The sequence below is a fragment of the Rossellomorea sp. GAMAL-10_SWC genome, from assembly GCF_049568075.1.
Lineage (GTDB): Bacteria > Bacillota > Bacilli > Bacillales > Bacillaceae_G > Gottfriedia.
The window spans coordinates 980,415-1,038,085 of record NZ_CP144911.1; the positions used below are offsets into that span (position 1 = coordinate 980,415).

Sequence of the window (57,671 nt, forward strand, 5' to 3'; positions counted from 1 at the left end):
CATATATTGCATTAAATAATGATAAAACTGCCCAAGAAATTATTAGTCGTTTTATGAAGACGAAGGATTTATATGAGGATGTTCAGCGATTTGGAAAATATCATCCTGATTATAAAGAAATTCGTAAAAAAATGAGTGAAGTTAAAAGAGAACTTCAATTAAACGATACAATCGCTGCTTTTAAGCAAGCTGAAGATCAGGTCCAATTACTTTTAGATGAGACTAGCTATTTAATTGCTCAAGCTGTTTCGCCTTCTGTAAAAGTTCCAGCGGGTAATCCATTCTTCGTAAATACAGGTGGAGGATGTAGTACTGGTGGATGTGGCACAGGTGGAAAGTGTGGATGTAAAACGAGGTAATAAATCATATTGAAAGGCTCATTATTTGATAATGAGTCTTTTTTTAGTAAAAGTCATTTTCTGAACCTAGTACAGTTAGCGCAATTATTTCCACAACAAAACATTTTTTTATTCGGAACGAAAAATCGATGTTTAAATACGAAATTATTATGTTCTTTACGAATAAATTCAACTCGGTAAATTAGTTTAAACTGTTCAGTAATGGTTCTTGCGCAATCAATCAGTAGTTTTTTGATCGCTTCTTCGGTTTGTTGTCGGTCGGTCTGAATATATAGAAAATTGGCACCGCAAATTTGTTTGTTTGAAAAGTGATTAATTTGTTTATAATTTGAAATACAGTTAAAAAATTGCTCCCAAACATCATCTAACATAATTTTCAATCCTTTCTAAAAACTATTTATGAAAGTTTCGTTGCAAAAGAAATTTGGGATATGATATTCTATTTCTAACGGATTTTTAAAGGAGAAAGCTATGTTCGTGCAAAGACAAGGTATTATTATTTATTTACAATCATTAAAACAAGCAAAAATGTTACGTAAATTTGGAAATATTCACTTTGTCTCTAAACGTTTGAAATACGTAGTCCTATATTGCAATATGGATGATATAGATCGAACAATAGAGAGATTGAAAAAATTTCATTTTGTGAAACGAATTGAATTGTCATATAAACCTTTTATTAAGACTGAGTACGAAAATTCAAAACCAGACGAAGCAAAGGAATATGATTATCAAGTAGATTAAAAACGATTGAATGGATAATTAATTTAGAAGGGGTAACCTATCTGAATTAAAAACCGTTCAATCGTTTTTCTTGTGGTATGGTTGAGAAACTATCCCTGATATTCTTTATACTTTATGAGAAAGATTAGAAAATAGTAAATCCTATTATCTAGTCTAGTTATTTCATTGGTGGAATTAAGTGATTTAAGCGTAAAATTCCGATAATATATTGATGGAATAAATCGTTTTCATGAAATGAGCTTGAGTGTCTAATTTGTAATGTGATGATTTCTTTGTTTAAGGTTGTAGCTAATTCTTCAAACAACACTTCACGTTTTGTAACTGAATCTTCTTTTAATGTAATTCCTTCTCTACAATAATATATTGGTTGGAATTCACCAATAGAAGTAGGGCTTAAGATAACAGCAAAAGAACAGCAGTTTGAGCCTTTATTTTCAGCTGTTAATTTAAGTAAAAATTTAACTCTATCTTTTTGCGATTTAGCAATTTCAAATAGTTCATATAAATCTGAGTATCCTTCTCCAATTTCAATCATGCGTTGGATCATGTGTGTTCCCCCTTAAAACGTAAATACTTTACGAGTAATTCAAACAAAGTATGGAAATAAATGCAACATTTATTCTACAGGATAAAGGCATAAAAAAAAACCCCGCATTTGCAGGGCCCCTCTTATTAAAGTGTAATCACTTAAAAGAAGGCAAAGGGAGAGGAGAAACCGGAGGAAGAACTTATGGGGAAACGTAAGTCTTCTCCGCGGTTGGCAACAACATCAACTGAGATGTTGTTAAAATTAATTATTTCCAAAGTGGATGATTTTATACATAAGTAGAAGAATATGGAAAGAAATGTTTTTGTTTTAGTGAAATTATGATAGGATATGTTCGTAAATTGAAATATATAGTAGGAGTAAATTAAATGAGAGTAGTGTCAGGAAAAAATAAAGGATTAAGTTTAAAGGCAGTACCTGGAATGAGTACTAGACCGACAACCGATAAAGTAAAAGAAGCAATGTTTAATATAATTGGACCTTACTTTGAAGGTGGTATTGTATTAGATTTATTCGGTGGTAGTGGTGGACTATCAATTGAGGCATTAAGTAGAGGGATTGAAAAAGCGATTATTGTAGACCGTGAAATGAAGGCGATTAAGACGATTAAAGAAAACTTAGCAACTTGTAATCTAACTGATTGTGCTGAAGTATATCGAAATGACGCTGAGAGAGCTGTTAAAGCGATTATTAAAAGAGAGATCCAATTTGATTTAATTATTTTAGATCCTCCTTATAAAAAGCAACAAATCGTATCATTAATTGAAACTTTTGATGAAAAAAATCTTCTTGCATCAGAAGGAACAATTTTAGTAGAACATGCTACAGATGTCGAATTACCTGAAAAAATAGGGAAATTTGTACGAACAAAATCAGAAAAATATGGAATTTGTGGCGTATCAGTGTATCATATTCGTATGGAGTAATTTTTAGGGGGTACAAGATGAAACGTATTGCTGTTTGTCCTGGGAGTTTTGATCCAATTACTTTAGGACATTTAGATATTATTAAACGTGGAGCAAGAGTGTTTGATGAAGTAATAGTTGTCGTATTAAATAACTCGGCCAAAAATTCTTTATTTACTTTAGAAGAAAGAAAAGAATTAATTACGGAAGCTACAAGTGCAATTCAAAATGTACGCGTTGATTCATTTAGTGGTCTATTAATGGATTATGCGAAAAAAATTAACGCCTCTGCAATATTAAGAGGCCTAAGAGCAGTATCAGACTTTGAATATGAAATGCAAATTACAGCAATGAACAAAAAATTAGTAGATGAAATTGACACATTTTTTGTAATGACAAATAATCAATATTCATTCCTAAGTTCTTCAATCGTAAAAGAAGTCGCGAAATATGGTGGAAATGTAAAAGACTTAGTACCAGAATGTGTAAATAGCGCATTAACAGAAAAATTTTTGAAACCTCAAGTTTAATGTAAGCTTAAGTATATATATAATTTATTAATGAGAAGACAACATAAAAGAAACCTCAAGTTTGTTTAAAACTGAGGTTTCTTTTTTTTATGAAAACGTTTAAGAAGATAACTTTTTTATATACAGTTTATAAATCAAGATAATTACATAAATGTAAAGAGAAATTAATGTTATAACTGAACCTGTTGAAATCAATGATTCCAGGTTTAACTGTTTCTCTGTAAAAATCTTTATAACAGGTAAAGTATTATTAGTAACATTAGAAGTTAACTGATTAAGATATAATGGCTTCCAAAAGATAATTGCCAAAATAGGTGCAATTCCAGATTGCAATAAACGACCGATTAAATAAGGTTTAATACTTAACTTCACTTCAGAAATAATACTTGCTACTTGGGCTTGTATTGAAAAACCACCAAATCCTAAAATAAAGCTAGTTAAAGCCACTTGCTGCAATAATGTACTATTGCCTAATTCACTGACTAATTTAGATCCTAGAGTAATTTCAAATAATCCAGATAAAAAAGGCGTAGATAAATTGTGATTAACCTTTAAATTTGAAAAGCAATATGCAATTATTTTTCCAACATTAGAGATAAATCCAATTTCAATTAAAAGCATATTAAGAACAGAAAAAACGATAATAAATCCACCGATCATTAATAATGTTTGTACGGAGGAAGCTATTGCGTCCCCTAATATTTTTCCAATCGGTCTTCTTTCACTTAATCTTTTTTCATGCATAACTTTAAAAGCGTATTTAAAGCGGTTAGAATGAATTCTTTCTTTACGAGAGTAGTTAGGTTGGTTTCTTCCGTAAAACCTCATAATGAGGCCTACAATAGCGTTAGATAAATAATGACTGAGTGCAAGTACGAGCCCAACTTTTGGGTTATGAAAAAAACCAACAGATATGGCAACAAAAATAAACAATGGGTTAGATGAATTTGTAAATGAATTAAGTCGTTCGGCTTCTAATTTTGTTAATTCCCCATCTTTATATAATTTTGCAGAAAGTTTCGCACCTGAAGGAAATCCTGAGGCCATTCCCATAGCCCAAACAAACGCCCCAACCCCCGGAACTCTAAATAAAGGTCTCATAACTGGCTCTAAAAATACACCAATAAATTGAACAATTCCAAAGCATATTAGAAGTTCACTTAAAATGAAAAAAGGAAGGAGCGAAGGAAATACGATTCCCCACCACATATTTAACCCTCTTATTGAACCTTTAAATGCTACCTCTGGATGCAAAATAATAGTTGATGTCAGAAATATGAGTAATAAAAAAATTAGTAAGGTAATGAAGTAATTTTTTTTCACATATAAACCTCCAAAGATAAACTTAAAAACCATATAGATTTTTGTCTAATTGTAGTAAGACCAATGAGTAGGAAATAAGATAGTAATATATGTATAAAAAAAACTTGTACAATTAAATATACGTTGCTGGAATTCAATTTTAGACCAAAGAGTTTAATTGGAGGGGAAACAACTTGGAACCGAAAATTGGTTTAGCATTAGGTTCAGGAGGTGCACGAGGATTTGCACATGTTGGTGTAATTTCCGTTTTAAAAAAGCATAATATTCCTATAGATCTGATTGCAGGCAGTAGTATAGGTGCTTTAGTTGCTGTTTTATACGGTGCTGGTGCGGATGTAGATCGTCTATATAAAATCGCAAAAGTATTTCAATCTAAATACTATATTGACTATGTTGTTCCAAAAATGGGTTTGATTTCCGGGAACAGAGTTAAAGAGTTGATTAAAGTACTATCATTTGGTAGAAAGCTTGAAGAATTAGATTTGCCAGTGTCTGTAATCGCTACAGATTTATTAACAGGAGAAAAAATTGTATTTCAAAAGGGAGATATTGCTACTGCAGTCCGTGGGAGTATTTCAATACCGGGAATTTTTGTACCAGAAACATGGAATGGAAGACTTTTAGTTGATGGTGGAGTCATCGATCGTATCCCCGTTTCAGTTGTCAAAGAGATGGGGGCTGATTTTATTATTGGAGTAGATGCTTCTCCTATTCAAGTAAGTGGTGAAGTTTCGACAATCTATGATGTGATTATGCAAAGTATTGAAATAATGCAGCATGAACTCGTGAGAAATAGAGAAATTGCTTCGAATGTTATGATAAGACCTAAATTAGACCATGTTAATTCTAGAAACTTTACTAACCTTGAAAATGTTATCAAAATAGGTGAAGAAGCTACAGAAAAATTAATTCCAGAAATTCTTGAAAAGATTGAGCAATGGAAGGAGAAAAATAGTGATAAAAAGGATCAGAATTCTTAATGTCCTATTAGTACTTGGTATTACGCTAATTCTTTTATATTTCATTCCATTACCATACTATGTAACAAAACCAGGCTTAGCCGAGCCTTTAAGGCCATATGTAAAAGTTGAAGGTGCAAAAAAAGATAAAGGTGAATTTATGCTAACGACCGTCGCAATGGGTAAGGCAAATGTCTATTCATATATTGGTACGAAAATTAATGACAATTACCATTTATACAAGATAGAAGAAATAAAAGTAAAAGGTGAAAGTGATGAAGATTATCAATTCCGCCAATTAAGATACATGGAAGAATCAAAGCAAGCTGCGATTTTAAACGCATATAAGCAGGCTAAAAAATCTTATAAAGTGACGGAAAACGGAATAGTAGTCGTATCTGTTTTAAAGGATATGCCAGCCCATAACGTATTAATGCTAGGTGACATTATCACTAAAATCGATGGGAAAGAAATTCGTACGATCAATGATTTTACCAATACTGTAAAAAGTAGAAATCCTGGTACAAATTTTAATTTAGAAGTAAGTAGAAAAGGGGAAATTAAATACTTTAATATTAAAACAGAAGCTTTTAAAGACGAACCGAATCGTGCTGGAATTGGTGTTTCTATTGCAGAAAATTTAAATCTAACTACAAATCCAAAAGTTAAAATAAATTCAGAAAAGATTGGTGGACCTTCAGCGGGACTGATGTTTGCACTAGAAATTTATGATCAATTAAAAGACGAAAGTTTAGCAAAAGGTCATGAAATAGCTGGAACTGGAACAATTGATAAAAATGGAGTCGTTGGACCGATAGGTGGTATATCTCAAAAAATAATTGCAGCATCTGATTCTGGAGCAGAGATTTTCTTTGCACCAAATGAGAATGGTAAAAAGAATTCTAACTATAATGAAGCTGTAAAAAGTGCAAAAAAGCATGACTTGAAAATGAAAATAATACCGATTGATACATATAACGAAGCAATTAATTATCTTGAAAAGTTAAAGACAAAAAAATAATTTCATTAGAATAGGTGTATGATAAAAAATGGCAGGATATAAGGGGGATATCCCTAAACCTGCCATTTTTTTAGTTTATACTATGTAGTTGAAACTACTTACGATCTACTAAATTGATTACTATTTTCATCATAAATAATTGGATACAGTGAATATTCGGTTTTTATTAATTTTTGTTGATTATGTAATGAAAGCATCGAAGCATAAGTATATGTTGCTTTCAAATCAGTACTTAGTTCTTTTTGATTTTGCTGATTAATAGTCGTGTAAATTGGTAATTCAATTAATTTTTTTTTGCTATTTAAATAAGTTTTTCCCATTGAACTCATACCAAGTAAACGGATATAAGGAACACAATCTTTCTCTAATATTGCTGACATTTCTTTTTTGGATGTATTTGTTAAGATATGTGTTAACAATCTTTGAATTCGAGTCCAAGTGTATCTCTTTGTTTTTATTGATGTCATTAACTCTTCAAAATTAAGACAGTTTAATACAGAATGTAATACCCTTCTTTCTAAACCTTCGACAGCTTCGTAAATTTCCTCAAGCTCTTCTTTAGTTGATGTCATTAATTTATATTTCAAAAATGGTAAATATTCATTCCAAGAATGAAGAACACCATACTCGTTTATGTAATCTTCAATTGAATCTTTAGTAAAGCTTGGAACAAAGTCAGAAATCGATTGATTTTCACCTTTTAGAATTTTTCTAATTGCTGTAGCGCTAGCGATACTATGATGATTGGTTTCTTCATCATGATAATTTGCAGCTATACGCTGAATCGTTCTACCTTCCATTCGACTATCAAAGTGTTCAATAGCTTCTAAATAATGTATTCCTAGAATATTATTTGGAAGTGAAACATCAAGCTTCGATGATTCAAGATTTTTTTGTAAAGCAGTACTATATGCAGCAGGATAACTTAGTCCTTCATCAAGAAAAGTACGTATACTTGTATTGATTGAAGAAGTAAGCTGCTTCTTTTGTTTGATTAACTCGTAAAATGTCTCAATTTTACCCTCTTCACTTCCAAAACAAACATAATCACATTTTAAAGAATCAAGAATTGAAATAGCGCCTTTGGCAAAGATGCTAGCGTGCTGAGTCGAATAGCTATAAGGTAATTCAATAACAAGATCTGCACCTGCTTGTAAAGCTAACTTTGTTCGTACATGCTTTGGAACGACTGCTGGCTCGCCTCTTTGTAAAAATTGACCACTCATTACCGCAATAACAACATCAGCATTTGTACTTTTTTTAGAACTAGTTAAATGAAAAGCATGTCCATTATGTAATGGGTTATACTCTACTACTACACCAACCGAACGCATAGAAATGCACCTCCAATATTTACTAATTTCACGAATTTATACATTAAGAATACCAGTTTTCAGAAATAATTCGCAACCTAGTGTGAATTGTATTGAATTTTATTGTGGAAAATAATATATTAGATAGGTTACATATAAGAAGCAAGGTCAAGGATTTAATGGGAAAGCTAGTAACCAAGTCTAAAACTTTTAGTGAATTTTTCGTCGTATGCTTGTCGGGATCTCAGTCAAAGAAGTATATTATGATGTCTAGCTCCCCAAGCTAGCTCTTCGGTAATATTCCATTAATCTTCGAAGTGGAAAGTGCGCCACTTCTTTTAGCTGAATGGAGATATTCCTAAAAAAGAAGCAGAAAGATGTCTAGCTCCGGCTCCTAACTCCTCGAGGTCATAAGCCAATTTTCGTCTAAGATTAAAGTGCAAATCTTAGCCAAAAATCCTCTTATGCTTGTCGGGAATTCAGTCAATGAAGTATGTGTGATGTCTAGTTCCACAAGCTAGCTCTTCGGTAATATTCCATTAATCTTCGAAGTGGAAAGTGCCCCACTTCTTCAGCTGAATGGAGATATTCCTAAAAAAGAAGCAGAAAGATGTCTAGCTCCGGCTCCTAACTCCTCGAGGTCATAAGCCAATTTTCGTCTAAGATTAAAGTGCAAATCTTAGCCAAAAATCGTCTTATGCTTGTCGGGAATTCAGTCAATGAAGTATGTATGATGTCTAGTTCCACAAGCTAGCTCTTCGGTAATATTCCATTAATCTTCGAAGTGGAAAGTGCGCCACTTCTTCAGCTGAATGGAGATATTCCCATCAGAGCTGGGCAAGCTTGTTCCACATTTCAATAGTGTAAAGAAAAAATATTGACAAGTGATTATAAAGAATATATAATTTTCATTGTTGCCTTGAGGTGGTTTATTTATGAAATGGTCAGTGCACCAGTTGCAGAAATTAAGACATAAAGGTTTAAATTTAGATGAGACAATTGATGTAAGTCAAATAAAGGAACGTAATACTGATATTCGAGAGGTTTCTCCAATTCGAGTTACTGGACGAGTTGATTTTGGAACGAACCGATATACGTTTCATTTAACAATAACTGGATATTTAATTTTACCTTGTGTAAGAACATTAGTTGATGTAAAATATCCTTTGTCGATTACCACAACAGAAACATTTTTTACAACATCTGAATGGAAAAGTGAAGATGAGAATTTTCACATCCTAGAGGGTGACGTGTTAGACTTAACCCCAGTGATTGAGGAATGTATCTTAGCCGAGATTCCAATGCAGGTTTTTGCAGAGGATGTTGAGGGGAAAGAAACAGCTCCAACGTCAGGAACAGATTGGGAAGTTAGGGAACATGTCGAAGTAGAGCAAAAAATTGACCCTCGACTTGCTGGTTTAGCAAAATTTTTTGACAAACAAGATAATTGAGAAGTACCGGATAACCGGCTTCATAACAAACACTCACTTTAAGGAGGTGGGATCAATGGCAGTACCTGCAAGAAGAACGTCCAAAACTGTAAAAAGAAAGCGTCGTACGCATTTTAAATTAGCGGTACCTGGAATGGTTGAATGCCCAAACTGTAGTGAATTAACATTAGCACACCGCGTATGTAAATCATGCGGACACTACAAAGGAAAACAAGTACTTAGCAAATAAGCTAGTCTTTGAATGAGCACATAGGAAACTATGTGCTTTTCCTTTTGCCTTTAAACGACTATGATTAATCCTCTAAAACCATGCTTCCTCTTACCTCTGCCCATTTCAATTTCTGTATAGTATAATAAAAACTAATAGGAAACTAGGTATAGAGAGAGGGATTCCAATGTCTGAAGTAATTAATTATCAAAGAGATGAAATAGATTATATATTTTTAAATAGGCCTAATTACGGGAATTGCATTGATGAAAATACGGTAGAAAAACTTTCTGAAATTATCCGAGAAATCCGAATGAAATCCCAAAGTAAACTAGTTGTATTAACTGGGGAAGGTATGAAATATTTTTGTACCGGTGGAGATTTAAACACAATTTTAAAGTTTAAAAATAATTTAAATGGATTGGAATCTTTTAATCTAAAAATGTGTGATGTGATTTATCAAATTGCTATGTTACCTCAAATTACAATCTGTTTTATTAACGGTTATGCTTTAGGTGGCGGCTGCGAACTGGCAAGTGCATTCGATTTTAGATACGCGAGTCACAATGCAAAAATAGGATTTATTCAAGGAAGAATGGGAATTCCAACCTCTTGGGGTGGAGGTACCGTGCTTCAAGAAAAAATGAGTCATCAAGATTGGATTACATTACTATCATCCTCAAATATTTACACCGCATTTCAAGCTAAAAAGATCGGCTTTATACATGAACTATCAAAAGATTTAACAAGTTTACATAATGAAAGCTTTATTAGTTTAGCTAGAGGTATTCCAGCACAAATTCATCATCAAAATAAAAAAATACTTATTCGTAAATGGACTGAGCAAAATCTTAAGAGAAGAATGGAAGAAGAAGTTATTTCTGCTATGCCACTTTGGTTTTCAGATGAACATATAAAAAATATCGAACAATTTACAAAAAAATTGGAAAAGTAATCTTCTACCTTCATTTTTTTGTGCATATGAATTAGTAAAATCTGCTTATTGCATAAGAAATTGGAGGGGATTGCAAATGGTTGCAAATCGCCAGGATGCATGGACAAAAGATGAAGATAACTACTTAGCTGAAGTAGTTTTAAAAACGATAAATGAAGGGTCAACTCAATTAATGGCATTTAAAGTAGTAGCAAAGAACTTATCAAGGACTGCTGCTGCTTGCGGTTACCGATGGAATTCTTATGTTAGAAAGTTCTACAAAGAAGAAATTGAAAAAGCAAAAAATAGTAGTAAAAAACTAGCTGTTCCCACAAATGAGGTAGAACCAAAGCACGATTCGGAAATAATTACGAATGAGATTCACGAAGAAGCTACAATAGAAAAAGTCCATTCCGAAATAACCTTTGAGTCAGTATATAAATTCCTTGAATATTTGAGATTAAAAGTTGATGCTAGTGGACGAATTAAAGATATACAATCTTTAGAAAAAAAGCTATTAAAATATAAACAAGAAAATGAACAATTGAAAATTGAAAAACAACAACTAGTTGAAAAACTAAATGAGCTCCAAAGTGAATATGAACATTTATTTGATTTTTTAGATCAAAAACGAAAAATAGTAAATGTTAGTTCTAAAAATGACACGAAGGTAAAATAAAATGAAAAACTCAACATCTCCTATAGGAGTGTTGAGTTTTTTGTCTTTATTTATTTTCAGGTTTCCAAATGACAAATTCAGAATCTGCCTCAATGAAACCTTGTTTTTTCCAAAATTCATTTGAATTTGCTCTTGGTATCGTTTTAATTGTTTTCTTAAAGGATTTAGCGAAATTTACTAATTCTTTTCCGTACCCATTCTTTTGATAATAAGGTAGAACTTCCATTTTATTAATTTCAATTATTTCTTCATTATTTTCACTATGTGTATATAAACTCATTCGGGCAATAAGTGCCTTACCTAAGTATATACCATAGAAAGGAGATTGAAACTCGTTATCAATTAAATTTGATTCAAGATCTTCAAGCATTGATAGCTCTTGTAAACCGTAACCGGAAAATTGCTGAAATTGTTCAAGTGTTTTAAAATTTATTTGTAAACGTTCTATCTTGATGTTCAAAAAAGCTCCCCCTTAAAAAGAATGTAAATTTTTAATATTTTAAATATAATTATATCGTACAATTAAATTTAAAAAAAGATAGATTCGGTGTAAATTTATTATCACAAAGATAATAGTGGAAAAATAATTTTTCGATTGGAGAAATCAATGAAAATAGGCATAATTGGTGGTGGTGCCGTCGGTCTTCTTACAGCATCGTATTTGTATCAAAATAAACATAATGTTACATTGTTTACGAGAACAGAAGAACAGGCAAATCTTATAAATAACTTAGGTGTTATACTTTCAGTAGATGAAAAAACGAAACAAATGTGTATAACAGCAAAAAAATTATTACCTAAAATAAACACGTTCGATCTATTAATTGTTTGTGTTAAGCAATATCATTTAAATCAAATTGTTAACACGTTAAATCAATATGAGGGTGAGAATATATTATTTCTTCAAAATGGAATGTCTCATATTGATATCGTTAAAAATTTACCCATTCCAAATTGCTTTATAGGTATCGTTGAACACGGTGCATTAAAAACTTCTCCGAATGAAATCACACATACTGGTAAAGGTATAATTCGAATTGGACAAATAAAAGGGAAAATAGATCCATTAAATCGCTTATCAAGTTTACATACAGCTGAGTTTCCAATCAAAAGCCAAGATGATTGGGAGTATATACTTAAACAAAAGTGTTTAATAAATTGTGTTATTAATCCTTTAACGTCTATATTGAACGTTCGCAATGGTGAATTAATCACTAATGAGTATTTTAAACCAATTTGTAAATTATTATTTAAAGAGGTTGCAACGATCCTAGATTTAAATAACCAAAAAGAGTGGGATAAATTAGTAGAAATATGTGAGAAAACGAAAGAAAACTACTCATCAATGAATCGAGATTTATTTCACGGTAGACAAACAGAAATTGAAAGTATGCTAGGATTTGTTAAAAAATTGGCAATTAATAAAAAAATAAATGTACCGACAATTGAACTTGTGTACAATAGTATAAAAGGACTTGAGAAGAAAAAGGGGTAATTCTTTTTGGAAAAATTTTTCATTTTCTTTATTTCACTATTAATTGAATTTCCGATTTTTTCAACAATATTTATCTATATGTTTTTGAAATTATTTTTTAAAAATAACAAGCGTAAACTTTTGCTTTTTACGCTAGATTTATCTACAATTCTATATATTAGTTCATTTTATTTTGTTTTAAATATGATTTTTCCAACTGCAACAGGTTGGATATTAATTAATTTATTATTGGTTATCTTATTTATTAGTATTATTCTTCAATGGAAAGCAAAAAGAGATATTCGGTTTACTAAGCTACTAAAAGGTTTTTGGAGAATGTCATGTATTCTGTTTATTATTCTTCACTGTATTACCGTGTTGGCTGGTTTAGTTTTAAAAATAACTGAGTATAATGCTTAACTGAAGAGCGAGAGAGGAAGTTCGTAATGCAAATTAGTAAAGTCCATTTAGACGGGCAAAATAAATTGCTGAATGATTTTGTAAATGGAAATGAAGTAATTTCTTCTTTCTTTGGTGATAATCCATTAGTAAAGGAAGAAATGGAATATAGAATTAAAAATGTAATGGAGCGTTCTTATAATCGCACAGGATTAGTTAATGCACTAGAGAAGTTTCATCATAAACATCATGCAAGTAATGAATCATTAGAAAATGTGAAAAAATTACTTAATAAAGATTCATTTGTTGTAATTGGTGGACAACAAGCTGGCTTATTAACTGGCCCATTGTATTCTATACATAAAATTATTTCAATTATTCAATTGGCTAAGAAATATGAAAAGGATCATGGTCTAACAGTCGTACCAGTATTTTGGATTGCCGGTGAAGACCATGATATAGATGAAATTAACCATATTCATACAATTGAGAACAAAACAGTAAAAAAACAAACCTTTTATCAAAAAACGACTTATTCCCATGCTGCTTCTAAAACAGAATTAGATCAACAGGAAATGAAAAAGTGGATTGATAAAATTGTTAAAACTTTTGATGAAACGAATTATTCGAAAGATTTACTTGAAGAACTATATTCGATGATTGAACAATCTACTACTTACGTAGATTTTTTTGCGAAAATTATTTTTAAATTGTTCAAAAAAGAGGGACTTGTCTTAATTGATGCTGACGATCCGAATGTCCGTGAGTTGGAATCATCTTTATTTAATGAAATGATTCAAAAGCAAGAGAACGTAAGAGGGGTTTTAAAGGATACGAAAAGCAGATTAATAAAATCTGGGTACCACGAAACACTTCAAATTTCTGAACAGAGCATTCATCTTTTTTACCATAGTAATGAAGGTAGACAGTTACTTGAAGTGTCTGAAAATGAAGATGTTTTTCAAACAAAAAATAAGAATTATCAATTCTCTAAACTTGAGTTGATCAAAATCGCAAATGAACATCCAGCCTTATTAAGTAATAATGTGGTTACTAGACCGGTCATGCAGGAGTATTTATTTCCTACATTAGCATTTGTCGGTGGCCCTGGTGAGATTGCTTATTGGGCTGAGTTAAAGGATATTTTTAATCTATTTAACCTTCAAATGCCACCTGTGTTTTTAAGACATATGTTTACTATTTTTGAAAGAAATATCGTATCTGCTTTAGAAGATTTTTCATTAGATATTAATGATGTGCTGAAAACATCATTAGAAGAGAAGAAAGTCGAATGGATTAAAGATCAAGTGAAGCTAGACTATAAAGAAGTGTTTAGTCATGCTAAAAAGTCTTTAGAAGAATTGCATAAGCCTCTTCAAGATGTAACGAATAAAGTAACACCTAACTTAAAGGATTTTTCTATAAAGAATTATGTAAAAATAGAAGAACAAATTTTACTTTTAGAACGAAAAATAGAAGAAACAATTTTAAAGCAAAATGAAGAACAAATTGAAAAGTGGAATCGAATCATCTGTTCAATTTCTCCTAATGGGAAACCACAGGAGCGAACACTAAACATTCTCTACTATATTAATAAATATGGTTTTGATTTTGTTCATGAGCTTTGTGATTTAGAATTATCTTGGGATTACGCTCATCAAATTGTAAAAATTTAAGCATCAAAAATATTGCCTTTATTAATATGAATTAAGTTGAAACAATTCTTTGAAATAAGCTGAATTTTATAATAAAAATGAAATCCTGCTGCACTGTTAGCAGGATTTTTTGATTTTTTAAAGAATTTTTTAGAAAAGGTGGTAAGAAGTGGGGGAATGTGGTAAGTTTGTGTTAGAAAGTGGGGGAATAGGATGTTTATCGGTGAATATCAACATAATATCGATGTAAAAGGACGTCTTATTATACCTTCAAAATTTCGAGACAAGCTTGGTGAAAACTTCATTGTTACAAGAGGTTTGGATCAATGCTTATTTGGCTATTCATTGGCCGAATGGAGTGTAATTGAAGATAAACTGCGCACACTACCATTAACAAAAAAAGATGCGAGAGCATTTACTCGTTTTTTCTTCTCAGGAGCTATGGAATGTGAGATGGATAAGATGGGGAGAATTAATATAACACCTAACTTACGCAGTTATGCAAAATTAGAAAAAGAGTGTGTAGTAGTTGGTGTTACAAATCGTATTGAGATTTGGGATTTATCAACTTGGAATACATATATGAATGAATCAGAAGAGTCATTTGGTGAGTTGGCAGAAAACTTAATCGGATTTGACTTGTAAAAATTAACAAATTGAAAGTAGTGAAAGCATCATGTTTGAACATATTACGGTTTTATTAAAAGAAACTGTGGATTCTTTAGATATTAATGAAGATGGCATTTATGTAGATTGTACACTTGGCGGTGGAGGTCATAGTGAATACTTACTATCTCAACTTTCATCAAAGGGTAGATTAATCGCTTTTGACCAAGATGAAATAGCAATTAGACATGCAAAAGAGCGATTGAATAAATATGAAAACCAATTAACAATTGTAAAAAGTAATTTTAAACATATAAAAGAAGAACTTCATAATTTAGGCATTTATGAAGTTGATGGAATCTTATTTGACTTAGGTGTTTCTTCGCCACAATTAGACGTTGCTGAACGTGGATTTAGTTTTCATCAAGACGCACCACTTGATATGCGTATGAATCAAGAGCAAACATTATCAGCATATGAAGTTGTAAATGACTGGCCATATGAGCAGCTTGTGAAAATATTTTTCCGATATGGAGAAGAGAAATTCTCTAAACAAGTTGCAAGAAGAATTGAAGAATTAAGAGCTAAGAAACCGATTGAAACAACTTTTGAGTTAGTCGAAATCATTAAAGATGCAATTCCTGCACCTGCAAGAAGAACTGGTGGACATCCTGCTAAAAGAATTTTTCAAGCAATTCGTATAGCTGTAAATGATGAACTAGGAGTATTTGAAGAAGCGCTAAAGGATGCAATTACCCTAATAAAACCTAAAGGTAGAATAAGTGTAATAACGTTCCATTCATTAGAGGATCGCATTTGTAAAACGATTTTTAAAGAAGCTAGTTCACTTCCGCCGTTACCACCAGGTTTACCAATTATTCCAGATGAGTTTAAGCCGAAGTTGAAATTAGTGACAAGAAAGCCACTTTTACCAACAGATGAAGAAGTCGAATTTAATAAGAGAGCAAGATCTGCAAAGTTAAGGGTTGCAGAAAAATTATAAGGAGGGAAAATAATGAGTAATTTGGCTAGAAAGCTACAACAAAAACAAGTTACTGATTTACAACAAAGACCTTCTAACAAGAAAAAACAAAAGAAAGTATCAAAAATTACACCTTTTGAGAAAATACTTTATTTAGTATTTATTTTTGCATGCTTCTTTATGGGGACAAAAATCATTAAAACTCAAGCGGAAATATATGATACAAATTTAAAAATTCAAAATGTGAAAAATGAAATAGCGGATGGAAAACAGCGTAACTCTGAGCTTAAAATGAAGATTGACGAATTAAGCACATATGAGCGCATATGGCAAAAAGCAAAAGAGTTAGGTTTAAATATTGATAGTAACAATGTAAAGTTTACCGACACTAGCAAGTAGGAGATTGTGATATGAGTAAGAAAAAGAATAAATACACAAATTATGGTATTCGTTGGTTTTTTCTAGGTACTTTACTCCTTTTTATATCACTTGTAGCTAGACTTGGCTATATACAATTATCAGACACAGTTGAAGGTAAAAATTTAAAAGTTTATGCGGATGAAAATTACAATACATCTCAAAAAATTCCAGCAAAAAGAGGAACAATCTATGATTCACACGGAGTTCCACTTGCGGAAGAGGTTACAGCATATACCGTGTCGGCAGTTCTAGATCCAAGAGCCTCCAAAAACTCAAAAGTGAAAAGGCATGTAGTAGACAAAGAAAAAACAGCTAGAGAATTATCATCAATTTTAGATATCGATGAATCGGAACTTTTAGCGAAATTAGGTAAACCAAAATATCAAGTAGAATTAGGACCAGGTGGAAGAAATATTTCTCAAAGCACAAAAGAACAAATTGAGAAATTAAAGCTACCTGGTATTGTTTTTACTCCATCACAGCAGCGATATTATCCAAATGGTGTATTTGCTTCTCATACGTTAGGGTATACGAATGTAGATGATAATGGTGAACTAATAGGAGAAATGGGATTAGAAAAAGCATTGAATAATGATTTAACCGAAAAGGATGGAAAAAGAAGCTTTTTACGTGATCGAAAAGGAAATATACTTCCATATGAAAATGAGAAGGTTACTCCTCCACATAATGGTGATGATGTGTATTTAACAATAGATACAAAGATTCAAAGTTTACTAGAAGACGCAATGACCAGCGTTGAAAAAAAATATGAGCCAGAAAAGATTATGGCAATCGTTTCTGATCCAAAAACCGGTAAAATTGTTGCAATGAGTAATCGTCCTAGCTTCAATCCGAATATTCATGACATTACAAACTACACGAATGACCCGATTTCATATGCAATTGAAGCAGGTTCTACGATGAAAATATTCACTTTAGGGGCTGCAATGAATGAAGGCGTTTATAATGGGAATGAATATTTCCAATCAGGTCGATATAAAGTACCAGGTGGAGGCACTGTCCATGACGTAAATCGTAACGGGTGGGGTTCAATTACTTTTGACGAAGGGATTCAAAGGTCTTCAAACGTTGGTATTTCGATTCTTCTTAATGAAAAATTAGGGGCAGATCGCTTTTTACAATACTATAAAAACTTTGGGTTTACTCAAAAAACTAATATTAATCTTCCAGGTGAATCAAGTGGTAAATTAGTATTTAATTATCCACTTGAAAAAACAACAACTGCTTTTGGACAAGGATCCACAGTAACTGGAATTCAAATTATCCAAGCTGCAAGTGCTATTGCTAACAATGGGGAAATGATGAAACCATATATTGTAGATAAAATTGTCGATCATGATACGAATAAAGTCATTAAAGACTATAAATCTCAGGTTGTTGGTAATCCAATTTCAGAAGAAACAGCAAAAAGAGAGAGAGCGTTATTAGAAACGGTTATTACTGCGCCACATGGTACTGGGCATAACTATGCGATTGAAGGTTATACTGTCGCAGGTAAAACTGGTACTGCCCAAGTTGTTGACGATCACGGAAAATATCTTAAAGGACGTGGTCAAAACTTATTTTCATTTATCGGTATGGCACCAGCTGATAATCCAAAATTAGTCGTTTATGTAGCGATGCTTCGTCCAAAGCTTGAAGCGACTGAGATCGGTTCAGATGGTGTTTCTGAAATATTTAGAACTGTGACTAAAGGCGCATTAGAGTATATGAAGGTTGAGCCTGTTGAAAATGCTAAAGTAGAAAAATTAATCGATAAAGAAAGTATAGAAATTCCGAATTTGAAGGGACTAACTTTAGATGAAGCAAAATCTTTAGCTATATCTGAGGGATTAAAACCTGTATTATTAGGAAATGGGTTAGAAGTTACTGGTCAATCAATTAAGTCAAAAACTCAAGTTGTCAGAGGAACAAAAATTTATCTTAAGACAAATGGAACAAATACAATGCCATCGATTATTGGTTGGTCAAAATCGGATGTTAACCGTTTAGGTAAATTATTTAAGCTGAAAATCTCATCAAAAGGATCTGGATTTGTTACAAGCCAGAGTATTAAAGAAGATTCAGAGCTACGGGATCATGACTATTTAACGATTGAATTAAATAAACCTAATGGAACGACCAATGAAGAAAAAGATGTAAAAGTAGATGTACAAGAGTAAAATGGCTGAAATAAGTTTAATTAAATAAAAATGACAATAGACCATTCTAGGACAATAACAAGCTAGAAGGTCTATTGTATTTGGTACAAGCATATATTGAAACGAACATAATGTAGAGGAGTGTTCGTTTCGATGCGAGTATCTAATGTAACAGTTCGAAAACGATTATTTTTTGTATTCATTGGTGGTTTATTAATTTTTTCTATTATTGCAACGAGGCTTGGTTATGTACAATTTGCTATGGGTGATCTTTTAACTGAGCGAGCGAAAAATTCGTGGAGTCGAGACATTCCATTTGAACCAAAGCGTGGTGAAATTTTAGATCGTAATGGTGTTGCTCTTGCTACTAATAAAAGTGCTCCATCTGTATTAGTCGTTCCTAGGCAAATTAAAGATCCTAAGGTAGCGACTGAAAAACTTGCCCCAATTTTAAAAATCTCCGAAGTAAAACTTTATAAAATTTTAACGAAAAGATCTAGTATGGAACACATTCGAACAGAAGGTATAAAAATTACAAATGAGAAAGCTAAACAAATCCGAGATCTTAACATAGCTGGTGTATACATAGCAGAGGATTCTAAAAGGTATTATCCATTTGGTAACTATCTTTCTCATGTTTTAGGTTTTGCTGGAATCGATAATCAGGGCTTAAACGGATTAGAACTTTATTATGATAAGCAATTAAGCGGTGAAAAAGGTAGTGTACAATTTTATTCTGACGCTAAAGGTCAAAGAATGCCCAATATTGCAGACGACTATATTCCGCCAATTAATGGTTTAAACTTAAAATTAACTGTCGATTCGCGAATACAAACAATTCTTGAACGAGAAATGAATAATGCTACTGCTCAATATAATCCGGATTCAATGATTGGCATAGCGATGAATCCAAATACGGGAGAAATACTTGCAATGAGCAGTCGTCCAAGCTTCGATCCTACTAATTTTAAAAATGTTTCGCCTGAAGTATATAATCGAAATTTACCTGTTTGGTCAAATTATGAGCCAGGTTCAACATTTAAGATTATTACACTAGCAGCCGCATTAAATGAGGGGTTAGTAGATTTGAATAAAGAGCATTTTTATGATGATGGGGCTGCTGAAGTAGCTGGAGCTCGTTTGCGTTGTCATAAAAGAGGTGGACATGGCTCTCAGACTTTCTTAGAGGTAGTTCAAAATTCTTGTAACCCAGGATTTGTAGAATTAGGTAATCGACTAGGAGAAAATCGTTTATTTAACTATATTCGTAACTTTGGTTTCGGCAAAAAAACAGGAATTGATCTACAAGGTGAAGGATCAGGGATTTTATTCAGCATGGATAGAGTCGGTCCAGTTGAAGCAGCAACAACTGCTTTTGGTCAAGGTGTATCAGTTACACCAATTCAGCAAGTTGCAGCAGTATCAGCTGCTATTAATGGAGGAATTCTTTACCAACCTTATATAGCGAAAGAGTTTGTAGATCCGGTTACAAACGAAGTAGTAAGTCGAAAAACACCAATTGCAAAAAGACGAGTTATTTCTCCAGATACATCTAAAAAGGTACGATTAGCTCTAGAAAGTGTTGTTGCACAAGGTACTGGTAAAGGTGCATTTGTGGAAGGATATCGTGTTGGTGGTAAAACTGGTACAGCGCAAAAAGTAAAAGATGGACGATACGATGATAGTAGCTTTATCGTTTCGTTTGTAGGCTTTGCACCGGCTGACAATCCTCAAATAGTGGTTTATATTGCAGTAGATAATCCAAAAGGCACTGTTCAATTTGGGGGAGTTGTAGCTGCTCCAATAGTAGGGAATATTATTCGTGATAGTATGCAAGTTTTAGGCGTACCACCCAGAAAAAATCAAATCCCCAAAAAATTCGTATACGGTGATACACCAACATATGAAGTGCCAAATTTAATTGGTTTGGAGAAAAAAGATTTGCAACCTTTGCTAGATACTTTTACTATTGAATATAGTGGCAGTGGAAATATTGTCGTTGACCAAGCACCAAAAGCAGGTGTTAAACTAAAAGAAGGTTCTAAAATAAGAATTTATTTAGGTACGAAAGAAGAAACTAAATCTAAAACTAAAGATAAAAAATGATTTAGTGAATACGAAAGGAATTACTATGAAACTTCATACTTTACTATCAAGATTAAAGCCTTTAGTGAATCTTCCATCTGAAAATCCGGAAATCACTGGGGTTGAAATGGATTCAAGAAATGTAAAACCAGGTTATTTATTCATCTGTATTGAAGGATATACAGTTGATGGCCACAAGTACGTAAATCAAGCAATTGAAAACGGGGCAGTTGCGATCCTTGCACAAAAACCAATTGAATCGAATGTACTAGTAGCTTATGTGAAAGACACAAATCGTTCGATGGCTGTTGTTGGTAATGCCTTTTATGAAAACCCAACACAAAAACTAAATCTAGTTGGGATTACTGGTACGAATGGTAAGACCACTACTTCATATATTGTTGAAGAGATTGTTAAACACAATAAGAAAAAAACAGGTGTCATTGGCACAATTGGTATGAAAATAGGAGAAGAGATTTTTGAAACAAAAAATACAACTCCTGATAGTTTAACTTTACAATCAATGTTTGCAAAAATGGTTGACGCAAATGTGGATACGGCAGTTATGGAAGTATCTTCACATGCATTACATTTAGGGCGTGTTCATGGCTGTGAATATGATATTGCTGTTTTTACAAATCTATCACAAGATCACTTAGATTATCATGGAACGATGGAAGAATATAAAAAAGCTAAAGGTTTATTATTCTCTCAATTAGGTAATAGCTTCTCAACGCAAAAACCTAAATTTGCGATCCTAAATAATGATGATTCTGCTTCTGAAGAATATATGAAGTTTACACAAGCAAATCTAATAACATATGGTTTAAGTAAAGAAGCTGACTTGTTTGCTGATGAAATTGAATTAACGAATGCTGGTACTAGATTCACATTACATTTTTTAAATAAACAATATGTTGTAGAAATGAATCTTATTGGAACATTTAATGTATATAATGTATTAGCGGCAATTGGTGCAGGAATTGCATTAAATATAGAAATGGAGACAATCTTAGACGCGGTCGCGACGATTGAAGGAGTGCCAGGACGATTCCAAGCCGTTAATGCTGGGCAAGATTTTACAGTTATTGTAGACTATGCGCATACACCAGATAGTTTAGAAAATGTATTAAATACTGTTAAGCAATTTGCAAAAAATGATATTTTTACTGTTGTTGGTTGTGGTGGAGATCGTGACCGTACAAAACGACCACTAATGGGTAAGATTGCAGCGGATCTTTCAACAAAAGCGATTTTTACATCTGATAACCCAAGAACAGAAGACCCATCTTTAATTTTAGAAGACATGAAACGCGGATTAGAGCATAATAATATTACGGTAATAGAAGATCGTAAAAAAGCTATAACATTTGCGATTCAAAATGCAAAAAAACATGATATTATTGTTATTGCAGGTAAAGGTCATGAGACATATCAGATTGTAGGAACGAATGTTTCACATTTTGATGATGTTGAAGAAGCTAAAGAAGCTATTTTGCAAAGAAGAGGATAGTATCCTCTTCTTTGTAATGTGAAAAATTGATTTCATAATTCTTTATAAAAGAATTAAACTATTAACAACAAAGAAGAGAACTTAGAAAGGAGGGCGTATAATGCTAGAACCGTCAATTTTAGTTGCTATGATTACAGCATTTATCATTGCAGTCATTTTATCGCCTATTTTTATACCGTACTTAAGAAAACTTAAATTTGGACAGAGTATTCGAGACGAAGGTCCACAATCTCATAAAAAGAAATCAGGAACCCCAACTATGGGTGGGATTATCATATTAATTGCTTTAAGTTTATCTGCACTTTTAATTTCTATGTATTTTGATGTTTTATCAACACGTACATATGTATTATTATTTGTCACAATTTGTTTTGGAGTAATTGGATTTTTAGATGACTATATTAAGGTTGTTAAAAAAAGAAACCTAGGACTAACATCTAAACAAAAATTCATTTGCCAAGTTATTGTGTCAATCATTGTCTTTTTTGCAATCCGTGCTATGGGAATCTCTACATCTATTTCGATACCAGGGACACATTATTCATTTGATTTAGGCTTTATCTATGTATTATTAATTATCTTTATGCTAGTTGGTACTTCAAACGCTGTAAATTTAACAGATGGATTAGATGGACTTGTGTCAGGTACAGCAGCAATCGCATTTGGTGCATATGCAGTACTTGCTTATAACCAACACCAGCTTGATGTGGCAATATTTTCAATAGCAGTTGTAGGAGCTGTATTAGGTTTCTTAGTATTTAATGCACACCCTGCAAAGGTCTTTATGGGAGATACGGGCTCATTAGCATTAGGTGGGGCGCTTGCTGCAATTGCAATCGTTACACACTTAGAAATTTTACTTGTTATTATTGGTGGTATTTTTGTTATTGAAACGCTATCAGTAATGATTCAAGTTGCCTCTTTTAAAGCAACTGGTAAAAGGGTATTTAAAATGAGCCCTCTGCACCATCATTATGAATTATCTGGATGGTCAGAATGGCGTGTAGTAGTAACATTTTGGTTTGTAGGATTACTTTTTGCATTATTAGGAATTTATATTGAGGTGTGGATGTAATTGAATAACATATCGAATTTTCAAAATAAAAATGTATTAGTATTAGGAATGGCAAAGAGCGGTTATGCAGCTAGTAGATTATTAAAAAAATTAGGTGCGACTGTAACTGTTAATGATCGAACTCCTTTTGAACAAAATGAAATCGCACAAAAGCTAAAAAGTGAAGGTTTTAACGTAGTTTGTGGTGAGCATCCACTTTCATTAGTAGATGATCAACCATTTTGTATCGTCAAAAATCCAGGAATTCCATATACGAATCCATTATTAATAGAAGCTGTAAAGCGTAATATTCCGATTTATACGGAAATAGAGCTTGCATATTTAATAAGTGAAGCACCATTTATCGGTATTACAGGCTCTAATGGGAAAACGACAACGACAACTTTAGCATTAAATATGTTACAAGAAGGCAATAAAAAACCACTTGTTGCAGGAAACATTGGTACTGTTGCATGTGAAGTTGCTGAAAATGCAAATGAAGATAATATTATTGTAACTGAACTTTCTTCATTTCAATTGATGGGAATCGAAAGTTTCCGACCAAAAATTTCATTAATCACAAATATTTTCGAAGCTCATCTAGACTATCATGGTACAAAAGATGAGTATATTAAGGCAAAAGCCAATATATTTAAAAATCAAACAGAAAATGATTTTGCTGTCGTTAATTTTGATGATGAGAATGTAATGGCAATGGCTTCTCAAATTAGAGCGAAAATTATTCCATTCTCTTCAACTAAAATTATGCAAGATGGTGCATATGTTCAAAATGGCTTTATTTATTTTAAAGAGAAAAAAGTGATTGAAGTTGAAAAAATTGTCTTACCAGGTAAACATAATTTAGAAAATATATTAGCAGCAGTAGCAATTTCTAAACTTTTAGATGTTGAAAATGATGCAATTGAAAAGGTATTAACAACTTTCACTGGTGTTGAGCACCGACTTCAGTTTGTTACAGAAATAAATAAGAGAAAGTTTTATAATGATTCAAAGGCTACTAATATTTTAGCAACACAAAAAGCAATCTCTTCTTTTCAAAAACCAGTCATTTTAATAGCTGGTGGATTAGATCGAGGAAATGGGTTTGACGATTTAATTCCTTATTTTAAAAATGTAAAAAAAATGGTCACTTATGGTCAAACAGCAGAAAAATTAATTGAATCAGCAGAAAAAGCAGGAATGAAAGCAGTAAAATCGGTAGATAATGTTGAAGATGCTGTAAATGAAGCATTCGCTCATTCAGAAGTTGGAGATATTATTTTATTGTCACCTGCTTGTGCAAGCTGGGATCAATTTAAGACTTTTGAAGAACGTGGTAATAAATTTATACAAGCAGTGCATAAGTTAATGTAAGGCTTGTTTAATTCAAAAGTTGAGGTGTATTTAAGTGCCAACAAAGAAAAATAGTCCTGACATGATTCTGGTTCTCGTTACGCTATCATTATTAACAGTAGGTATGATTATGGTTTACAGTGCTAGTGCAATATGGGCATCATATAAGTTTCATGATTCGTTCTTTTTTGCTAAACGGCAATTATTATTTGCTGGGGTTGGAGTAGTTGGAATGTTTGTTGTTTCAAATATTGACTACTGGCTTTTCAAAACACATGCAAAAAAAATATTAATCGCTTGTTTTATCTTGTTGGTACTTGTACTTGTACCAGGAGTTGGTCTAGTACGAGGTGGTGCACGAAGTTGGATTGGAATCGGTGCATTCTCGATCCAGCCCTCTGAGTTTATGAAACTTGGAATGATGGTATTTCTATCAAAATACTTAGCAGATAACCAGAAAAATATTACGTCTTTTAAAAAGGGTCTTGTACCAACATTAGGTCTTGTGTTTTTAGCATTTGGATTAATTATGCTTCAACCAGATTTAGGAACAGGTACAGTAATGGTAGGTACTTGTGTAATTATCATATTCGTCGCAGGAGCAAGAATTTCTCATTTTATGGGATTGGGTATTGTTGGGGTTGCAGGATTTGTTGGCCTAATAGCTTCTGCTCCATATCGAATAAAAAGGATTACATCATTTCTAGATCCATGGTCTGATCCATTAGGAACTGGATTCCAAATTATTCAATCACTATATGCAATTGGGCCTGGTGGATTATTTGGTTTAGGATTGGGACAAAGTAGACAAAAGTTTATGTATTTGCCTGAACCACAAACTGATTTCATCTTTGCGATTCTATCAGAAGAATTAGGATTTATTGGCGGAACTTTTGTCATCTTATTATTCTCTTTATTACTTTGGAGAGGGATCCGAATTGCTTTAAGTGCGCCTGATTTATTCGGTACTTTTTTAGCAGTAGGAATTGTCTCAATGATTGCAATACAAGTAATGATTAATATTGGCGTTGTAATAGGCTTAATGCCTGTTACAGGGATTACATTACCATTTTTAAGCTATGGTGGTTCATCTCTAACATTAATGCTATTAGCCGTAGGTGTATTATTAAATATTAGTAGACATGCGCGTACATAAAAGGACCGACTCAAATTGAAACAAGTACAAGTGGTACTTGAATATTTCAAAAATGAGTCGGTCCTTTTTATGTAGTAAAGTAATATGTTCTTGCCTATTTACTTTCCTATTGGTAGGTTTTCTTTATTTTTATAGAAAAAACAATTAGAATGATAGTGATAAAATTGGTATAATAATTACTTAAACTGCTTAAAGTTATTTATGTATTGTAATTTAGGAGGATCTTTATGAAAATTTTAGTTAGTGGTGGGGGTACTGGTGGTCATATTTATCCAGCACTTGCGCTAATTAAAGAGTTAAAAAAACAAGATTCCAATGTAGAATGTTTATATGTTGGTACAGAAAATGGATTAGAAAAAGGGATTGTATCTAAAGCAAACATACCTTTTAAATCTATTGTTATTACAGGGTTCAAGAGAAGCGTATCATTAGAGAATTTTAAAACAGTCTATCGATTCTTAAAGGGTGTATCAGATAGTAAGAAAATAATTCGTGAATTTAAGCCGGATGTAGTCGTTGGAACCGGTGGATATGTTTGTGGTCCTGTTGTTTACGCAGCAGCAAAACTAGGGATTCCGACAGTTATACATGAACAAAATAGTATACCTGGACTAACAAATAAGTTCTTAAATCGTTATGTCACAAAAGTTGCAATTTGTTTTGAAGAGGTTGCTGACTATTTTAATAAGGAGAAAGTAGTGTTTACTGGAAACCCGAGGGCTTCTGAAGTACTTGGAGAATCAAATCCAGCAGTATTAGAATCATTAGGATTAAAATCAGGTAAACGCACAGTACTAATTGTTGGTGGTTCGAGGGGAGCAAGACCGATTCATCAAGCCTTTTTAAAAAGTGTCAATCAATTAGGTGATAAAGATTACCAAATGATTTATGTAACAGGCGAAGTACATTACGATTCTGTCATTGAGGAAATAAATAAAGTAGGTAACCCAGAAAATGTAGTGGTTAAGCCATTTTTACATAATATGCCTGAAATATTAAGAGAAGTGGATTTAGTCGTATCAAGAGCAGGGGCAACTACATTAGCAGAATTAACTGCATTAGGAAAACCTAGTATTCTAATACCAAGCCCATATGTAACGAATAATCATCAAGAAGTTAATGCTAGATCACTTGAGAAAAATGGTGCGGCAATTGTTATATTGGAAAAAAACTTTAATAGTGAATATTTAGTAACTGAAATTGAAAAAGTATTACTAAATCCTATTAAACTTGAAGAGATGAAAAATGCATCATTAAAAATGGGTGTACCAGATGCTGCAAAAAAACTAGTAAATGTATTAGAGAAAATAAGTAAATGAACTTGCACGAACAAGTTTGAAATAAAATAAAAATGTAATAGAGGATACTATAAGCTAAAGGGGGAAAATAACGAATGTTTGAATCAAAATTAAAGGAAATATTAAATGACTCGAGTCTTCTAATAAATGAGCCTTTAGCAAATCATACGACAATGAAAATTGGAGGACCAGCTGAGTATTTGGTCATTCCTAAAACTGTGAATGAAATTAAAGAGATTATTAACCTTGCAAATGAACACAGCGTAAATGTGACTGTAATTGGTAGAGGATCAAATTTACTTGTATCGGATCAAGGTATTGAAGGTGTCGTAATTAAAATAAGTGATTGCTTAGACCATATTGAAGTAGAGGGTACAAAAGTAGTTGTAGGTGCAGGATATTCAGTTATTCGTTTAGCTACTCAACTAAGTAGAAAAGGATTATCTGGTCTAGAGTTTGCAAGTGGAATTCCTGGTAGTGTTGGTGGCGGTGTATATATGAATGCAGGTGCTCATCAATCAGATTTTTCAAATATTACTTCTAGAGCACATATTCTATTTCCTGATGGAACAATGGAATGGTTATCAAATGAAGAATTAGACTTTTCATATCGAACTTCAGTATTACAACATAAACGTAAAGGATTTGTATTAGAAGCAGAACTTCAGCTTCAAGAAGGATCAAAAGAAGCTTCAACTGCTTTAATGCAAAAAAACAAAGATTATCGAAGAGAAACACAACCTTGGAATTATCCATGTGCTGGAAGTATTTTCCGTAATCCATTACCACAGTATGCTGGTAATTTAATTGAACGTGCTGATTTAAAAGGATATCAAATTGGTGGTGCGAAGGTTTCTGAAATGCATGGCAACTTTATTGTAAATGCCGGAAATGCCACTTCAAAAGATGTACTAGACTTAATAGCATTTATTAAGAAAACTATATTAGAAAAATTTAATGTGCAACTTGAAACAGAGGTAGAAATTGTTGGGAAAAAAATGTAAGTTTCTTCAAAACTAACCATATTATATGCTATAATTTACATAGCATATGATGACCAAGATAGAATGGCATTCATTTGCTATTCTATTTTTTATTATTCTATTATTAAGTAAAGAACACTCGTGATTTAAATTCTGAGATGAATCGACTTCGGATGCAATATAGTATTAAAAAAAACGTCATATTATTTTACTATACTAGTAACCGACATGAAGTATAAGATAAAATCATATCGGACACTTGAACTAGAACGAATTCAAGTATGGTGCTTGTTGACTTGTTTGGTGGCTGTCGTTCGTCAATACCTCTCGAAAGTCGCAAAGAGAATAACCGTAATACCCCTCAGTATAAAATCAAGCAAAGTGCGTTTCACCTAGCGTTAGGAAAAATTAACCGTAGGAACTACGGGGATAGCTTGGTAAATAAAAGAAACCTCTGCTAGTTAAGAAATATGCTAACAAGTATGCTTTGTTCCCAAGAATCTCGTAACTTTAGTCATGAGTAGTTCAATATTCTTAAATTACTTCTTAAGCAAAAGTAAATTAAAAAGGTATTTTTTGTTGAACATTGATAATGGAGGCATATTTATGCAGGAAAATAAGATTATTAGTTTAGAAGACCGTGTACCTGTTTTACGTAATAAAAAACGTAAAAAAGCAAATTTGCGATTACTGGTCACAATTCTTGTGTTTTTTTCTTTGCTTTTATGTGTACTGTATTTCCAAACATCAATTGGTTCAAAAATTCACTTAGTCATTAATGGAAACCAACTGTACTCTGATAAAGAAATTCAAAAATTAGCCGATGTTAGCGTTGATGATAGCTTTTTAACAATTAGGTCAAAAAGGGTAGTAGATCAGCTTGAAAGTCAAAACACAATTCAATCTGCAATCGTACATAAAAGATTTCCTAATAAAGTAGAAATTGATGTAAAAGAATTTCAGCCTGTTGGACAAGGTTTATTCAGTGGGAAAAAGTATTTATTGTTAGAAAGCGGAGTCCTTATTAAAGAGAAAAATTCACTAGGAAATACTACAGCACCTGATTTAATTGGTTGGAAACAAGGAGACGAGTTGCAGGAAATGGCTGCAGAATTGAAAAAAATGCCACAAAGTATATTTCAATCAATTTCTGAAATAGATTATACTCCAAGTAAGGATGATCCTTTGTTAATAACGGTTTTTACGAATGAAGGGTATGAAGTAAGGACAACGATTCGAAAATTCTCAAATAAAATGTCAAATTACCCATTAATTTTAAAGTCAATACCTAAAGATCAAAAAGGGGTTATCCATTTAGAAGTTGGTGCGTATTTTTCTCCTTATAGTACTGATACAAAATAGTCGATTTAACATTAGTTAACAGTACTTTCAAGTCTTTTTTAACTTTACATGTTAGTGTAGACTAGTAGTTAAATAGAAATAATGAAAAAAATTAAAAAGATTATGAAAAATCAAGCTTAAAAAAGAGGAAAAACCCCGTAAATGTTGAATAGATGTCATATATGATATTTAAGAATGAATTGATGCTCGATTATAATAGATAGAGAGAAAAAGGAGGTGCCATCATGAACAGCAATGAGATCTATGTGAGTCTTGACGTTGGAACTTCAACAATTAAAGTAATCATAGGAGAACTAGTTAACGACACACTTAACATTATCGGTGTTGGTAATGTTAAATCTTCAGGCTTAAAACGTGGGTCAATAGTTGATATAGATGAAACAGTCAAATCAATCAAAAAAGCAATTGATCAAGCAGAAAGAATGGTTGGCATTCATATTGACAAAGTAATTGTAGGGGTTAGTGCGAATCAAGTGCAATTGATTAGTACTAACGGCGTAGTAGCAGTTTCTAAAGAAAATAAAGAAATTGACAATGAAGATGTTTTAAGAGTAATGGATCAGGCTCAAGTAATTTCTATACCACCGGAAAGAGAAATTATCGATGTTGTTCCACATGAATACATTGTTGATGGCCTTTCTGAGGTAAAAGACCCAAGAGGAATGATTGGTGTACGGTTGGAAATGGAAGGTACATTAATTACTGGTTCAAGAACTCTAGTACATAATATACTTCGTTGTGTTGAAAGAGCGGGGTTAGAAGTAACGGATATATGTCTACAACCTATGGCTGCAAGTACGATAGGACTAAAGCAGGATGAGAAAAACTTAGGTGTAGCACTTGTTGATATCGGTGGAGGCTCAACTACAATTTCTCTTTTTAGAGAAGGTGTATTAATGGCTACTTCAGTCCTACCTGTTGGAGGAGACCATATTACAAAAGACATATCAATTGGTCTGAAAACTTCAACAGAAGATGCAGAAAAAATTAAAGTGAAATTTGGACATGCTTTTTATGATACTGCATTATCTGAAGAAGTATTAAGTGTACCGATAATGGGTAGTGAACAACATCAACAATACAGTCAGCAAGAAATTTCTGATATTATTGAAGCTAGATTAGAAGAAATCTTCATTTTGGTTCAAAATGAGCTTGTAAGAATGAGGGGAAGCAATTTACCAGGTGGATTTGTTCTAACTGGTGGTACAGTAACAATGACTGGTGTAATCGATTTAGCTCAAAGGGTATTTAAAAATAATGTAAGGGTTGCAACACCAGATTATATTGGTGTAAGAGAACCTCAATACATTACTGGTGTAGGTCTAATCAAGTATGCTTTTTATAAATCAAAAATGCGTGGAAAAAAACTTAGCTCTAATATTGCATTCGAATCAAATGAACGAAAACCTGTAGCTGTTTCAAATTCAAATACAAAACCAAAACAGCAGGATGAAGAGCGCGTCATGAGTAAAGTTAAAAGCATTTTTAAATATTTATGGGATTAAATTTGTGATGAATTTGAAAAGTAGGGGGATCAATCATGTTAGATTTTGATACAAATGTAGATGCTTTAGCGAAGATAAAAGTAATTGGTGTAGGTGGCGGAGGAAATAACGCCGTTAACCGAATGATTGAACATGGAGTACAAGGTGTAGATTTTATTGCTGTGAATACTGATGCACAAGCTCTTAATCTATCAAAAGCTGAAGTGAAAATGCAAATCGGTGGCAAACTTACTCGTGGTTTAGGGGCAGGAGCTAATCCAGAGGTAGGTAAAAAAGCAGCAGAAGAAAGTAGAGAACAATTACAAGAAGCTCTTAAAGGAGCAGACATGGTATTCGTAACTGCTGGAATGGGTGGAGGTACAGGAACAGGTGCAGCTCCAGTAATTGCACAAGTAGCAAAAGAATTAGGTGCATTAACTGTAGGTGTAGTTACTCGTCCATTTACATTTGAAGGTAGAAAGCGTTCAACTCAAGCTGCAACTGGTATTGCTGCAATGAAGGAAAGCGTTGATACTTTAATTGTTATTCCTAATGACCGATTATTAGAAATCGTTGATCGTAATACCCCAATGCTAGAAGCATTCCGCGAAGCAGATAATGTACTTCGTCAAGGGGTTCAAGGTATTTCTGACTTAATCGCTGTTCCGGGATTAATTAACCTTGACTTTGCAGATGTTAAGACAATTATGTCTAATAAAGGTTCTGCATTAATGGGTATCGGTGTTGCTGGTGGAGAAAACCGTGCGGCAGAAGCAGCTAAAAAAGCTATTTCTAGTCCATTATTAGAAACTTCAATTAATGGTGCACAAGGTGTACTTATGAATATCACTGGTGGAACGAACTTAAGCTTATATGAAGTGCAAGAAGCAGCAGATATCGTTTCGACTGCATGTGATGCTGAAGTAAATATGATTTTCGGTTCTGTAATCAATGAAAACTTAAAGGATGAAATTATTGTAACGGTTATTGCGACTGGATTTGAAGGTGTTATTTCAGCACCGCCTACTCCAAAACCAATGGCGAGACAAACAATTTCAACACCAACGCAGGTTCCGCAACCAACTATTAAACGCGAACCAATTCGCGAAGAAGCTCCGGTTGTAGAAACGACTAAAAATGTAACTAGTCTTGATGACTTAGATATTCCAGCGTTTTTACGTAATCGTAAAAGACGCTAATAAAATGTTAAAAAACCAAGATAAGATGACTCTCTTATCTTGGTTTTTTTCATTCTTTCGAGTAGTGATTTTGTAAATTAGTTAGATCACTAATGACACTCTTGAACTTTTCGTTACAGCCTTTAGGAAATAAAACACCTAAACCATGTGAGTGTGTAAATTCAACAGATGGGAGTTGTTGTTTTATGCCTTCCCAAAATTTATAAACCCTAAAATCTTGTATTCGTACTTCGGTATCATGGATTAAAACAATACCTACTTGAGATACTTTTGGAAGCCAAGTAGTGTAATCATGTAGCACAGCTTCAAAAGTATGAAACCCGTCAATATGAAGTATGTCGATCGTATTATCTTCGAAATTCTCAATTGCTTCATCAAAAGACTTACGTAACACTTTAGCTTCTCTTTGGTAATGTTTTTGAACAACTTCATGTACCGTATCAAAAACTTCATTACTATACAATACAATCCACTGTGCAGATCACCTTGCCAAGTATCAACTGCAAAACAATCACATGACAGATTTTGATCTTTCACACTTTGACAAAAACAGAAAAAAGAAAAGCCAAAGTGGGTACCTGATTCTACAATTTTTTTTGGTTTTACGAATTGAACTAAATCGTAAGCAAATTTAGCGTGACCTTTCTAGGCAGAGCGTTGTCTTATTGATGGTTTTGTTCCGTCAAAATCAAAAATGGCTGAATGAAATATCCAGCTATCCAAATCCTCACTCCTTATTGGGCAGTTTAATAGAAATAAAGTGAAAGATTTCCGTATAATATTGACCTGTCCAATTCATATTTCGAAAATGTATTGTCGAAAAACTCTTCAATAAAGCTTCCTTTTTTTGACAGACTTCTTACCGTGCTCATCCTATACTTACATATAAATGAATATTCTATAGAGGATGGCGAACAAAATTGGTGATATATGGCGATCTTGTTTGGTTATTAAACTTGTTAATGGACTTCTTGATCATTCAGTTGACAGGCTTAATTCTAAAAAGAAATGTATCTATTTTGCGGTCATTATTAGGGGCATTATTAGGTTCAATCGTTGTTCTAATGACGTTTACTCCTTATGCATATGTTTTTGGCTCACCTTTTATGAAAATATTATTATCGTTTTTTATCGTATTTTTTGCATTTGGAAGGCAACGGATTATCACTTTTTTACAGCTATTAAGTATCTTCTATTTTTCAACATTCATTTTAGGTGGCGCATTATTAGGCTTACATTATTTATTTGCTACTAATGAATCAAATTTAACCAAATCATCCTTTTATGGTGATCCTGTAAGCTGGTACTTTGTAATTGGAATGCTACCAATCGTCATATTTTACGCTAGAAAATCGATCAATCAGATCTCGTTTACCAAATGGAAATTGAATGAAATGTATGAAATGGAAATTGTGTGGCGGAACACTTCGATTAAAATTAGAGGGTTAATGGATAGTGGTAACTCTCTACATGAACCACTTTCTAGGAAACCAGTTATTATTTTAGATTGTTCCACTAGTGATTATGGTTTACCTATCGAACTAGTTAAGTTAGTTAGAGACTCTGAAAATACATTACATAATACAGAAGCACTCGATGTCTTAAGTTTTTTTCAAGGAACTTATATACCTTATAAAAGTATTGGTCAAAGTAATCAATTCCTCGTCGCAATAAAACCTACTGTTGTTAAATTGAAAATTAATGGGAAATGGTATTCATCGAGTTCGGTTTTGGTTGGATTGAGTCATGTTACTTTGTCTTCAGACAATTTATATGAATGTATCCTTCATCCAAAAATGATGCAGGGAACAATTAATGAAATTGCATAGGAGGTAGAAAATGAATCGATTGTTCTTAAAACTAAAGTTAGGTTTGTATAAGCTATTAGTAAAGCTTGGTTTGAAAGCCGACGAAGTATATTACATTGGGGGAAGTGAAGCATTACCACCTCCTTTGACAAGGGAAGAAGAAGAAAAGCTTTTACAGAAACTACCGAATGGAGATTTAGGTGCTAGATCACTATTAATTGAGAGAAATCTACGATTAGTAGTATATATTGCTAGAAAGTTTGAAAATACGGGCATTAATATTGAAGATCTGATTAGCATTGGTACAATCGGATTGATTAAAGCCGTTAATACCTTTAATCCTGAAAAGAAAATTAAATTGGCTACTTATGCTTCAAGATGTATCGAAAATGAAATTCTGATGCATTTACGTAGAAATAATAAAAACCGTTCTGAAGTCTCATTTGATGAACCATTAAATATTGATTGGGATGGAAATGAATTATTACTTTCTGATGTATTAGGTACAGAAGACGATATCATAACGAAGGACTTAGAAGCCAATGTCGATAAATCATTATTAACAAAGGCATTAGATCAACTGAATGATCGTGAAAAACAAATAATGGAACTACGATTTGGACTAGATGGAACTGAAGAAAAAACCCAAAAAGATGTAGCTGATATGCTTGGAATATCGCAATCATATATATCCCGATTAGAAAAACGTATTATTAAAAGGCTTCGAAAAGAATTTAATAAAATGGTTTAAAATATAAGAACCGATTAGATTTGATTTTTTCAAATACTAATCGGTTTTTTCTATGTAAGAAGGATATCCAAATAGTTTTAAAAAATATTTTCATAAGTCATACCTGCTAAATTTCATTAATTCCCCTTAGAAAATCCTAGTTTTTTCTCTATTTGCTATGCTGTTTTAGTCCTGAATTTATTATATTTGTATATTTTATTTTGTGCATAAATTTTCCACCGAAGGAGATACTTACCTATAGTACAGCAACTCCAAGTAGGAGGGAACATCATGACACGAAACAAAGTAGAAATATGCGGTGTAGATACATCAAAGCTTCCAGTTTTAAAGAATGATGAGATGCGTAAGTTATTTCATGCAATGCAAAGCGGTGATCGAAGCGCAAGAGAAACAATCGTAAACGGCAATTTGCGACTTGTCCTAAGTGTTATTCAGCGTTTCAATAATCGCGGAGAATTTGTGGATGACTTATTTCAAGTAGGCTGCATAGGCCTTATGAAGTCTATTGATAATTTTGATTTAAGCCAAAATGTAAAATTTTCGACGTATGCTGTACCTATGATTATTGGTGAAATAAGAAGATATTTAAGGGATAATAACCCAATAAGAGTGTCTAGATCATTAAGAGACATCGCTTATAAAGCATTACAAGTAAGAGAGCGATTATTAGCAGAGAATTCAAAAGAACCAACTCCTGTTCAAATCGCAGAAGTACTTGGCGTAACACACGAAGAAATCGTCTTTGCATTAGATGCAATTCAAGACCCAGTTTCGTTATTTGAACCGATATATAACGATGGCGGAGATCCAATCTTTGTAATGGATCAGCTAAGTGATGATAAAAATAAGGACGAGCAATGGGTTGAAGAACTAGCACTACGTGAAGGAATGAAACGACTAAACGATCGAGAAAAAATGATCATAAGCAAAAGATTCTTCCAAGGAAAAACACAAATGGAAGTTGCCGAAGAAATCGGAATTTCCCAAGCACAAGTATCCAGACTAGAAAAATCAGCAATAAAACAAATGAACAAAAATATACAGGGCTAGAGAAAAGCGGAGGCGACTGGTTAGCTCCGACAAGCATAAGGCAAAGACTGAGGAAAGTTGCTTTGTACTTTCATCGGGCTTTGACTAATGACCTCGAGGAGCTAGGAGCCGGAGCTAGACATCACGAGAAAAGCGGAGGCGACTGGTTAGCTCCGACAAGCATAAGGCAAAGACTGAGGAAAGTTGCTTTGTACTTTCATCGGGCTTTGACTAATGACCTCGAGGAGCTAGGAGCCGGAGCTAGACATCACGAGAAAAGCGGAGGCGACTGGTTAGCTCCGACAAGCATAAGGCAAAGACTGAGGAAAGTTGCTTTGTACTTTCATCGGGCTTTGACTAATGACCTCGAGGGGCTAGATACCGTAAATGAAGCCTGACTTCAATCAAGCTTCAATTCCTGTATAATGAGATGCTTATTATAATGAATGAAATAAAAAAACAAATATAAACTAAATAATCCAATAACTATTAAATAGTTAAACTGGAAGAATGAAAATACGATATTAATGTGTTAGACAATGGATGAGCATCGAACAACCTTGTCTAACACATTTTTATTTGAATTTTATCATGATGTTTGGCCCTTACTTCATATATTTTATAAAAAGGATGGTGAAGTTAAATGGCCAGAATTTCAGATTTTCAAGTTAAAGATGTTGTAAATGTTGCCGATGGAAAAAAATTAGGCAATATTGTTGATTTAGATATTGATCAATCAAATGGAAAAATCACTTCGATTATTTTAACAAAGCCAGGGAAGGGTTTAAATTTTTTTAGTAAAGAAGAGGAAATGACAATTTATTGGAATGATATTGTGAAAATAGGTGAAGATGTTATTTTGGTAAAATATCGTTCATCTGTGGATTTGGATGAGAACCAAGCAAGTCCAGTTAAATACACATAAAAAAACTCGTTGATTGACGAGTTTCAAGCGATGAAAGAGGCGTAATTGCACTTTTACTTGATTGTTAAAATTGGCTACCACGTCGAATACGATTCCTTGCAGCTATTTTTATTTTCGAAAGTGAAAAAAATAAGTGTGTTTTGTCAAAAATAATCAAAAATGTGAAATCTATGGTAAAATATAGGAAACCATCAACTGGTTTACATATATTTACTAAATTAGTTTCTGTGAGGTCTTATAAATATGAAAGAGAGCTTCATTCAATCGACTGAAAGTACTTTTATGATTCAACCTTGGGAAGACTCATTCAAACATTTAGTTGCAGGATTTACAACAAAAAATGATGGAGTTAGCCAAGGTTGTTTCACTTCTTTTAATCTTGGATTACATGTAAATGACTCGAAGGATATTGTGGTAGAAAATAGAGAACTCCTTGCGAGTAAATTAGAGTTTTCAAAATCGAAATGGGTTTGTTCTGAACAAGTTCATGGGAATAATGTCATGAAAGTAACTAAAAAAGATTGTGGCAAAGGTGTTACTGATTATGAAACTAGCATCGAGACAACAGATGGTTTTTATACGAATGAGGAAAATATTTTATTAACTTCTTGTTATGCAGATTGTGTTCCATTGTATTTCCTTGAACCAACAAGTAAATTTATTGGTTTAGCTCATGCAGGTTGGAAAGGTACTGTTCAAAACATTGGCGGACGTTTAATCGAAAAATTAATTAAAGATGAAAACTTACAACTTAAAGATATCCAAGTTGCAATCGGGCCATCAATTGGTGATTGTTGTTATGAAGTGGATGATTTTGTGATGAATAAGCTAATCGATGCTTTTGAGCACAAGATTCCTAATAATATTTTAACCACTTTACAAAACGGGAAATTCAAATTGAATTTAAAAGAAGCAAACAAACAATTACTCATTAGATCGGGCATTAGTGAAGAAAATATCATAATGACAAATTATTGTACAAGTTGTAACCCGAGCATATTTTTTTCTCACCGTAGAGATGGTGGAAAAACAGGAAGAATGATGAGTTATATTGGTTGGAGGAAATAGCATCATGACAGTCAAACAAAATTATGAACGTATCAGTGAACAAATTAATGCAGCTAAAGTAAGAGCAAATCGAAATGATGATGTCACTCTAATTGCTGTTACAAAACAAGTATCTACTGAAGTGGCTAAAGAAGTTTTAGCTGAAGGTATACTTCAATTAGGCGAAAACCGTTTTGAAGGTCTAAAGGAAAAACAAGAACACATTAAAAGTGATGTTGTTTGGCATTTTATTGGTTCACTTCAAACTAGAAAAGTAAAAGACGTCATACATAGAATAGACTACCTACATTCTTTAGATCGACTATCCTTAGCAGAAGAGATCCAAAAAAGAGCAGCAGAACCATTAAAATGTTTCATACAGGTCAATGTATCTGGAGAAGACTCAAAGCATGGCATACATCCAAATGATGTAATTGAATTTGCTAGACAGCTTTCAGAATTTGATAAGGTACAAGTTGTTGGGTTAATGACAATGGCACCATTTACAGAGGATGTAACAATCATTCGAAATAGTTTCAAAGGATTAAAGGAATTACAAGAAAAAGTAAAAAATCTACAGATTGCAAATATTTCATGTTCTGAATTATCAATGGGTATGTCTAATGATTTTGAGATAGCAATAGAAGAAGGTGCTACATTCATAAGAATAGGTACTGATTTAGTAGGAAAGGGAAGGTAGAGAAAATGAGTATTATTGGAAAAGTAAGAAACTTTTTTGCAATGGAAGATGAGTATGAAGATGATTATGAATACGAAGAGCAAAAACAGCAACAACAGCAGCAACAAAAACAATATCAACAACAGCATCAACAAAAACAATTTTCTAAACATGTAAATGAAGAAATTAACCATGAGCGAAATGCATCAAAGCAAAAATTAGTAAGTATACCAGGAGGAGCTTCTTTGTCGTCAAAAGTTGTATTAGCGCAGCCGCGTGAATATGCAGAAGCACAAGATGTTGCAGACCATTTAAAATCAAAAAAAGCAGTTGTGATCAATTTACAGCAAATGCAAATCGATCAAGCTAAACGCTTTGTTGATTTCTTAAGTGGTACAGTATATGCAATAAGTGGAGATATAAAAAAAATTGGTACAAATACGTTTATTTGTACACCTGATAATATTGATATTTCTGGAACGATTACAGATATGTTATTTGAGGAAGACAATTCCATTAAAAGGTGGTAATTAAATGGATATACTTTTTTTTATTTTATACAAATTAATCCAATACTATAGATACGTCATCGTAATTCATATCATTTTATCTTGGTTCCCTCAAATAAGACAGTCAGGCTTCGGTCGTTTAATTGGTAGGTTATCAGAACCATATTTAGAGCCGTTCCGTCGAATTGTTCCGTCAATCGGTATGTTTGATTTTTCACCAATTATTGCATTATTTGCTTTAGAATTTGCTGGATATGGGATAGCAAGTATTTCTCATTATTTTTAAAGAGAGAATCTAACAGGTTCTCTTTTTTAATTAATATTGATAGTTTAATGAAAAAGAGGATTGCATCGATGAGTATTTATGATCATTTTCGAAAAGAAGAGCATGTTTTCGTAGACAAAGTTCTCAGTTGGAAGGAAGAAGCAATTGAACGCTATTCTATTAAGTTGACAGATTTTCTTGATTTAAGAGAACAAATGATTATGCAATCAATTATCGGTAATCAAGGGGAGTGTTTTGTCGCTTTTTTTGGTGGTCGTGAGGATTGTGAACGAAAGCGTGCAATTATTTATCCGAGTTTTTATACACCAGTTGAAGAAGACTATTCTTTGGTTGCATTTGACTTAGTTTATGCAACTAAATTTCACACTTTATCTCATCGGCAAGTATTGGGAACATTAATGTCTTTAGGAATCACAAGGGGAAAATTTGGTGATATTCTACTTAAAAATGATATAATCCAAGTAATTGTTGCTGATGAAATAGCAAGTTTTGTAGAAAGTAACTTAAATACTGTAGGAAAATCGCCAATTAAATTAAAGAGAATTACATTTAAAGAATTGATTGAATCAGATGATGTTTGGCAAACTAATAATGGGACTGTATCATCACTAAGATTAGATGTCCTATTGAGCGAATTCTATAATATATCGAGACAAAAAGCACAAAGCTTAATTAAAGCCGAACACGTTAAGGTAAATCAGCGAGTTATTGATTCTACTTCGTTTTTATGTGAAGAAGGAGATTTATTCTCTGTCAAAGGTTTTGGTAGAGGAATGTTGATGTCAATTGATGGCTTATCAAAAAAAGAAAAATGGCGGATAAACTACGGTGTTAAAAAATAGTCAGAAATTGTAGAAGGAAAAACGTAGAAACTGTCGAAAATTTATTATAACCTATTAATAAAGAACATACATACATGGAGGTGGCTTAATTGCCTTTAACACCACTTGATATTCATAATAAAGAATTTGGTAAAAGTTTTCGTGGCTATGACGAAGATGATGTTAACGAGTTTTTAGATCAAGTCATAAAAGATTATGAATTAGTTATTCGTGAGAAGAAACAATTAGAAGAACAAATTCTTGATATGAAAGAAAGATTAAAGCATTTTTCTACTATAGAAGAAACTTTAAATAAGTCAATTTTAATTGCGCAAGAAGCTGCTGAAGATGTAAAAGGTAGTGCCCAAAAAGAAGCTAAATTGATTATTAAAGAAGCGGAGAAAAATGCTGATCGTATTATCAATGAAGCTTTAATTAAATCAAGAAAAGTTACAATGGAATTTGAAGAGCTTAAGAAGCAATCGAAAGTTTTCAGAACTCGTTTAAGAATGGCAATTGAAACTCAATTAGAGATGTTAGGTCATGAAGATTGGGATCATATTTTAGACGATAAAGAAACAGAAGAAATCGCAAACTAGTCGTATAAGCCTTGACGATTTGTAAAGTTTTACATATAATTTATCATTATCCGACAGAAGACACCTTCCTAAGGTTACGTGAAGGTGTGATAACACCAGTAATAGGTGGGAGATGAATGACGGTTGGCGTTAGCCAAAATGCTTTCTTTTTTTGCTACTATTCTGTACAATAGATAATGTAAATACCGTAGAAAAAGAATGAATTCAAGTGTAGTGCTTGTTGCGTAAATAGAACTCGTCTGGTGGTTGTCATTCGCCTATACCCTTCAAGAGTCGCAAATAGAACAACTGTAATACCCCTCAGTAAAAAACAGGCTGAGTACGTTTCACCTAGCGTTAGGTGGAACCAAACCGTAGGAACTACGGGGTTAGCTTGGTAAATAAAAGTAACCTCTGCTGGTAAAGAATCACTACTAAGTATGCTTTGTTCCCAAGAATCTCCTACTTCAAACAACCTGTAAGGGTGTTAAGTGGTGAGTAGTTCAATAGATATTAATAGTAAATCGGTGACAGGGAAGAGTACTTCTATAAATCTAGTTAGCGAGTCAAGGATAGTGTAAGCTTGATATAGAAAATAGAAGGAAAATCACCCTAGAGTGCTTTTCTGAAAATAAGTAAGAAAAGACGTTTCATTCACGTTACGAATGCTAAGTGGACAATAAGTTAATGAAATTTATTGTCAATTAGGGTGGTACCACGGGAACCTTTCTCGTCCCTTTTTGGGACGAGAAAGGTTTTTTGCGTCTTATACGATTTATTATACATAATAGACAACTCCACTAATAAAAGGCTTGTAAGATGGATACAATGCGTTAATGTGGAATTTAAAAATGTAAAGTAAGCTGGTATAGAGTAGTTGACTTGCCTAAAACGGCTAGCTTTAGAACAATTAAGTTTAAAAATGGAGGAAAGCAAATGGAGTACAAAGATACGTTACTTATGCCAAAAACTGAATTTCCTATGAGAGGAAATTTACCTCAACGTGAGCCACAAATTCAAGAAGAGTGGAACAAAAAAGATATTTATGCAACTGTTCAAAAACATAACGAAGGAAAACCGTCATTCATATTACATGATGGACCACCTTATGCTAATGGTGACCTTCATATGGGACATGCACTTAATAAAGTATTAAAGGATTTCATTGTACGTTTTTATAATATGAATGGATACCGTTCTCCTTACGTTCCAGGTTGGGATACTCACGGTTTACCGATTGAACAAGCATTAGCAAATAAAAAAGTAAATCGTAAAGAAATGTCAGTAGCAGAATTCCGTAAATTATGTGAAGAATATGCTTACGAGCAAGTAGAGCGTCAAAAAGAACAATTTAAACGTTTAGGAATTTTAGGTGATTGGGACCGACCATATATTACTCTTGAAAAAGAATATGAAGCTGAACAAATTAAAGTATTCGGTAAAATGGCTACTAAGGGATTAATTTATAAAGGTCTAAAACCAGTATATTGGTCTCCATCAAGTGAATCTGCACTAGCAGAAGCGGAAATCGAATACCAAGATAAGCGTTCAGCATCAATCTATGTTGCATTTGCAGTTGAAAATGGGAAAAATGTTCTAAACGGTGGAGAGAAATTCATTATTTGGACAACAACACCATGGACAATCCCAGCTAACTTAGCTGTATGTTTACATCCTGACTTAAGCTATGATGTAGTATCTGTAAATGGTGACAAGTTCGTAGTTGCTAGTGAGTTAAGAGAATCTGTAGCAAAAGAACTAGGTTGGGAAGATGCAGTAGTTGAAAAGACTTTTAATGGTTCTGAACTTGAAGGAATCGTTTGTAAGCATCCATTGTATGATCGCCAATCAGTTGTTATTTTAGGTGATCATGTAACAACTGACGCTGGTACAGGTTGTGTTCATACTGCACCAGGTCATGGTGAAGACGACTTCCGTGTAGGTCAACAATATGGATTAGAAGTGCTTTGTCCAGTAGATGAAAAAGGTGTTCTAACAAAAGAAGCTCCTGGATTTGAAGGTTTATTCTATGATGAAGCTAATAAAGAAATTACAAAAGCATTAGAAGAAAAAGGTGCTTTATTAAAATTACAATTTATCACACACTCTTATCCACATGACTGGAGAACGAAAAAGCCAATTATCTTCCGTGCAACAGCACAATGGTTTGCATCAATTGAAGCAATTCGTGAACAATTAATGCAAGCTGTTCAAGATACTACGTGGTTCCCAGCATGGGGAGAAACTCGTCTATTCAACATGGTTCGTGATCGTGGAGATTGGTGTATTTCACGTCAACGTGTATGGGGAGTTCCAATCCCAGTATTTTATGCTGAAGACGGAGAGGCAATTATTACTGAAGAAACGATTGAACATGTTTCGAACTTATTTAAAGAGCATGGTTCAAATATTTGGTTTGAAAAAGAAGCGAAAGAATTATTACCAGAAGGATTTACACATCCTGGTTCACCAAATGGTAACTTCACTAAAGAGAAAGATATCATGGATGTTTGGTTTGATAGTGGTTCATCACATCAAGCGGTTTTAAACACTCGTGAGGAATTATCTTTCCCTGCTGATATTTATTTAGAAGGTTCTGACCAATACCGTGGTTGGTTTAACTCTTCATTAAGTACAAGCGTTGCTGTAACAGGTCAAGCACCTTATAAAGCTGTAGTAAGCCATGGCTTCGTTTTAGATGGAGAAGGTCGCAAGATGAGTAAATCAATCGGAAACATCGTTCTACCATCAAAAATTATGAATCAATATGGTTCAGATATTTTACGTCTATGGGTAGCTTCTGTAGATTATCAATCAGATGTTCGTATTTCTGACGCATTAATGAAACAAGTTGCTGAAGTATACCGTAAAATCCGTAATACGTTCCGTTTCTTACTAGGAAACTTAGATGGATTTAACGCAGAACAAGATGCTTTAAAATATGAAGAGCTACGCGAATTAGATCAATACATGCTAGTTAAATTGAACAACGTGGTTAAAACTGTTCGTGAATCATACGAAAAATATGAATTTGCTAATGTTTACCACACAATTCAAAACTTCTGTACAACAGAATTAAGTTCTTTCTATTTTGATTTATCAAAAGATGTTTTATATATCGAGCCAAAAACGAATAAAGATCGTTTAGCAATTCAAACAGTATTACATGAGTCATTACAAGCACTAACTCGTTTAGTTGCTCCAATTTTACCTCATACAGCTGAAGAAGTTTGGTCACATATGGCAGGAACTACTGTAGATAGTATTTTCTTAACTGAAATGCCAGACGTTAAAGATTTCGGCGATACTCAAAGCTTAGAAGCTAAGTGGGAAAAATTCATGGATTTACGTGATAACGTATTAAAAGCACTTGAAGTTGCTCGTAATGAAAAAGTAATCGGTAAATCTCTAACTGCGGCAGTTAAAATCTATCCTAATGCAGAAGTAGCTGAACTATTAAATTCTATAAATGAAGACTTCAAACAATTATTAATTGTTTCTCAAGTAGAAATTGCAAATAGCGATGAGCAAGCTCCTGAAACAGCGCAAAAATTTGATACGTTAAGTATCGAAGTAACTCCTGCCACAGGTGAAACTTGTGAACGATGCTGGGTAGTTACAGAAGAAGTTGGAAAAGATGAAGCACACCCAACCCTTTGCTTACGTTGTGCTAGTGTTGTAAAAGATATGTAATCATTAAGGGTTTAAACGCACTTAAGAAAAGAGTCGAAAGATTAAACTTTCGACTCTTTTTTAAATTTAGATTTGTATTAATATTTTGCAAAAATTGTAAAAAAGTATGTATTGGTGTATGTTATGTATACAGTACTAAAAATAAGATATAAGAGGTTAATACATAATGAATTATGAAAATAATCCAAATTGGAATAAATTAACTGACTTAATGAAGAAGAGAGTAGATTTAAGGGAAAAAGGATACAGTTACCAAGAAATAGCTGACCTAGAACAGAAAAGTCGTTCAAGTATACAACAAAGTATCAAGCGCTCATATTACCTTTTAGGAATAAAAGAACCAGATATTAAAGGAATCCTAAAAAAAGAAATTGATCAGTCTGTTCATATAGATGGAATTAGGAATGAAATGCTTGAGGAAATGAGAAAACAAGGAATTAGGGAATTTGTGAAAGAGTTTATTAAAAGAGATGATGTAAGAGAAATTCTTAAAGAAGAATATAGAAAAGAATTCGAAGATGAAAAAGGATGATAATTAGTAAAATCTTCCTTTTCTTATTTTTGAATTGTATGTATGTATGTGTTGGTGTATTATATTTTTTGTAAGCGATAACAACTAACAAAAACGATTGGGGGAAAACAATTTGAATAAAAAAATCAAAAAAGTAACTCAAACAGTTTTAGGGTTTGCAATCGCAATGCCAATGTTTATAGGATTAGGCACAACATATGTTGGAGCGACTTCAGGTGCAGTAACTGCTACTAAATTGTCAGTAAAAGAAAGGCCTTGGAGTACTTCTAAAACAGTTGGATATCTTGCTAAAAACCAAAAAATTAACTACTCAGGTTACAATAGTACGTTTGTAAAGATCAGCTATAAAGGTAAAACAAGATATATTCTTAAAAAATACGTAAAATATGTACCGCCAACAAATCCAACAACGCCATCTAATCCAACAACAACGCCATCAAATCCGACTACACCAGCTAGTTCAAATTCCTCGATTCAACAACAAATTTTAGACTTAGTAAATATCGAGCGTGGTAAAGGTGGATTAAAGCCATTAACACTATCTAGCTATTTAAATGGAACAGCTCAAGCATGGTCACAAACAATGAGTAATGCTAACAATATGTATCATTCAACATTAAGCTTTAATGGTGGTTATAAAGGTGAAAACATCGCACATGGTCAAACAACTGCAAATGAAGTAATGACTGATTGGATGAATTCACCAGGCCATAGAGCGAACATCATGAGCGCTAACTTTAAACAACTTGGAGTAGGTAAAGTAGGAACTTATTGGACGGAACAATTCACTGACTAATAATACTGCTCAATCAATAATTGAAATTTTTGAATGATATAAGGAAAACTCGCAAAAGGACAATGAGCCTAAGTGGGTTTTCTTTTTCTGTTTTTAAAAAAAATCTATATTAAAGAACAATTATTACTTTATATCACAATTATAAATGGAAATATCTTTAGCCATTTCCTTTAAAGGAAAAAGTTTCACCTATTACCGACTCCAGTTTGAGGGAAAAGTATTTTTACATAAAAAAATTGGGAGTGAAGAAGATGAGGAGCAATGAAATTTTCTATATTAAACAAGAGCTTGAACTAATTAAAAATGAATTGCTACATCGTTTATTTTCTGAACCAATAAGTTCTACTGATATTGAGCAGCATCATTCGATTTTCGAGGAGACAAATAAACACCATATCCTCGTTGAAGACATGCAAAATGATTTATATGATATTGAGATTGCCTTGCAAAAAATTGACCATGGATTATTTGGTTATTGTGAAGTGACTGGGCAAGCCATTCCAATTGAAAAATTAAAAGTGCTTCCAACAGGTCGAACGTTAGAGGATTTTAGTTTTGTAAGAAATCATTACTAATACTATTCATTGTATAAACCTTTCCCCTATGCTAAAATTTGATGAGATATCTAATAAGGTAGGGGATAAATATGGCATATATTATTGCGGTAATTGTCATTTTAATTGATCAACTGACAAAACTTGCCGTTTTAAAGAAGATGTATTTAGGAGAAAATATTGAGATTATAAAAAATATTTTTTACATAACATCACATCGCAATCAAGGAGCGGCTTGGGGAATGCTCCAAGGAAAAATGGGCTTCTTCTATTTAATTACTTTAGTCTTTGTAGTAGCAGTGATTTACTTTATCCAAAAGCACGCAAAAGGAGATCGTTTCCTTGGTTTATCTTTAGGATTAGTTTTAGGTGGTGCGATTGGTAATTTTATTGATCGATTCTTCCGTAAAGAAGTAGTTGATTTTATTCATGTTTATATTTTTAATTATGATTTCCCTGTATTTAATATCGCAGACTCAGCACTTTGTGTGGGTGTTATTTTATTATTTATTATTACTTTATTGGAAGATAAAAGAGGAGTTAAGAAATGACAGTTTTTGCTTTTACAGTTCAAGAGGATCAACATTTAGAAAGAATCGATACGTTTATTGCAACTCAAAATGATGAGTGGTCAAGGTCTCAAGTACAAACATGGTTAAAAGAAGATTTTGTGTTAGTGAACGGTGAAAAAATTAAACGTAATTATAAAGTAAAACAGGGCGATGAAATATCAGTTTCAGTACCTGATCCAAAGCCATTAGAAGTTAAGCTTGAGAATATTCCATTAGATGTTTATTATGAGGATGCGGATGTTATTGTTGTAAATAAACCACGTGGAATGGTAGTTCACCCTGCATTAGGTCATGAAACGGGTACTTTAGTGAACGCTTTAATGTATCATTGTAAAGATTTATCTGGCATAAATGGTGTATTAAGACCTGGTATTGTACATCGAATCGATAAGGATACTTCAGGTTTATTAATGGTTGCAAAAAATGATGTAGCTCATGAGAAGCTTGCAGAGCAATTACGTCAAAAAACCTCTGTTCGTAAGTATATTGCGATTGTACATGGTGTAATTCCTCATGAGGAAGGTACAATCGATGCGCCAATCGGACGAGATAAAAGTGATCGTCAAAGTATGACGGTTACCGAAGATAATAGTAAAGAAGCAGTGACTCATTTTAGAGTGTTAGAGCGATTTGATGAGTTTACTTTAGTTGAATGTCAGCTTGAAACAGGCCGTACTCACCAAATTCGTGTTCATATGAAATACATAGGATACCCGTTAGCTGGTGATCCTAAGTACGGACCACGTAAAACAATAGATATAGATGGTCAAGCTCTACATGCAGCTGTTTTAGGATTTAATCATCCAAGAACAAATGAGTATTTAGAGTTTTCATCACCTATTCCAAAAGTACTAGAAAATATTATTGAACAATTACGCAGATAACTGTTGACAATGATTGTAACATAGGTCATAATGAAGACAGTTGAATGAACCTTTAACACAACCCCGTGAGGTTGAGAAGGAAGCGGAAAAATGAAAAAGGATAATTGTATCCTTTTGCGCTACCCTCTTGTCCATCGGGCAAGAGGGTTTTTTGCTTCTACACTATAAAAGTAGGAGGTAAGGTAAATGACTGAAAAAGCAATCATCTTAGACGAACTAGCGATCAGACGAGGTTTAACAAGAATTGCACATGAAATGCTAGAAAATAACAAAGGTATTGAAAATGTTGTTTTGGTTGGCATTAAAACCAGAGGTGTTTATCTGGCAAAGCGTATTGCAGAAAGAATAAAACAGATTGAAGGTAAAGATGTAATCATGGGCGATTTAGATATTACTCTTTATCGAGATGATTTATCGACAAAGACAGAAAACAAAGAACCATTAGTGAAGGGTTCAAATGTTCCTGTTGATCTAACAAACAAAAAAGTAATTTTAGTTGATGATGTGCTTTACACAGGTAGAACAGTTCGTGCCGCAATGGACGCTGTTATGGATCTAGGTAGACCGGCACAAATACAATTAGCAGTTTTAGTAGATCGAGGGCATCGTGAGCTTCCAGTAAGAGCAGACTATGTTGGAAAAAATATTCCAACTTCGAGTAATGAAAAAGTAGTCGTAGCATTAAAGGAAACAGATGACCACGATAAAGTAAGTATATTTGAAAAATAGAAGTCCCTTTTAAATTTGGTCCAGAGAGGCTAACAAAGGGTCTAGTTAGTTGCTGTCTTATTTGAAGCGACGTACTTGGACTCTTTGTGTATAATCACAAAGAGTTTTTTTATTGGGAAAATTGGAGGAAACAACATGATAAAACAAAAACCTGTCCTAGAGATAAATGAAAAACCGAATATAGGTCAATGGATTTTCCTAAGTTTACAACACTTATTCGCAATGTTTGGATCGACAGTGCTAGCTCCGATCTTAATCGGCATAAATCCTTCAATCGCACTAATTTCAAGTGGGATTGGAACAATGGTGTTCATTCTAATTACAAGAGGTAAAGTACCATCTTACCTTGGGTCATCATTCGCCTTCATCGCTCCGATGATCTACGCGAAAACAAATTTAGAACCTGGTGCAGCGTTCGTAGGAGTTTTCATCACAGGTATTATTTACGCAGTAATCGCACTAATTATTAACAAAGTAGGCGTGAAATGGTTATTCAGAGTATTACCACCAATCGTAGTTGGACCGGTAATTATCGTAATCGGATTAAGCTTATCAACAGTAGCGGTTGGAATGGCAATGAATGGGGCTAACCATAAATACAGCACAACATCAATCACAATCGCACTCATTACATTAGCAATTACAATCATAACAGCATTATTTACAAGAGGTTTCTTATCAGTCATACCAATCTTAGTAGGAATCATCGGTGGATATATTACATCAATCTTCTTTGGTGTAGTAGACTTCACAAAAATAGCAGAAGCAAAATGGATTGCAGTACCTGATTTCTCAGTACCATTTGTTCACTACACACCACATGTCACATTCCAGTTACTAATCATCTTCGTACCTGTAGCAATCGTGACAATATCAGAACATATTGGACACCAAGTTGTACTAGGAAGTGTCGTAGAGAAAGATTTAATTAAAGATCCTGGACTAGATAAGTCATTATTCGGAGATGCAGTTTCAACGATGATAGCAGGCTTAATTGGAGGACCTACAACAACAACATACGGGGAAAACATCGGTGTTCTAGCAATCACTAGAGCTTACAGCGTATATGTATTCATAGGTGCTGCAATCTTGGCTATGTCATTTGGATTCATCGGAAAAATCTCAGCGGTGATTAGCTCAATCCCGACACCTGTAATGGGTGGTATCTCAATCCTACTATTCGGAATCATCGCTTCAAGCGGATTACGAGTACTAGTAGAAAACAAGACTGATTTTGCTAAACAACGTAACTTAGTTATCGCTTCAGTCATTCTAGTACTAGGAATTGGTGGAGCAGCAATACACATTGGTAAACAATTCGCATTAGAAGGAATGGCTTTATCAGCTTTAATCGGAGTTGTACTAAATTTAGTCCTACCTGAAAATATTGGTGGCGATCGTACAACTGAAAATAAGGACGAGAGCTTAGCTTCATAATTGACAATTAAATGGGGAATTCTTACATTGATAAGACTCCAAAAATAAAACAGATGAAATTCATTTAGGGGGATGACGGATGAATCATTTATTAACCATGTCTGATTTAACAATTGAAGAAATTCAAGATTTGCTAGAACAAGCACAAAGCTTGGCAAATGGAGAAATAAGTAGCCTGAAACGTCAGACATTTGTTGCAAATTTGTTTTTTGAAAATAGTACGAGAACTCGCTTTAGCTTTGAGGTAGCTCAAAAGAAACTTGGTCTTGAAGTTATAAACCTAGCTGTTGAAAGCTCAAGCATTCAAAAAGGTGAAACTTTATATGATACAGTTAAAACCCTTCAAGCAATTGGTGTAGAAGCAGTCGTAATTCGTCATACACAAGACGAGTATTTTCAAGAAATAAAAGATGCAGGAATGCCAATCCTGAATGCCGGCGATGGATGTGGAAATCACCCAACACAATGCCTACTAGACTTACTAACGATCAAACAAGAATTTGGAAGCTTTGAAGGATTAAAAGTAGCAATTGTTGGAGATTTAAGACACTCAAGAGTTGCACGCTCTAATGCTGAAGCACTAACTAGATTGGGTGCAGAAGTATACTTCGCAAGTCCTGATGAATGGAAAGATGATAAAAATACTTATGGAACATATAAAAATTTAGATGAATTAGTCGAAGAAGTTGATGTCATGATGCTATTAAGAGTTCAGCATGAAAGACACGACGAAGAGACAAATCACATAATGGAAGATTACTTACAAAAACATGGCCTAACAGTTGAAAGAGCAGCAAAAATGAAATCTACAAGCATTATCATGCATCCAGCACCATTTAATCGAGATGTTGAAATTGCAAGTGAATTAGTTGAATGCAAGCAATCAAGAATCTTCAAGCAAATGGAAAATGGAGTATTTGTACGAATGGCTGTGTTAAAAAGAGCCTTACCAACAGTATGGGGAGAGATGAAAAATGAAGTACTTGTTTAAAAACGGTGTCATCTTACAAGAAAATGGTGAACTTCTAAATCGAGACGTATTAGTAGTTAATGGAAAAATCTCAGTAATCGCTGAAACAATCGTTGATGAAGATGCAAAACAAATTGAATTAGAGGGCAAATTGCTTTCACCAGGTTTAATAGATGTTCATGTGCATCTTCGTGAGCCGGGTGGTGAACATAAAGAGACAATCGAAACAGGTACGAAGGCAGCCGCAAGAGGAGGATTTACAACAATTGCTGCAATGCCAAATACTCGACCAGTACCAGATACAATCGAGCACATAAGCGCATTAAACAAAAAAATAGAAGAAACAGCAGTCGTAAATGTATTACCATATGCATCAATTACGATCCGACAAGCTGGTGAAGAACAAACAGACTTTGAAGGCTTAAAAGAAAATGGAGCATTTGCATTCACAGATGATGGTGTAGGAGTTCAATCTGCTGAAATGATGTACAAAGCTATGCAAAAAGCAGCTGAACTAAATGTATCAATCGTTGCCCACTGTGAAGAAAACACACTGATTCAAAAAGGTTGTGTCCACGAAGGTAAGTTTTCAAAAGAAAATAGTTTAAATGGAATTCCTTCAATTTGTGAAAGTGTGCAAATTGCTCGAGATGTACTATTAGCTGAAGCTACAGGTTGTCACTATCATGTTTGCCATATCAGTACAAAAGAATCAGTAAGAGTAGTACGCGATGCAAAACGTGCTGGAATTAATGTAACGGCTGAGGTTTCACCACACCATTTAATTCTTTGTGAAGATGATATCCCAGGCTTAGACACAAATTTCAAAATGAATCCTCCATTAAGAAGTGCAGTCGATCGAGAAGCATTAATCGAAGGATTACTTGATGGAACAATCGACATGATTGCAACAGATCATGCACCTCACACAGAAGAGGAAAAAGCTCAGGGAATGCAATTAGCACCGTTTGGAATTGTAGGGTTAGAAACTGCTTTTCCATTATTAAACACTCATTTTGTTGAAACGGGCAAAATGACTTTACAACAAGTAATAAACTTTTTAACAACTAAACCTGCTGAAGTTTTTAACTTAAACAGAGGGAAAATTGAAGTTGGAGCGATAGCAGACCTAACTGTAATCGACTTAAATTTAGAAGAGGAAATCGATTCAACAACATTCCTTTCAAAAGGTAAAAACACTCCATTTAATGGTTGGAACTGTAAAGGTTGGCCAGTAATGACAATGGTAAATGGCAAATTAGTATATGAAAGAGAGGAACTAACAGTATGATGCGTCAATTAATATTAGAAGACGGAACAGTTTTTGTAGGAGAAGGATTTGGTAGCGAAGTTGAAACAACAGGAGAAATCGTATTTACAACAGGTATGACAGGATATCAAGAGGTATTAACTGACCCATCTTACTGTGGACAAATCGTAACATTCACTTTCCCTTTAGTAGGGAACTATGGTATCAACTTAGAGGATTTTGAAAGTATCGTACCAGCAGTTCATGGTTTAATTGTAAAAGAATATGCTGAGCATCCATCAAATTTCCGAAACAAAATGAGCTTGGATCAATATTGCAAAGATAAAGGAATTCCAGGTTTAGCAGGAATCGATACACGTATGTTAGTGAAAAAGCTTCGTGAAGTTGGGACGATGAAAGGTAAATTCTGCAGCATGGAAGCAAATGTTGATGAAGTAGTTGCAGAACTAACAAATACACCACTATTTACAAACCATGTTGAGCGAGTTTCAACACAAAAGCCTTATAGAAGTCCAGGTAGAGGACACAGAGTAGTATTAGTAGATTTCGGTATGAAGCATGGTATCTTAAGAGAATTAACAAACCGTAAATGTGACGTTACAGTTGTACCTTATAACGTCTCAGCAAAAGAAATATTCTTACTAGCTCCAGATGGAATTATGTTAAGTAATGGACCTGGTGATCCAAAGGATGTTCAAGTAGCAATCGAAATGATTAAAGAAGTAGTAGGTAAAGTACCATTATTCGGAATTTGCTTAGGTCACCAATTATTCGCTCTAGCAAATGGAGGGAATACTTCAAAGCTTAAATTCGGTCACCGTGGTGCGAACCATCCAGTTAAACATTTAGAAACAGGAAAAGTAGCAATCACTTCGCAAAACCATGGTTATGCAGTAGAAACGGATTCAATCGAAGGAACTGATTTAGAAGTAACACATGTTGCACTAAATGATGGAACTGTAGAAGGACTTAAACATAAGATTTACCCAGCATTCACAGTACAATACCACCCAGAAGCATCACCTGGACCAGAAGATGCAAACTATTTATTTGATGAATTTATTAGCATGATGGAAGCACAGAAACGAGAGGGGAACTTACAATGCCAAAACGCGTAGACATTCAAACAATCTTAGTAATCGGATCAGGACCAATCGTAATCGGTCAAGCAGCAGAATTTGACTATGCTGGAACACAGGCTTGTCAGGCATTGAAAGAAGAAGGATACAAAGTAATTCTAGTAAACTCAAACCCTGCAACAATTATGACGGATGTACAAACAGCAGATAAAGTATACATCGAACCACTAACAGTAGATTTCGTTAGTCGAATCATTCGTAAAGAACGCCCAGATGCACTTTTACCAACATTAGGAGGTCAAACAGGACTTAACCTAGCGGTAGAATTAGATAAATCTGGCGTGTTAAAAGAGTGTGGAGTAAAAATTTTAGGAACGACTCTAGAAGCAATTAACCGTGCAGAAGACCGCGACTTATTCAGAACATTAATGAACGACTTAAGCGAGCCAGTACCAGAAAGTGAAATCATTCATACTTTAGAAGAAGCATATGACTTCGTAGAAGAAATTGGCTACCCAGTTATCGTAAGACCTGCCTTTACTCTTGGAGGAACAGGCGGTGGAATTTGTAATAATGAGGAAGATTTAAAAGAAATCGTAGCAAGCGGATTAAAAAATAGCCCAGTAACACAATGTCTATTAGAGAAAAGTATTGCTGGTTTTAAAGAAATCGAGTATGAAGTAATGCGTGATGCAAATGACCATGCGATTGTAGTATGTAACATGGAAAACATCGATCCAGTTGGTGTTCATACAGGAGATTCAATCGTAATTGCTCCTTCTCAAACATTAAGTGACCGCGAATATCAAATGCTACGAAATGTATCATTAAAAATCATTCGTGCTTTAGGAATTGAAGGTGGATGTAACGTACAGCTTGCACTTGATCCAGATAGCTTCCAATACTATGTAATCGAAGTAAATCCACGTGTATCACGTTCAAGTGCGCTTGCTTCAAAAGCAACAGGCTATCCGATTGCAAAATTAGCAGCAAAAATCGCAGTAGGCTTAACATTGGATGAAATGATTAACCCAGTTACAAAGAAAACATATGCTTGCTTCGAGCCAGCATTAGACTATATCGTATCAAAAATTCCTCGTTGGCCATTTGATAAGTTTGAAACGGCAAACCGTCAGTTAGGAACTCAAATGAAAGCAACTGGAGAAGTAATGGCAATCGGTAGAACACTTGAAGAGTCATTATTAAAAGCAGTACGCTCTCTAGAATTAGGAATAAGTCACATCGAGCTTAATGCAGTAAAAGAACTGACTAAAGACGAAATGATTACTCGCATGGCAAAAGCTGACGATGAAAGACTTTACATTGTTGCTGAAGCAATGAGAACAGGTATGACGTTAGAAGAAATTCACGATATTACAAAAATTGATTTCTTCTTCCTACACAAAATTGAAAACATCATAAAAATGGAAAAACAAATTAAAGATAACCATTTTGAACTAGATGTTCTTTTAAAAGCTAAGAAAATGGGCTTCAGTGATGATTACATCGCATCACAATGGAATGCTACAAATAAAGAAGTATACGAATTTAGAAAACAAAACCAAATCATTCCAGTATATAAAATGGTTGATACATGTGCGGCTGAGTTTGAATCTTCAACTCCATACTTCTACGGAACATACGAAATCGAAAATGAATCAATTGTAACGGATAAGAAGAGTGTAGTAGTTCTTGGCTCTGGTCCAATCCGAATCGGTCAAGGGATCGAGTTTGACTATGCAACAGTACACTGTGTAAGAGCAATTAAAGAAGCTGGATACGAAGCGATCATTATAAACAACAACCCAGAAACAGTTTCAACTGACTTCAGTATCTCAGACAAACTATATTTCGAGCCATTAACAATTGAAGACGTTATGCACATTATCGATTTAGAAAAACCGATGGGAGTAGTAGTTCAATTCGGTGGTCAAACAGCAATTAACCTTGCAGGTAAATTAGTAGAACGTGGTGTAAAAATTCTTGGAACTTCACTTGAGGATTTAGATCGTGCTGAAGACAGAGACAAGTTTGAAGAAGCACTTCAACAATTAGGAGTACCACAACCTCTAGGTAAAACAGCAATGACACCTGAAGAAGCAGCTAGCATCGCCGATGAAATTGGTTATCCAGTATTAGTAAGACCATCATATGTACTAGGTGGACGTGCGATGGAGATTGTATACCACCGCGAAGAGATTCTTCACTACATGCAAAATGCAGTTAAAATCAATCCAGAACATCCAGTATTAGTAGACCGTTACTTAACTGGTAAAGAAATTGAAGTAGATGCAATCTCTGACGGAATCGATGTATATATCCCTGGTATTATGGAGCATATCGAACGTGCTGGAGTTCACTCAGGAGATTCAATCGCAGTATACCCTACACAAAATGTATCTCAAGCTGCGAAGGAAAAATTAATCGACTATACAATTAAACTTGCAAAAGGCTTAAATATCAAAGGATTACTTAACATCCAGTTTGTTGTAACAGATAAAGATGAAGTATTCGTACTAGAAGTAAACCCAAGATCAAGTCGTACTGTACCATTCTTAAGTAAAATTACAAATGTACCAATGGCGAATATCGCAACAAAAGTTATCTTAGGTCAAACATTAGCTTCATTTGGATATGCAACAGGCTACCACCCAGAAGGAAATGAAGTATATGTAAAAGCACCAGTGTTCTCATTCGCTAAACTACGCTCAGTAGATATAACATTAGGCCCTGAAATGAAATCAACTGGAGAAGTAATGGGTAAAGATGTAAGTCTTCAAAAAGCATTATACAAAGCACTAATTGCTGCGGGAATGCAAATCCCAACACACGGTTCAGTGATCATTACAGTAGCTGATAAAGATAAAGAAGAAGTAGTAAATATCGCAAAACGCTTCCATGAAATTGGATTTACAGTATTCGGTACAGAAGGAACTAAAAATTATTTAGAAAACCACGGTGTACCAGTAAAAGCGGTAAACAAAATTAACGAGCATGAAGACAATATGCTAGATATGATCAAGCGTGGAGATGCACAGTTTGTAATCAATACATTAACAAAAGGTAAAAAACCAGCTCGTGATGGATTCAGAATTCGTCGTGAATCAGTTGAAAACGGAGTAGTTTGCTTAACTTCACTAGATACAGCAACTGCAATATTATCAGTAATTGAAAGCTTGACATTCTCAACTTCTGCACTACCAAACAAAGAAATGAAGGCTGGCGTATTAGTATGATAAAAAAAGAACTCGTGACAATTGTCTCAAACAGAGAAATTGCCCATCAAATTGTCGAAATGACATTAAAAGGTGAACTAGTTCAGGAGATGCATTCTCCTGGGCAGTTCGTCCATATAAAAGTGACTGGTGGACTAACGCCACTATTAAGAAGACCAATCAGTATATGTTCGATCGACAAAGAGAAAAGTGAGTTCACGATGATATTCCGCGCAGAAGGTGAAGGAACGAAGCTTTTAAAAGAAGCAAGCGTTGGACAACAAGTTGATGTATTAGGTCCTCTAGGTCAAGGTTATGATGTTGAAACTCTTTCAGAAGGAGATACAGCACTACTAGTTGGTGGTGGAATTGGCGTACCTCCGATGTATGAACTTTCGAAGCAATTTAAAGCTCGTGGTGTAAATGTGATTCATGTGTTAGGATTTGCATCTAGTAATGTAGCTTTTTATGAAAAAGAATTTTCAGAATTAGGACCAACTTTTATGGCAACTGTAGATGGAACTATAGGTACTAAAGGCTTTGTAACAGATGTAATTCGTGAAAAAGAGCTTCAATTTGATCAATACTTTGCATGTGGTCCAACTGTGATGTTAAAGGCTTTACAACAGCAGTATAAAGGTACGAAGGATGGCTATATATCACTTGAAGAACGAATGGGTTGTGGAATCGGGGCTTGTTTCGCATGTGTATGCCATACTGAAGACGGGTCATATCGTAAAATTTGTAGCGATGGACCAGTATTCCAAGCTGAGGAGGTAGTACTATGATTTCATTACAAACAAAACTTCCTGGCTTAGATTTAAAAAATCCTATTATGCCAGCTTCTGGTTGCTTCGGATTTGGTAGAGAGTTTGCAAATCTTTACGATCTAAGTATTCTTGGAGCTATTATGATAAAAGCAACAACAGTTGAAACACGATACGGAAATGAAACACCTCGAGTAGCTGAAACCGGGGCGGGGATGTTAAATGCGATAGGACTTCAAAATCCTGGTTTAGAAAAAGTAATTAACGGTGAATTAAAATGGTTATCAAATTTTGATGTACCAATCGTTGCAAATATTGCTGGATCAACTATTGAAGACTATGTAACAGTCGCAAAAGAAATTTCAAAAGTAAGTAATGTAAAAGCACTAGAATTAAACATTTCTTGTCCAAACGTAAAATGTGGTGGGATTGCATTTGGAACGGATGCTGCAACAGCGGCTGAAGTAACAAAGAAAGTTAAAGAAGTAAGCGAAGTTCCGCTATACGTAAAATTATCTCCGAATGTAACGAATATTGTTGAAATCGCAAAAGCAATTGAAAATGCAGGAGCAGATGGTTTAA

At 33.7% G+C, this 57,671-nt stretch carries 56 protein-coding genes, 1 pseudogene and 1 other annotated feature (2 of these 58 cut by a window edge); of the genes and pseudogenes, 51 read left to right on the plus strand and 6 right to left on the minus strand.

The genetic code is table 11. From position 1 onward, the window contains the following. On the plus strand, positions 1 to 359 hold the 3' portion of the coding sequence (locus V5E38_RS04725) for a YlbF/YmcA family competence regulator (protein ID WP_056468453.1). 97 nt of this gene lie to the left of the window's left edge; 359 of the gene's 456 nt are visible here — the last part of the coding sequence; its start codon lies beyond the left edge, outside the window; its stop codon occupies positions 357 to 359. Positions 360 to 412: 53 nt separating this feature from the next. Here V5E38_RS04725 and V5E38_RS04730 read toward each other — a convergent pair whose 3' ends face one another. Further along, positions 413 to 730, minus strand: a complete 318-nt coding sequence (locus V5E38_RS04730) for a hypothetical protein (RefSeq protein ID WP_499212387.1) — start codon at positions 728 to 730, stop codon at positions 413 to 415. 100 nt (positions 731 to 830) lie between these two features. Between V5E38_RS04730 and V5E38_RS04735 the strand changes: the two genes are divergently transcribed. Beyond that, positions 831 to 1,103: a YlbG family protein gene (locus V5E38_RS04735; RefSeq protein WP_499212388.1), complete on the plus strand. Its 273-nt coding sequence runs from the start codon at positions 831 to 833 to the stop codon at positions 1,101 to 1,103. Between the two features lie 157 nt (positions 1,104 to 1,260). Here V5E38_RS04735 and V5E38_RS04740 read toward each other — a convergent pair whose 3' ends face one another. Continuing rightward, positions 1,261 to 1,650, minus strand: coding sequence for a DUF7147 family protein (locus tag V5E38_RS04740; protein ID WP_097975637.1), 390 nt, complete (start codon positions 1,648 to 1,650; stop codon positions 1,261 to 1,263). A gap of 368 nt (positions 1,651 to 2,018) precedes the next feature. Here V5E38_RS04740 and rsmD point away from each other — a divergent pair, with 368 nt between their 5' ends. After that, positions 2,019 to 2,576, plus strand: coding sequence for a 16S rRNA (guanine(966)-N(2))-methyltransferase RsmD (rsmD, locus tag V5E38_RS04745; protein ID WP_387324317.1), 558 nt, complete (start codon positions 2,019 to 2,021; stop codon positions 2,574 to 2,576). 17 nt (positions 2,577 to 2,593) lie between these two features. Beyond that, positions 2,594 to 3,085 (plus strand): pantetheine-phosphate adenylyltransferase, encoded by a 492-nt coding sequence (gene coaD, locus V5E38_RS04750; RefSeq protein ID WP_499212389.1) that lies wholly within the window; start codon positions 2,594 to 2,596, stop codon positions 3,083 to 3,085. 99 nt (positions 3,086 to 3,184) lie between these two features. Here coaD and ylbJ read toward each other — a convergent pair whose 3' ends face one another. Continuing rightward, complete coding sequence (gene ylbJ, locus V5E38_RS04755; protein ID WP_499212390.1) at positions 3,185 to 4,441, minus strand: sporulation integral membrane protein YlbJ; 1,257 nt, start codon at positions 4,439 to 4,441, stop codon at positions 3,185 to 3,187. A 140-nt stretch (positions 4,442 to 4,581) separates the two neighbouring features. Here ylbJ and V5E38_RS04760 point away from each other — a divergent pair, with 140 nt between their 5' ends. Both V5E38_RS04760 and V5E38_RS04765 read left to right on the plus strand, forming a co-directional pair. Beyond that, complete coding sequence (locus V5E38_RS04760; RefSeq protein ID WP_387324325.1) at positions 4,582 to 5,388, plus strand: patatin-like phospholipase family protein; 807 nt, start codon at positions 4,582 to 4,584, stop codon at positions 5,386 to 5,388. After that, positions 5,363 to 6,388: a YlbL family protein gene (locus tag V5E38_RS04765; protein WP_499212391.1), complete on the plus strand. Its 1,026-nt coding sequence runs from the start codon at positions 5,363 to 5,365 to the stop codon at positions 6,386 to 6,388. The genes V5E38_RS04760 and V5E38_RS04765 overlap by 26 nt, the downstream gene beginning before the upstream one ends. 98 nt (positions 6,389 to 6,486) lie before the next feature. Here the strand turns inward: V5E38_RS04765 and V5E38_RS04770 are convergent, their stop codons facing one another. Then, the gene (locus tag V5E38_RS04770; protein ID WP_499212392.1) at positions 6,487 to 7,722 is read right to left on the minus strand and encodes a tRNA(Met) cytidine acetate ligase; all 1,236 of its coding nucleotides are present in this window, start codon (positions 7,720 to 7,722) and stop codon (positions 6,487 to 6,489) included. A 914-nt stretch (positions 7,723 to 8,636) separates the two neighbouring features. Between V5E38_RS04770 and V5E38_RS04775 the strand changes: the two genes are divergently transcribed. The 4 genes from V5E38_RS04775 (at position 8,637) to V5E38_RS04790 (ending at position 10,973) form a co-directional block, all read left to right on the plus strand. Continuing rightward, complete coding sequence (locus V5E38_RS04775) at positions 8,637 to 9,152, plus strand: YceD family protein (protein ID WP_097975625.1); 516 nt, start codon at positions 8,637 to 8,639, stop codon at positions 9,150 to 9,152. A gap of 55 nt (positions 9,153 to 9,207) precedes the next feature. Beyond that, on the plus strand, positions 9,208 to 9,381 hold the full coding sequence (gene rpmF / locus V5E38_RS04780; protein WP_025672195.1) for a 50S ribosomal protein L32: 174 nt from the start codon (positions 9,208 to 9,210) through the stop codon (positions 9,379 to 9,381). A 166-nt stretch (positions 9,382 to 9,547) separates the two neighbouring features. Further along, positions 9,548 to 10,315, plus strand: a complete 768-nt coding sequence (locus tag V5E38_RS04785; protein ID WP_499212393.1) for an enoyl-CoA hydratase/isomerase family protein — start codon at positions 9,548 to 9,550, stop codon at positions 10,313 to 10,315. A gap of 76 nt (positions 10,316 to 10,391) precedes the next feature. Next, positions 10,392 to 10,973, plus strand: a complete 582-nt coding sequence (locus V5E38_RS04790) for an RsfA family transcriptional regulator (RefSeq protein WP_499212394.1) — start codon at positions 10,392 to 10,394, stop codon at positions 10,971 to 10,973. Between the two features lie 46 nt (positions 10,974 to 11,019). On the opposite strand, the gene V5E38_RS04795 is transcribed toward V5E38_RS04790, so the two are convergent. Beyond that, positions 11,020 to 11,433 carry a GNAT family N-acetyltransferase gene (locus V5E38_RS04795; protein ID WP_248266466.1) on the minus strand — a complete coding sequence of 138 codons (414 nt, stop codon included), beginning with the start codon at positions 11,431 to 11,433 and terminating at the stop codon, positions 11,020 to 11,022. Between the two features lie 147 nt (positions 11,434 to 11,580). Here V5E38_RS04795 and V5E38_RS04800 point away from each other — a divergent pair, with 147 nt between their 5' ends. From V5E38_RS04800 to ftsZ, 17 genes are all read left to right on the plus strand, one after another. Then, positions 11,581 to 12,468, plus strand: coding sequence for a 2-dehydropantoate 2-reductase (locus tag V5E38_RS04800; protein WP_499212395.1), 888 nt, complete (start codon positions 11,581 to 11,583; stop codon positions 12,466 to 12,468). Positions 12,469 to 12,474: 6 nt separating this feature from the next. Beyond that, positions 12,475 to 12,867, plus strand: a complete 393-nt coding sequence (locus V5E38_RS04805; protein WP_056471117.1) for a DUF3397 family protein — start codon at positions 12,475 to 12,477, stop codon at positions 12,865 to 12,867. Positions 12,868 to 12,893: 26 nt separating this feature from the next. Then, the gene (gene bshC, locus V5E38_RS04810) at positions 12,894 to 14,522 is read left to right on the plus strand and encodes a bacillithiol biosynthesis cysteine-adding enzyme BshC (protein ID WP_499212396.1); all 1,629 of its coding nucleotides are present in this window, start codon (positions 12,894 to 12,896) and stop codon (positions 14,520 to 14,522) included. Positions 14,523 to 14,714: 192 nt separating this feature from the next. Beyond that, positions 14,715 to 15,146, plus strand: a complete 432-nt coding sequence (mraZ, locus tag V5E38_RS04815) for a division/cell wall cluster transcriptional repressor MraZ (RefSeq protein ID WP_025672272.1) — start codon at positions 14,715 to 14,717, stop codon at positions 15,144 to 15,146. Positions 15,147 to 15,177: 31 nt separating this feature from the next. Further along, a complete protein-coding gene (gene rsmH / locus V5E38_RS04820) occupies positions 15,178 to 16,110 on the plus strand; it encodes a 16S rRNA (cytosine(1402)-N(4))-methyltransferase (protein ID WP_499212397.1) in 933 nt (310 codons plus the stop codon). A gap of 12 nt (positions 16,111 to 16,122) precedes the next feature. Further along, entirely contained in the window at positions 16,123 to 16,488 is a 366-nt protein-coding gene (gene ftsL, locus V5E38_RS04825) for a cell division protein FtsL (protein ID WP_429892309.1), read from the plus strand. 11 nt (positions 16,489 to 16,499) lie between these two features. Beyond that, positions 16,500 to 18,692, plus strand: a complete 2,193-nt coding sequence (locus V5E38_RS04830) for a penicillin-binding protein (RefSeq protein WP_499212398.1) — start codon at positions 16,500 to 16,502, stop codon at positions 18,690 to 18,692. 132 nt (positions 18,693 to 18,824) lie between these two features. Beyond that, positions 18,825 to 20,777: a stage V sporulation protein D gene (locus tag V5E38_RS04835; RefSeq protein WP_499212399.1), complete on the plus strand. Its 1,953-nt coding sequence runs from the start codon at positions 18,825 to 18,827 to the stop codon at positions 20,775 to 20,777. Positions 20,778 to 20,802: 25 nt separating this feature from the next. Next, positions 20,803 to 22,269 (plus strand): Mur ligase family protein, encoded by a 1,467-nt coding sequence (locus V5E38_RS04840; RefSeq protein WP_499212400.1) that lies wholly within the window; start codon positions 20,803 to 20,805, stop codon positions 22,267 to 22,269. Positions 22,270 to 22,369: 100 nt separating this feature from the next. After that, positions 22,370 to 23,344: a phospho-N-acetylmuramoyl-pentapeptide-transferase gene (gene mraY / locus V5E38_RS04845; protein WP_097975606.1), complete on the plus strand. Its 975-nt coding sequence runs from the start codon at positions 22,370 to 22,372 to the stop codon at positions 23,342 to 23,344. After that, on the plus strand, positions 23,345 to 24,697 hold the full coding sequence (gene murD / locus V5E38_RS04850) for a Mur ligase family protein (RefSeq protein WP_499212401.1): 1,353 nt from the start codon (positions 23,345 to 23,347) through the stop codon (positions 24,695 to 24,697). Positions 24,698 to 24,758: 61 nt separating this feature from the next. Further along, positions 24,759 to 25,832 carry a stage V sporulation protein E gene (gene spoVE / locus V5E38_RS04855; RefSeq protein ID WP_056471191.1) on the plus strand — a complete coding sequence of 358 codons (1,074 nt, stop codon included), beginning with the start codon at positions 24,759 to 24,761 and terminating at the stop codon, positions 25,830 to 25,832. Positions 25,833 to 26,059: 227 nt separating this feature from the next. After that, positions 26,060 to 27,151 (plus strand): UDP-N-acetylglucosamine--N-acetylmuramyl-(pentapeptide) pyrophosphoryl-undecaprenol N-acetylglucosamine transferase, encoded by a 1,092-nt coding sequence (gene murG / locus V5E38_RS04860; RefSeq protein WP_499212402.1) that lies wholly within the window; start codon positions 26,060 to 26,062, stop codon positions 27,149 to 27,151. Between the two features lie 74 nt (positions 27,152 to 27,225). After that, positions 27,226 to 28,134: a UDP-N-acetylmuramate dehydrogenase gene (gene murB, locus V5E38_RS04865; RefSeq protein WP_499212403.1), complete on the plus strand. Its 909-nt coding sequence runs from the start codon at positions 27,226 to 27,228 to the stop codon at positions 28,132 to 28,134. A 585-nt stretch (positions 28,135 to 28,719) separates the two neighbouring features. Continuing rightward, entirely contained in the window at positions 28,720 to 29,475 is a 756-nt protein-coding gene (locus V5E38_RS04870) for a cell division protein FtsQ/DivIB (protein WP_499212404.1), read from the plus strand. A gap of 224 nt (positions 29,476 to 29,699) precedes the next feature. After that, complete coding sequence (gene ftsA, locus V5E38_RS04875) at positions 29,700 to 30,980, plus strand: cell division protein FtsA (protein WP_499212405.1); 1,281 nt, start codon at positions 29,700 to 29,702, stop codon at positions 30,978 to 30,980. 35 nt (positions 30,981 to 31,015) lie between these two features. Continuing rightward, complete coding sequence (gene ftsZ / locus V5E38_RS04880; RefSeq protein WP_499212406.1) at positions 31,016 to 32,158, plus strand: cell division protein FtsZ; 1,143 nt, start codon at positions 31,016 to 31,018, stop codon at positions 32,156 to 32,158. 49 nt (positions 32,159 to 32,207) lie between these two features. Here ftsZ and V5E38_RS04885 read toward each other — a convergent pair. Continuing rightward, a pseudogene (locus tag V5E38_RS04885) lies at positions 32,208 to 32,881 on the minus strand (class I SAM-dependent methyltransferase). Positions 32,882 to 33,081: 200 nt separating this feature from the next. Between V5E38_RS04885 and spoIIGA the strand changes: the two are divergent. From spoIIGA to V5E38_RS05005, 24 genes are all read left to right on the plus strand, one after another. Further along, the gene (spoIIGA, locus tag V5E38_RS04890) at positions 33,082 to 33,987 is read left to right on the plus strand and encodes a sigma-E processing peptidase SpoIIGA (protein ID WP_248269387.1); all 906 of its coding nucleotides are present in this window, start codon (positions 33,082 to 33,084) and stop codon (positions 33,985 to 33,987) included. 10 nt (positions 33,988 to 33,997) lie between these two features. After that, positions 33,998 to 34,717 (plus strand): RNA polymerase sporulation sigma factor SigE, encoded by a 720-nt coding sequence (sigE, locus tag V5E38_RS04895; protein ID WP_069035602.1) that lies wholly within the window; start codon positions 33,998 to 34,000, stop codon positions 34,715 to 34,717. A 270-nt stretch (positions 34,718 to 34,987) separates the two neighbouring features. Next, positions 34,988 to 35,767, plus strand: coding sequence for an RNA polymerase sporulation sigma factor SigG (sigG, locus tag V5E38_RS04900; protein ID WP_056471070.1), 780 nt, complete (start codon positions 34,988 to 34,990; stop codon positions 35,765 to 35,767). A 622-nt stretch (positions 35,768 to 36,389) separates the two neighbouring features. Next, entirely contained in the window at positions 36,390 to 36,671 is a 282-nt protein-coding gene (locus tag V5E38_RS04905; RefSeq protein WP_069035603.1) for a YlmC/YmxH family sporulation protein, read from the plus strand. A 243-nt stretch (positions 36,672 to 36,914) separates the two neighbouring features. Further along, a complete protein-coding gene (pgeF, locus tag V5E38_RS04910; RefSeq protein ID WP_499212407.1) occupies positions 36,915 to 37,739 on the plus strand; it encodes a purine nucleoside phosphorylase YfiH/LACC1 family protein in 825 nt (274 codons plus the stop codon). 4 nt (positions 37,740 to 37,743) lie between these two features. After that, positions 37,744 to 38,418 (plus strand): YggS family pyridoxal phosphate enzyme, encoded by a 675-nt coding sequence (locus tag V5E38_RS04915; protein ID WP_499212408.1) that lies wholly within the window; start codon positions 37,744 to 37,746, stop codon positions 38,416 to 38,418. 5 nt (positions 38,419 to 38,423) lie between these two features. Further along, positions 38,424 to 38,927: a cell division protein SepF gene (locus V5E38_RS04920; RefSeq protein ID WP_499212409.1), complete on the plus strand. Its 504-nt coding sequence runs from the start codon at positions 38,424 to 38,426 to the stop codon at positions 38,925 to 38,927. Between the two features lie 4 nt (positions 38,928 to 38,931). Beyond that, on the plus strand, positions 38,932 to 39,192 hold the full coding sequence (locus V5E38_RS04925) for a YggT family protein (RefSeq protein WP_499212410.1): 261 nt from the start codon (positions 38,932 to 38,934) through the stop codon (positions 39,190 to 39,192). Positions 39,193 to 39,260: 68 nt separating this feature from the next. Continuing rightward, positions 39,261 to 40,034 (plus strand): YlmH family RNA-binding protein, encoded by a 774-nt coding sequence (locus V5E38_RS04930; RefSeq protein ID WP_499212411.1) that lies wholly within the window; start codon positions 39,261 to 39,263, stop codon positions 40,032 to 40,034. An 89-nt stretch (positions 40,035 to 40,123) separates the two neighbouring features. Then, the gene (locus V5E38_RS04935) at positions 40,124 to 40,612 is read left to right on the plus strand and encodes a DivIVA domain-containing protein (protein WP_069035609.1); all 489 of its coding nucleotides are present in this window, start codon (positions 40,124 to 40,126) and stop codon (positions 40,610 to 40,612) included. Between the two features lie 497 nt (positions 40,613 to 41,109). Beyond that, positions 41,110 to 41,332: a binding site (T-box leader), on the plus strand. A 195-nt stretch (positions 41,333 to 41,527) separates the two neighbouring features. Further along, positions 41,528 to 44,284, plus strand: a complete 2,757-nt coding sequence (gene ileS / locus V5E38_RS04940; protein WP_499212412.1) for an isoleucine--tRNA ligase — start codon at positions 41,528 to 41,530, stop codon at positions 44,282 to 44,284. Positions 44,285 to 44,450: 166 nt separating this feature from the next. Next, entirely contained in the window at positions 44,451 to 44,816 is a 366-nt protein-coding gene (locus V5E38_RS04945; RefSeq protein ID WP_499212413.1) for a hypothetical protein, read from the plus strand. Positions 44,817 to 44,928: 112 nt separating this feature from the next. Continuing rightward, complete coding sequence (locus V5E38_RS04950) at positions 44,929 to 45,612, plus strand: CAP domain-containing protein (protein ID WP_499212414.1); 684 nt, start codon at positions 44,929 to 44,931, stop codon at positions 45,610 to 45,612. A 251-nt stretch (positions 45,613 to 45,863) separates the two neighbouring features. Beyond that, a complete protein-coding gene (locus V5E38_RS04955) occupies positions 45,864 to 46,187 on the plus strand; it encodes a TraR/DksA family transcriptional regulator (RefSeq protein ID WP_097975574.1) in 324 nt (107 codons plus the stop codon). A 71-nt stretch (positions 46,188 to 46,258) separates the two neighbouring features. Next, positions 46,259 to 46,717, plus strand: coding sequence for a signal peptidase II (gene lspA / locus V5E38_RS04960; protein WP_069035614.1), 459 nt, complete (start codon positions 46,259 to 46,261; stop codon positions 46,715 to 46,717). Further along, a complete protein-coding gene (locus V5E38_RS04965; protein WP_499212415.1) occupies positions 46,714 to 47,622 on the plus strand; it encodes an RluA family pseudouridine synthase in 909 nt (302 codons plus the stop codon). The genes lspA and V5E38_RS04965 overlap by 4 nt, the downstream gene beginning before the upstream one ends. A gap of 186 nt (positions 47,623 to 47,808) precedes the next feature. Beyond that, positions 47,809 to 48,351 carry a bifunctional pyr operon transcriptional regulator/uracil phosphoribosyltransferase PyrR gene (pyrR, locus tag V5E38_RS04970; RefSeq protein WP_056471028.1) on the plus strand — a complete coding sequence of 181 codons (543 nt, stop codon included), beginning with the start codon at positions 47,809 to 47,811 and terminating at the stop codon, positions 48,349 to 48,351. A 138-nt stretch (positions 48,352 to 48,489) separates the two neighbouring features. Then, positions 48,490 to 49,788 (plus strand): permease family protein, encoded by a 1,299-nt coding sequence (locus V5E38_RS04975; protein ID WP_499213512.1) that lies wholly within the window; start codon positions 48,490 to 48,492, stop codon positions 49,786 to 49,788. A 79-nt stretch (positions 49,789 to 49,867) separates the two neighbouring features. After that, entirely contained in the window at positions 49,868 to 50,779 is a 912-nt protein-coding gene (locus V5E38_RS04980; RefSeq protein WP_499212416.1) for an aspartate carbamoyltransferase catalytic subunit, read from the plus strand. After that, positions 50,763 to 52,049, plus strand: coding sequence for a dihydroorotase (pyrC, locus tag V5E38_RS04985; RefSeq protein WP_499212417.1), 1,287 nt, complete (start codon positions 50,763 to 50,765; stop codon positions 52,047 to 52,049). The genes V5E38_RS04980 and pyrC overlap by 17 nt, the downstream gene beginning before the upstream one ends. Continuing rightward, entirely contained in the window at positions 52,046 to 53,146 is a 1,101-nt protein-coding gene (locus tag V5E38_RS04990) for a carbamoyl phosphate synthase small subunit (RefSeq protein WP_097975563.1), read from the plus strand. The genes pyrC and V5E38_RS04990 overlap by 4 nt, the downstream gene beginning before the upstream one ends. Continuing rightward, complete coding sequence (gene carB, locus V5E38_RS04995) at positions 53,131 to 56,343, plus strand: carbamoyl phosphate synthase large subunit (protein WP_499212418.1); 3,213 nt, start codon at positions 53,131 to 53,133, stop codon at positions 56,341 to 56,343. The genes V5E38_RS04990 and carB overlap by 16 nt, the downstream gene beginning before the upstream one ends. Then, positions 56,340 to 57,110, plus strand: coding sequence for a dihydroorotate dehydrogenase electron transfer subunit (locus V5E38_RS05000; RefSeq protein ID WP_499212419.1), 771 nt, complete (start codon positions 56,340 to 56,342; stop codon positions 57,108 to 57,110). The genes carB and V5E38_RS05000 overlap by 4 nt, the downstream gene beginning before the upstream one ends. Then, positions 57,107 to 57,671, plus strand: the 5' portion of a protein-coding gene (locus V5E38_RS05005) for a dihydroorotate dehydrogenase (protein WP_499212420.1). It continues 377 nt past the right edge of the window; the window shows 565 of its 942 coding nt (coding positions 1–565); it begins with the start codon at positions 57,107 to 57,109; the stop codon falls past the right edge of the window. Before V5E38_RS05000 ends, V5E38_RS05005 begins: the two co-directional genes overlap by 4 nt.

What these genes read in the sequence shown, in the direction of transcription:
- murB (WP_499212403.1), top strand. Translation starts at nt 27,226, where the DNA reads ATGTTTGAATCAAAATTAAAGGAAATATTAAATGACTCGAGTCTTCTA.
- V5E38_RS04945 (WP_499212413.1), top strand. Translation starts at nt 44,451, where the DNA reads ATGAATTATGAAAATAATCCAAATTGGAATAAATTAACTGACTTAATG.
- V5E38_RS04905 (WP_069035603.1), top strand. Translation starts at nt 36,390, where the DNA reads ATGGCCAGAATTTCAGATTTTCAAGTTAAAGATGTTGTAAATGTTGCC.
- ylbJ (WP_499212390.1), bottom strand. Translation starts at nt 4,441, where the DNA reads ATGGTTTTTAAGTTTATCTTTGGAGGTTTATATGTGAAAAAAAATTAC.
- V5E38_RS04830 (WP_499212398.1), top strand. Translation starts at nt 16,500, where the DNA reads ATGAGTAAGAAAAAGAATAAATACACAAATTATGGTATTCGTTGGTTT.
- V5E38_RS04870 (WP_499212404.1), top strand. Translation starts at nt 28,720, where the DNA reads ATGCAGGAAAATAAGATTATTAGTTTAGAAGACCGTGTACCTGTTTTA.
- V5E38_RS04800 (WP_499212395.1), top strand. Translation starts at nt 11,581, where the DNA reads ATGAAAATAGGCATAATTGGTGGTGGTGCCGTCGGTCTTCTTACAGCA.
- rsmD (WP_387324317.1), top strand. Translation starts at nt 2,019, where the DNA reads ATGAGAGTAGTGTCAGGAAAAAATAAAGGATTAAGTTTAAAGGCAGTA.
- V5E38_RS04955 (WP_097975574.1), top strand. Translation starts at nt 45,864, where the DNA reads ATGAGGAGCAATGAAATTTTCTATATTAAACAAGAGCTTGAACTAATT.
- bshC (WP_499212396.1), top strand. Translation starts at nt 12,894, where the DNA reads ATGCAAATTAGTAAAGTCCATTTAGACGGGCAAAATAAATTGCTGAAT.
- V5E38_RS04965 (WP_499212415.1), top strand. Translation starts at nt 46,714, where the DNA reads ATGACAGTTTTTGCTTTTACAGTTCAAGAGGATCAACATTTAGAAAGA.
- V5E38_RS04790 (WP_499212394.1), top strand. Translation starts at nt 10,392, where the DNA reads ATGGTTGCAAATCGCCAGGATGCATGGACAAAAGATGAAGATAACTAC.
- V5E38_RS04840 (WP_499212400.1), top strand. Translation starts at nt 20,803, where the DNA reads ATGAAACTTCATACTTTACTATCAAGATTAAAGCCTTTAGTGAATCTT.
- rpmF (WP_025672195.1), top strand. Translation starts at nt 9,208, where the DNA reads ATGGCAGTACCTGCAAGAAGAACGTCCAAAACTGTAAAAAGAAAGCGT.
- V5E38_RS04735 (WP_499212388.1), top strand. Translation starts at nt 831, where the DNA reads ATGTTCGTGCAAAGACAAGGTATTATTATTTATTTACAATCATTAAAA.
- pyrR (WP_056471028.1), top strand. Translation starts at nt 47,809, where the DNA reads ATGACTGAAAAAGCAATCATCTTAGACGAACTAGCGATCAGACGAGGT.
- V5E38_RS04775 (WP_097975625.1), top strand. Translation starts at nt 8,637, where the DNA reads ATGAAATGGTCAGTGCACCAGTTGCAGAAATTAAGACATAAAGGTTTA.
- ftsZ (WP_499212406.1), top strand. Translation starts at nt 31,016, where the DNA reads ATGTTAGATTTTGATACAAATGTAGATGCTTTAGCGAAGATAAAAGTA.
- mraZ (WP_025672272.1), top strand. Translation starts at nt 14,715, where the DNA reads ATGTTTATCGGTGAATATCAACATAATATCGATGTAAAAGGACGTCTT.
- V5E38_RS04915 (WP_499212408.1), top strand. Translation starts at nt 37,744, where the DNA reads ATGACAGTCAAACAAAATTATGAACGTATCAGTGAACAAATTAATGCA.
- V5E38_RS04785 (WP_499212393.1), top strand. Translation starts at nt 9,548, where the DNA reads ATGTCTGAAGTAATTAATTATCAAAGAGATGAAATAGATTATATATTT.
- V5E38_RS04835 (WP_499212399.1), top strand. Translation starts at nt 18,825, where the DNA reads ATGCGAGTATCTAATGTAACAGTTCGAAAACGATTATTTTTTGTATTC.
- V5E38_RS05000 (WP_499212419.1), top strand. Translation starts at nt 56,340, where the DNA reads ATGATAAAAAAAGAACTCGTGACAATTGTCTCAAACAGAGAAATTGCC.
- V5E38_RS04930 (WP_499212411.1), top strand. Translation starts at nt 39,261, where the DNA reads ATGAGTATTTATGATCATTTTCGAAAAGAAGAGCATGTTTTCGTAGAC.
- pgeF (WP_499212407.1), top strand. Translation starts at nt 36,915, where the DNA reads ATGAAAGAGAGCTTCATTCAATCGACTGAAAGTACTTTTATGATTCAA.
- V5E38_RS04740 (WP_097975637.1), bottom strand. Translation starts at nt 1,650, where the DNA reads ATGATCCAACGCATGATTGAAATTGGAGAAGGATACTCAGATTTATAT.
- pyrC (WP_499212417.1), top strand. Translation starts at nt 50,763, where the DNA reads ATGAAGTACTTGTTTAAAAACGGTGTCATCTTACAAGAAAATGGTGAA.
- V5E38_RS04990 (WP_097975563.1), top strand. Translation starts at nt 52,046, where the DNA reads ATGATGCGTCAATTAATATTAGAAGACGGAACAGTTTTTGTAGGAGAA.
- V5E38_RS04770 (WP_499212392.1), bottom strand. Translation starts at nt 7,722, where the DNA reads ATGCGTTCGGTTGGTGTAGTAGTAGAGTATAACCCATTACATAATGGA.
- spoVE (WP_056471191.1), top strand. Translation starts at nt 24,759, where the DNA reads ATGATTCTGGTTCTCGTTACGCTATCATTATTAACAGTAGGTATGATT.
- ftsA (WP_499212405.1), top strand. Translation starts at nt 29,700, where the DNA reads ATGAACAGCAATGAGATCTATGTGAGTCTTGACGTTGGAACTTCAACA.
- sigG (WP_056471070.1), top strand. Translation starts at nt 34,988, where the DNA reads ATGACACGAAACAAAGTAGAAATATGCGGTGTAGATACATCAAAGCTT.
- V5E38_RS04920 (WP_499212409.1), top strand. Translation starts at nt 38,424, where the DNA reads ATGAGTATTATTGGAAAAGTAAGAAACTTTTTTGCAATGGAAGATGAG.
- coaD (WP_499212389.1), top strand. Translation starts at nt 2,594, where the DNA reads ATGAAACGTATTGCTGTTTGTCCTGGGAGTTTTGATCCAATTACTTTA.
- carB (WP_499212418.1), top strand. Translation starts at nt 53,131, where the DNA reads ATGCCAAAACGCGTAGACATTCAAACAATCTTAGTAATCGGATCAGGA.
- sigE (WP_069035602.1), top strand. Translation starts at nt 33,998, where the DNA reads ATGAATCGATTGTTCTTAAAACTAAAGTTAGGTTTGTATAAGCTATTA.
- V5E38_RS04980 (WP_499212416.1), top strand. Translation starts at nt 49,868, where the DNA reads ATGAATCATTTATTAACCATGTCTGATTTAACAATTGAAGAAATTCAA.
- murG (WP_499212402.1), top strand. Translation starts at nt 26,060, where the DNA reads ATGAAAATTTTAGTTAGTGGTGGGGGTACTGGTGGTCATATTTATCCA.
- ftsL (WP_429892309.1), top strand. Translation starts at nt 16,123, where the DNA reads ATGAGTAATTTGGCTAGAAAGCTACAACAAAAACAAGTTACTGATTTA.
- rsmH (WP_499212397.1), top strand. Translation starts at nt 15,178, where the DNA reads ATGTTTGAACATATTACGGTTTTATTAAAAGAAACTGTGGATTCTTTA.
- ileS (WP_499212412.1), top strand. Translation starts at nt 41,528, where the DNA reads ATGGAGTACAAAGATACGTTACTTATGCCAAAAACTGAATTTCCTATG.
- mraY (WP_097975606.1), top strand. Translation starts at nt 22,370, where the DNA reads ATGCTAGAACCGTCAATTTTAGTTGCTATGATTACAGCATTTATCATT.
- V5E38_RS04730 (WP_499212387.1), bottom strand. Translation starts at nt 730, where the DNA reads ATGTTAGATGATGTTTGGGAGCAATTTTTTAACTGTATTTCAAATTAT.
- lspA (WP_069035614.1), top strand. Translation starts at nt 46,259, where the DNA reads ATGGCATATATTATTGCGGTAATTGTCATTTTAATTGATCAACTGACA.
- V5E38_RS04925 (WP_499212410.1), top strand. Translation starts at nt 38,932, where the DNA reads ATGGATATACTTTTTTTTATTTTATACAAATTAATCCAATACTATAGA.